This window comes from uncultured Formosa sp. (genome assembly GCF_947500765.1).
Classification (GTDB): Bacteria; Bacteroidota; Bacteroidia; order Flavobacteriales; family Flavobacteriaceae; genus Formosa.
In genome coordinates this window covers 57672-115342 of sequence record NZ_CANMTH010000011.1, presented here as the reverse complement: position 1 = coordinate 115342, position 57671 = coordinate 57672, and the positions used below count along the sequence as shown (strand labels likewise).

47 protein-coding genes (2 of these 47 cut by a window edge) are annotated in these 57671 nt (G+C 32.3%); 24 read left to right on the top strand and 23 right to left on the bottom strand.

Translation table 11 applies throughout. The features are described from left to right. From Q1B05_RS16235 to Q1B05_RS16225, 3 genes are all read left to right on the top strand, one after another. Positions 1-701, top strand: the 3' portion of a protein-coding gene (locus Q1B05_RS16235) for a hypothetical protein (protein ID WP_299782049.1). 148 nt of this gene lie to the left of the window's left edge; 701 of the gene's 849 nt are visible here — the last part of the coding sequence; the start codon falls outside the window, past its left edge; it ends in the stop codon at positions 699-701. Positions 702-856: 155 nt separating this feature from the next. After that, entirely contained in the window at positions 857-1357 is a 501-nt protein-coding gene (locus tag Q1B05_RS16230; protein WP_299782047.1) for a hypothetical protein, read from the top strand. A gap of 171 nt (positions 1358-1528) precedes the next feature. Further along, the gene (locus Q1B05_RS16225; RefSeq protein WP_299782045.1) at positions 1529-2362 is read left to right on the top strand and encodes a hypothetical protein; all 834 of its coding nucleotides are present in this window, start codon (positions 1529-1531) and stop codon (positions 2360-2362) included. Positions 2363-2560: 198 nt separating this feature from the next. On the opposite strand, the gene secA is transcribed toward Q1B05_RS16225, so the two are convergent. The 6 genes from secA to Q1B05_RS16195 all read right to left on the bottom strand — a co-directional run bounded on the left by secA (position 2561) and on the right by Q1B05_RS16195 (position 10610). Then, complete coding sequence (gene secA, locus Q1B05_RS16220) at positions 2561-5917, bottom strand: preprotein translocase subunit SecA (protein ID WP_299782043.1); 3357 nt, start codon at positions 5915-5917, stop codon at positions 2561-2563. 169 nt (positions 5918-6086) lie between these two features. Continuing rightward, entirely contained in the window at positions 6087-6308 is a 222-nt protein-coding gene (locus tag Q1B05_RS16215) for a DUF2795 domain-containing protein (RefSeq protein WP_019387375.1), read from the bottom strand. A 150-nt stretch (positions 6309-6458) separates the two neighbouring features. After that, entirely contained in the window at positions 6459-7031 is a 573-nt protein-coding gene (locus Q1B05_RS16210; RefSeq protein ID WP_299782042.1) for a cob(I)yrinic acid a,c-diamide adenosyltransferase, read from the bottom strand. Between the two features lie 101 nt (positions 7032-7132). Continuing rightward, positions 7133-7837 (bottom strand): ABC transporter ATP-binding protein, encoded by a 705-nt coding sequence (locus tag Q1B05_RS16205; RefSeq protein WP_299782040.1) that lies wholly within the window; start codon positions 7835-7837, stop codon positions 7133-7135. 119 nt (positions 7838-7956) lie between these two features. Continuing rightward, positions 7957-8730 carry a class I SAM-dependent methyltransferase gene (locus tag Q1B05_RS16200; RefSeq protein WP_299782038.1) on the bottom strand — a complete coding sequence of 258 codons (774 nt, stop codon included), beginning with the start codon at positions 8728-8730 and terminating at the stop codon, positions 7957-7959. A 23-nt stretch (positions 8731-8753) separates the two neighbouring features. After that, positions 8754-10610 carry an ABC-F family ATP-binding cassette domain-containing protein gene (locus tag Q1B05_RS16195; RefSeq protein WP_299782036.1) on the bottom strand — a complete coding sequence of 619 codons (1857 nt, stop codon included), beginning with the start codon at positions 10608-10610 and terminating at the stop codon, positions 8754-8756. 181 nt (positions 10611-10791) lie between these two features. Here Q1B05_RS16195 and Q1B05_RS16190 point away from each other — a divergent pair, with 181 nt between their 5' ends. Then, on the top strand, positions 10792-11514 hold the full coding sequence (locus Q1B05_RS16190; protein ID WP_299782034.1) for a polysaccharide biosynthesis/export family protein: 723 nt from the start codon (positions 10792-10794) through the stop codon (positions 11512-11514). 3 nt (positions 11515-11517) lie between these two features. After that, positions 11518-14001: a polysaccharide biosynthesis tyrosine autokinase gene (locus tag Q1B05_RS16185; RefSeq protein WP_299782032.1), complete on the top strand. Its 2484-nt coding sequence runs from the start codon at positions 11518-11520 to the stop codon at positions 13999-14001. Here Q1B05_RS16185 and Q1B05_RS16180 read toward each other — a convergent pair whose 3' ends face one another. The 9 genes from Q1B05_RS16180 to Q1B05_RS16140 all read right to left on the bottom strand — a co-directional run bounded on the left by Q1B05_RS16180 (position 14002) and on the right by Q1B05_RS16140 (position 23207). Continuing rightward, positions 14002-15357, bottom strand: coding sequence for an exonuclease domain-containing protein (locus Q1B05_RS16180; protein WP_299782059.1), 1356 nt, complete (start codon positions 15355-15357; stop codon positions 14002-14004). It lies immediately after the preceding gene. Further along, on the bottom strand, positions 15354-16127 hold the full coding sequence (locus Q1B05_RS16175; protein ID WP_299782030.1) for an XRE family transcriptional regulator: 774 nt from the start codon (positions 16125-16127) through the stop codon (positions 15354-15356). The genes Q1B05_RS16180 and Q1B05_RS16175 overlap by 4 nt, the downstream gene beginning before the upstream one ends. A gap of 252 nt (positions 16128-16379) precedes the next feature. After that, complete coding sequence (locus tag Q1B05_RS16170) at positions 16380-16817, bottom strand: sensor of ECF-type sigma factor (RefSeq protein ID WP_299782028.1); 438 nt, start codon at positions 16815-16817, stop codon at positions 16380-16382. Positions 16818-16827: 10 nt separating this feature from the next. Beyond that, on the bottom strand, positions 16828-17325 hold the full coding sequence (locus Q1B05_RS16165; protein WP_299782026.1) for a hypothetical protein: 498 nt from the start codon (positions 17323-17325) through the stop codon (positions 16828-16830). A gap of 33 nt (positions 17326-17358) precedes the next feature. Further along, complete coding sequence (locus Q1B05_RS16160; protein WP_299782025.1) at positions 17359-17901, bottom strand: RNA polymerase sigma factor; 543 nt, start codon at positions 17899-17901, stop codon at positions 17359-17361. Positions 17902-18051: 150 nt separating this feature from the next. Next, the gene (locus Q1B05_RS16155; RefSeq protein ID WP_299782023.1) at positions 18052-19878 is read right to left on the bottom strand and encodes an ABC transporter ATP-binding protein; all 1827 of its coding nucleotides are present in this window, start codon (positions 19876-19878) and stop codon (positions 18052-18054) included. Next, entirely contained in the window at positions 19878-21605 is a 1728-nt protein-coding gene (locus Q1B05_RS16150) for a phospho-sugar mutase (protein WP_299782021.1), read from the bottom strand. Before Q1B05_RS16150 ends, Q1B05_RS16155 begins: the two co-directional genes overlap by 1 nt. Positions 21606-21679: 74 nt before the next feature. After that, complete coding sequence (locus Q1B05_RS16145) at positions 21680-22636, bottom strand: glycosyltransferase family 2 protein (protein ID WP_299782019.1); 957 nt, start codon at positions 22634-22636, stop codon at positions 21680-21682. Between the two features lie 40 nt (positions 22637-22676). Beyond that, positions 22677-23207, bottom strand: a complete 531-nt coding sequence (locus Q1B05_RS16140) for a DUF4199 domain-containing protein (protein WP_299782017.1) — start codon at positions 23205-23207, stop codon at positions 22677-22679. A 160-nt stretch (positions 23208-23367) separates the two neighbouring features. On the opposite strand from Q1B05_RS16140, the gene Q1B05_RS16135 reads away from it, so the two are divergent. Further along, positions 23368-23619: a type B 50S ribosomal protein L31 gene (locus Q1B05_RS16135; protein ID WP_299782015.1), complete on the top strand. Its 252-nt coding sequence runs from the start codon at positions 23368-23370 to the stop codon at positions 23617-23619. A 75-nt stretch (positions 23620-23694) separates the two neighbouring features. Beyond that, on the top strand, positions 23695-24870 hold the full coding sequence (locus Q1B05_RS16130; RefSeq protein ID WP_299782013.1) for a GlmU family protein: 1176 nt from the start codon (positions 23695-23697) through the stop codon (positions 24868-24870). Here Q1B05_RS16130 and Q1B05_RS16125 read toward each other — a convergent pair. Next, on the bottom strand, positions 24867-26498 hold the full coding sequence (locus Q1B05_RS16125) for an ABC transporter substrate-binding protein (protein ID WP_299782011.1): 1632 nt from the start codon (positions 26496-26498) through the stop codon (positions 24867-24869). The two genes, Q1B05_RS16130 and Q1B05_RS16125, sit on opposite strands and share 4 nt — an antisense overlap. A 204-nt stretch (positions 26499-26702) precedes the next feature. Here Q1B05_RS16125 and mtaB point away from each other — a divergent pair, with 204 nt between their 5' ends. After that, positions 26703-28037, top strand: a complete 1335-nt coding sequence (gene mtaB, locus Q1B05_RS16120; protein WP_299782057.1) for a tRNA (N(6)-L-threonylcarbamoyladenosine(37)-C(2))-methylthiotransferase MtaB — start codon at positions 26703-26705, stop codon at positions 28035-28037. 43 nt (positions 28038-28080) lie between these two features. Here mtaB and Q1B05_RS16115 read toward each other — a convergent pair whose 3' ends face one another. Continuing rightward, positions 28081-28377, bottom strand: coding sequence for an N-acetyltransferase (locus Q1B05_RS16115; protein WP_299782009.1), 297 nt, complete (start codon positions 28375-28377; stop codon positions 28081-28083). A 129-nt stretch (positions 28378-28506) separates the two neighbouring features. Here Q1B05_RS16115 and Q1B05_RS16110 point away from each other — a divergent pair, with 129 nt between their 5' ends. Together Q1B05_RS16110 and Q1B05_RS16105 are read left to right on the top strand one after the other, a co-directional pair. Continuing rightward, positions 28507-29181 (top strand): alpha/beta hydrolase, encoded by a 675-nt coding sequence (locus tag Q1B05_RS16110; protein ID WP_299782008.1) that lies wholly within the window; start codon positions 28507-28509, stop codon positions 29179-29181. Positions 29182-29220: 39 nt separating this feature from the next. Beyond that, complete coding sequence (locus Q1B05_RS16105; protein WP_299782055.1) at positions 29221-30141, top strand: lytic transglycosylase domain-containing protein; 921 nt, start codon at positions 29221-29223, stop codon at positions 30139-30141. A gap of 68 nt (positions 30142-30209) precedes the next feature. On the opposite strand, the gene Q1B05_RS16100 is transcribed toward Q1B05_RS16105, so the two are convergent. Then, the gene (locus tag Q1B05_RS16100; RefSeq protein ID WP_299782006.1) at positions 30210-30779 is read right to left on the bottom strand and encodes a DUF2892 domain-containing protein; all 570 of its coding nucleotides are present in this window, start codon (positions 30777-30779) and stop codon (positions 30210-30212) included. 5 nt (positions 30780-30784) lie between these two features. After that, positions 30785-31663: a DUF6263 family protein gene (locus Q1B05_RS16095; RefSeq protein ID WP_299782004.1), complete on the bottom strand. Its 879-nt coding sequence runs from the start codon at positions 31661-31663 to the stop codon at positions 30785-30787. A 168-nt stretch (positions 31664-31831) separates the two neighbouring features. Here Q1B05_RS16095 and rpmH point away from each other — a divergent pair, with 168 nt between their 5' ends. Further along, the gene (gene rpmH / locus Q1B05_RS16090) at positions 31832-31993 is read left to right on the top strand and encodes a 50S ribosomal protein L34 (protein ID WP_038527912.1); all 162 of its coding nucleotides are present in this window, start codon (positions 31832-31834) and stop codon (positions 31991-31993) included. Between the two features lie 103 nt (positions 31994-32096). Then, entirely contained in the window at positions 32097-34949 is a 2853-nt protein-coding gene (carB, locus tag Q1B05_RS16085) for a carbamoyl-phosphate synthase large subunit (RefSeq protein WP_299782001.1), read from the top strand. A gap of 69 nt (positions 34950-35018) precedes the next feature. Here carB and Q1B05_RS16080 read toward each other — a convergent pair whose 3' ends face one another. Both Q1B05_RS16080 and pepT read right to left on the bottom strand, forming a co-directional pair. Beyond that, positions 35019-35642, bottom strand: coding sequence for a hypothetical protein (locus Q1B05_RS16080; RefSeq protein ID WP_299782000.1), 624 nt, complete (start codon positions 35640-35642; stop codon positions 35019-35021). A 259-nt stretch (positions 35643-35901) separates the two neighbouring features. Beyond that, a complete protein-coding gene (gene pepT / locus Q1B05_RS16075) occupies positions 35902-37137 on the bottom strand; it encodes a peptidase T (RefSeq protein ID WP_299781999.1) in 1236 nt (411 codons plus the stop codon). A 101-nt stretch (positions 37138-37238) separates the two neighbouring features. Between pepT and Q1B05_RS16070 the strand changes: the two genes are divergently transcribed. The 6 genes from Q1B05_RS16070 (at position 37239) to guaB (ending at position 43652) form a co-directional block, all read left to right on the top strand. After that, entirely contained in the window at positions 37239-38273 is a 1035-nt protein-coding gene (locus Q1B05_RS16070) for a quinone-dependent dihydroorotate dehydrogenase (RefSeq protein WP_299781998.1), read from the top strand. 3 nt (positions 38274-38276) lie between these two features. Further along, positions 38277-38903: a LysE family translocator gene (locus Q1B05_RS16065; protein ID WP_299781997.1), complete on the top strand. Its 627-nt coding sequence runs from the start codon at positions 38277-38279 to the stop codon at positions 38901-38903. 32 nt (positions 38904-38935) lie between these two features. Next, complete coding sequence (locus Q1B05_RS16060) at positions 38936-39799, top strand: hydroxymethylglutaryl-CoA lyase (protein WP_299781996.1); 864 nt, start codon at positions 38936-38938, stop codon at positions 39797-39799. A gap of 209 nt (positions 39800-40008) precedes the next feature. After that, positions 40009-41370, top strand: coding sequence for an HTTM domain-containing protein (locus Q1B05_RS16055; RefSeq protein ID WP_299781995.1), 1362 nt, complete (start codon positions 40009-40011; stop codon positions 41368-41370). A gap of 35 nt (positions 41371-41405) precedes the next feature. Beyond that, entirely contained in the window at positions 41406-42107 is a 702-nt protein-coding gene (locus Q1B05_RS16050; RefSeq protein WP_299781994.1) for an Insecticidal toxin complex protein, read from the top strand. Between the two features lie 72 nt (positions 42108-42179). Beyond that, complete coding sequence (guaB, locus tag Q1B05_RS16045; RefSeq protein ID WP_299781992.1) at positions 42180-43652, top strand: IMP dehydrogenase; 1473 nt, start codon at positions 42180-42182, stop codon at positions 43650-43652. Between the two features lie 182 nt (positions 43653-43834). Here guaB and Q1B05_RS16040 read toward each other — a convergent pair whose 3' ends face one another. Continuing rightward, positions 43835-44869, bottom strand: coding sequence for an AI-2E family transporter (locus Q1B05_RS16040; protein WP_299781990.1), 1035 nt, complete (start codon positions 44867-44869; stop codon positions 43835-43837). Positions 44870-44970: 101 nt separating this feature from the next. Beyond that, positions 44971-45204 (bottom strand): hypothetical protein, encoded by a 234-nt coding sequence (locus tag Q1B05_RS16035; protein ID WP_299781988.1) that lies wholly within the window; start codon positions 45202-45204, stop codon positions 44971-44973. A gap of 283 nt (positions 45205-45487) precedes the next feature. On the opposite strand from Q1B05_RS16035, the gene Q1B05_RS16030 reads away from it, so the two are divergent. The 6 genes from Q1B05_RS16030 to Q1B05_RS16005 all read left to right on the top strand — a co-directional run. Further along, positions 45488-47443: a peptidylprolyl isomerase gene (locus tag Q1B05_RS16030; RefSeq protein WP_299781986.1), complete on the top strand. Its 1956-nt coding sequence runs from the start codon at positions 45488-45490 to the stop codon at positions 47441-47443. Next, positions 47444-48295: a peptidyl-prolyl cis-trans isomerase gene (locus tag Q1B05_RS16025; protein WP_299781984.1), complete on the top strand. Its 852-nt coding sequence runs from the start codon at positions 47444-47446 to the stop codon at positions 48293-48295. Further along, positions 48279-49727 (top strand): peptidylprolyl isomerase, encoded by a 1449-nt coding sequence (locus Q1B05_RS16020; RefSeq protein ID WP_366944402.1) that lies wholly within the window; start codon positions 48279-48281, stop codon positions 49725-49727. The genes Q1B05_RS16025 and Q1B05_RS16020 overlap by 17 nt, the downstream gene beginning before the upstream one ends. 2 nt (positions 49728-49729) lie before the next feature. Continuing rightward, entirely contained in the window at positions 49730-50683 is a 954-nt protein-coding gene (locus Q1B05_RS16015; protein WP_299781980.1) for a MoxR family ATPase, read from the top strand. Positions 50684-51280: 597 nt separating this feature from the next. After that, positions 51281-54058 (top strand): bifunctional aconitate hydratase 2/2-methylisocitrate dehydratase, encoded by a 2778-nt coding sequence (locus tag Q1B05_RS16010; RefSeq protein ID WP_299781978.1) that lies wholly within the window; start codon positions 51281-51283, stop codon positions 54056-54058. Positions 54059-54199: 141 nt separating this feature from the next. Further along, positions 54200-57671, top strand: partial view of an MG2 domain-containing protein gene (locus tag Q1B05_RS16005; protein WP_299781976.1) — the 5' portion only. It continues 2030 nt past the right edge of the window; only the first 3472 of its 5502 coding nucleotides appear in the window; it begins with the start codon at positions 54200-54202; the stop codon falls past the right edge of the window.

Here is a 57671-nt window from a genome sequence, read left to right as displayed (position 1 = left end):
AATTAGTATTACCAAATGAAACCAAAATTTCATATAGACAATTAGTTGTTCCATGCTGTCCGAAATGTAATGGAGAAGTATTTGGGAAATTAGAAAAAGTTATCTCAAATGAATCAGAAACGGATTCTGACATTTGGCGTTGGGCTAATAAGATTCACTTTTGTTTGACAATAAAAGACAAAATATTTGAATGGGACAGAAAAAATCCAGGTTATAAAATAGGTGATGTTATTTCTACAAAAGATCCATTAGAACAAGCTAGACATTATCTGCATTGTGTTTCTGGAGATTTTAAATGTAGTCCAGACCCGTTTGGATCAGTCTTCAGGTTTAATTTTAAGCAAGAACAAAAGTTTAATTTTATCCATATAATAAATTCTAGTTCAATATTTATCTCATTAGGTAATAGAGCGTATATAGTCTTTATCAAAGATTGTCAATTTTTTAAAGACCATAAAGGTATAATGGAGGAGTATAACGAATTAATATTACGAGACTTAAAAATGAGTGACGTGTTATATTTTTATGCCAAAAACCTTGAGTATCTTGCTAGAACAACCGTGACTAATCCATTAATGATAAAAGAAGGAGAAATAGTTAAATTAGGTAGAGCTAGCATTAGAAAAATAGAACCAAAAAATACAGAATTATTAAAGGCTATTTGCAATCAATTTGGGATTAATCTAATAATTCCAGATTAAACATCAGCTGCTAACAATGCATATAAAAAATTGCTTAATTAAGTAAAATAGAATGTTTCTAAAACTAAAAAAACTTAAATTTAAACATCGTAAAATTACGTTTTCAAAAACGCAACTTTCCATATTCTAACACGTTGTGCATAATTTGACCAAAAATGAAAATATTTACTTTCATACTAATATTTAGCTTTTCGATTGGCTATTCCCAAACAGCGGAATATGGAAAATTGACGAAAAAATCTGAATATAAAATTTATCTGACCAAAATTGGAGATACTTTAAAAGTTGGAGATACTTTAACAATTGGAATTCCAACATCTGATTTAGGATTTACTTATATTTCGCAAGGAGGACAAAGAGTTTCAAACACATTAGCTGATAAAAAAGTGATTGTGGATAAATTAAAAACTTATGGGACGAAAAAAAATGGATATAAAGTGTATGCGCATTTTAAAGGCCATGGACTTATTCCTGTTTTAATTGATTATGATACAGCATTGGAGCTTGGAGAAATAAAAAACCTGAATGGAAAATTAACGAAAGAAGCTGCTATTTCAAAATTGAAAGAAGCAAAAGAATTATTAGAGTTAGGAGTAATAACTCAAGCGGATTATGACAAATTAAAGTCCGAAATGACACCACTAATCCTGAATTAATAAAAAAACTATGCAGAACATCGCATAAAAATAATGCGTAGTTTAGTGCTTAATCAAGCGTTCGTGCATTTTTGTTACATCTGATTTTCCTGCGGAAAATCCTCGCTCACAAAACCACACTAATCTTATACAAAACCGTTGTAAAACATTTGAACAAAATCACAAACTGAATTGGGAACTTGGGGAACAGCCATAAAAAGTAACGATACTTCAGCAGATATTTATGCTGACTTTTTTGATTTATATAATGAAGGAAAAGAACCGACAGAAATCAAAGAGAAACTAATTTCGGACAATCCAAACGGAGAAAATGATTTTTGGTTTGCTTTGGCACTAGCTCTTTGGGAAACTAAAAGCTTGCCGACTGATATTCTTGAAAAAGTTCGTGAAATAATCAAAAGCGAATCTAACTTAAAAGTTTGGAAAGAACTTGACGCAAGCGAATCGGATATTAAGAAAAGAAAAAATGTTCTTGAAAAGTTTTTAATTAAATTAGAGTCCGAAAAAGCTAAACCAAAAGCAAGAAAACGAATTTCCAAAAAAGAACCAATCTTTAAAAAAGGAAGTTGTTTAACATTCAAATTGGAAAATGGTAATTATGGTGGTGGAATCGTTTTGGAATCTGATTTTGAAACAGGTTTTGGCTATAATCTAATCGTTTCAACCCGAATAAACCAAGAAAACAAACCAACGATTTCGGATTTTAAAAAATGTGATGTTTTAGTTGCAAGTTTTGGGAACTGGAAAGAGGAAACCAAAATTACTTGGTATTTGCCAAAGATGTTTAAAAAAGACTTTTCAGAGCTATTTGAAAATATTGGAGAAATTCTTGTCGAACGGAATTACATGCCAAACGGAAGTGAAATAAGAGCGAGCTTTTCAGCAGGCTGGCAACATATTATTGAACTAATAAATCAACAATTTGAATACGAAAAAACGAACGGAATAACAAAATCCTTTTCGATTTACAAATTGATTAAACGAAAAGAATGGTGGCAATTTTGATAAAAAACGTGTTACAACACCGTGTATAATTAATGGCTGGTTCTAGTCTGCTTACGAAAATCCTAGCGGAATATTCTGTTCTGTTTTTATTTACTAAAATAGGAATTTAAACTATCCCCAAACCACCCCTAAAATAAAAAAGCTGTCTATTATTAAAATAGACAGCTTTTTTGTTGTTTAAATGTATAGTAGACTATACTATTCTGTAATTACCCAATCCCCTTTTGCTAAAAGCGGTTCGGCTTGTTTGTACTTCACGGTTTTACTTTCGCCATTCATTACATTCTTGATGGTTACTTTATCGTTTCTACCAATTTTTGGTCTGTCACGAACTATGGTTTCTACAACTTCTGGCTGACGTTGCGTTTGTCCTGCAGCTCTACTTTCTGAAGCACGTTCATCTAAATTAGGAATTTCTTCTTTAGATGTTTTTATATTTTGTTTCTTAGGAGCTACTTGTTTCGCTTCGCTAATCGCATTTGTATCTTCGCTAGGTAATTCTCCTTTAAATAAGAATGAAATAACATCTTTATTAACTTGAGCAATCATCTCTTTAAACAATTCGAAAGCTTCAAACTTATAAATTAATAATGGATCTTTTTGTTCGTGCACAGCTAATTGAACAGATTGTTTTAACTCGTCCATTTTACGTAAATGCGATTTCCAAGCATCATCAATAATGGCTAGCGTAATATTCTTTTCAAAATCTGTAATTAATTGTTTTCCTTCAGTTTCATAAGCTTCTTGTAAGTCTGTTACAACTTGTAGTGTTTTTACACCATCTGTAAATGGTACAACAATACGCTTAAATTTATCGCTTTGTGTTTCGTAAACGTTTTTAATAATAGGGAATGCTAGTTCTGCATTCTTAGCCATTTTAGTTTTATAAAAAACCAAAGCAGCTTTATAAAGTTTACCAGCAATATCCTGAACAGTTAATTTATTAAATTCTTGTTCGCTTATAGGATTGTTCATAGAGAAGTAACGAATTAATTCGAATCCGAAATTCTTATAATCGTTTGCTTCTTTATTTGTTTCAGCAATATTTTCTGCGGTATCAAAAATCATATTTGCTAAATCTACACTAAGACGTTCTCCGAATAAGGCATGGTGACGACGTTTGTAAACCACTTCACGTTGTGCGTTCATAACATCATCATACTCTAATAAACGCTTACGAACACCAAAGTTGTTTTCTTCAACTTTTTTCTGAGCACGTTCTATAGATTTAGAAATCATTGAATGCTGAATGACTTCACCTTCTTCTAATCCCATTTTATCCATCATCTTTGCAATACGCTCAGATCCGAATAATCGCATTAAGTTATCTTCTAATGATACATAGAATTGTGAACTTCCTGGATCTCCTTGACGACCCGCACGACCACGTAACTGACGGTCTACTCGACGAGAATCGTGACGTTCTGTACCAATAATGGCCAAACCACCAACTTTTTTAACTTCGTCTATTAATTTAATATCGGTACCACGACCAGCCATGTTTGTTGCAATTGTTACTTGTCCAGGCTTACCTGCTTCTGCAACAATATCGGCTTCTTTTTTATGTAATTTCGCGTTCAATACATTATGTGGTACTTTACGAATGCTAAGCATTTTTCCTAAAAGCTCACTAATTTCAACATTGGTTGTACCAATTAATATTGGACGACCAGCTTGAGATAATTTGGTAACTTCTTCGATTACCGCATTGTATTTTTCACGCTTAGTTTTATAAACTAAATCTTCTTTATCTTCTCTTAAAATAGGACGGTTAGTTGGTATTTCTACAACATCTAACTTGTATATTTCCCATAATTCTCCTGCTTCAGTAGTTGCTGTACCTGTCATACCTGACAGTTTGCGGTACATTCTAAAGAAATTTTGAAGTGTTACCGTTGCAAATGTTTGTGTCGCAGCTTCAATTTTTACATTTTCTTTAGCTTCAATGGCTTGGTGTAATCCGTCACTATAACGACGACCATCCATAATACGACCTGTTTGCTCGTCTACAATCATTACTTTGTTTTCCATGACCACATATTGATTGTCTTTTTCAAATAGGGCGTAGGCTTTAAGTAATTGATTTAAGGTATGAATACGTTCAGATTTTATTCCGAAGTCTCTAAATAAATCTTCTTTTTCATTTGCTTCTTCTTCAGCAGGTAAACCTTTTGCTTCAATTTTAGCCATTTCAATACCAATTTCTGGCATGACGAAAAAGTCAGGATTGTCTTTTCCAGAAAGGTATTCAACACCTTTATCTGATAATTCAATCTGATTATTTTTTTCATCTATAACATAGTACAACGCTTCGTCTACCTTAGGCATCTCGCGGTTGTTATCTTGCATGTAATGATTTTCAGTTTTCTGAAGTAATTGTCTAACGCCGTCTTCACTTAAAAACTTAATTAACGCTTTGTTTTTAGGCATTCCACGGAAAACACGTAACAATTTTAATCCACCTTCTTTAGTGTCGCCTTCGGTAATTAATTTTTTTGCTTCAGCGAAAACACCTGTTAAATACTTGCGTTGTACAGAAACGATGTCTTCTACCTTAGGTTTTAATTCTGTGAATTCGTGACGGTCTCCCTGAGGAATTGGTCCAGAAATAATTAATGGGGTACGGGCATCATCAACTAATACAGAATCGACTTCATCGACAATTGCAAAGTGGTGAGGGCGTTGTACCAAATCGTTTGGTGAATGCGCCATATTATCACGTAAATAATCGAAACCAAATTCGTTATTTGTTCCGTAAGTAATATCGGCGTTGTATGCTTTTTTACGCGCTTCAGAATTAGGTTGGTGGTAATCGATACAATCGATACTTAAACCATGAAATTGAAAAATAGGCGCCATCCATGCGCTATCACGTTTTGCTAAGTAGTCGTTTACAGTTACAAGGTGTACCCCTTTACCAGCTAATGCATTTAGGTACATAGGTAAGGTTGCAACCAATGTTTTTCCTTCCCCTGTTTGCATCTCTGCAATTTTACCTTGGTGCATGGCAATACCTCCAATAAGTTGTACATCGTAATGCACCATATCCCATGTAATGGCTTTTCCTGCTGCATCCCAAGAGTTTGCCCAAATGGCTTTATCGTCTTCTAAAACAACGTAATCTTTAGTTCCAGATATTTCTCTATCAAAAGCACTAGCTGTAACCGTTATATTTGTATTGTCTTTAAAACGTTTTGCTGTTTCTTTAACAACAGCGAAGGCTTCTGGAAGAATCTCGTTTAATACATCTTCTGTTGCGGCATAAGAATCGTCTTTTAATTTATCTATCTCTTGATAAATATCTTCACGTCTGTCTATGTCTTCAGTATTATTAGCTTCTTCTAAAAGGGTTGCAATCTGATCTTCGAAAGGTTTTCTCCCTTCGGCAATTTTAGCTTTAAAAAAAGCCGTTTTTGCTCTTAATTCGTCATGCGATAAAGCTTCAAGCGCTTGCTCAAAGGTTTTAATTTTATTTACTAAAGGCATGATGGCTTTTACATCTTGCTTGGATTTATCTCCAACAAATACCTTAAGTACAGAATTTAAAAAATTCATCCGTGTGGGTGTTAATGGTTGTATTAAGTTTTAACTTAATAGATACAGTTATGTACTTTAAATGCTATTAAATATAGGATTCAAATATACGTTTTGTTGTTATGTTTAATAAAGAATAGCACAAAAAAAAGCCTCGATACGAGACTTTTTAACTTTTCTTTATGTTATACTAATATTCATCCTCGTTCCAGAGGTAGTCTTCATCCGTAGGATAGTCTGACCAAATCTCTTCAATGGAGTCGTACGAATCGCCTTCATCTTCAATGGATTGTAAATTTTCTACAACTTCTAATGGAGCTCCAGTTCTAATTGCGTAGTCAATCAGCTCATCTTTAGTAGCTGGCCAAGGCGCATCGCTTAAATATGATGCTAATTCTAATGTCCAATACATCTGTAATTCGTTTTTATTTTTTGCAAAAATAATTTTTTAGTTTAAATAGTCAAGAAAAAAATGAATTATTTCATCATTAAATTAAAGAACGCTTTATTTTTCTAAACATTTTGACTTAAAGCGGGTTAACATTTCCTTGCTAATTTATTTTTAGTGTTTCTCAGGAATCCACTTTACTTCATCTGCTTGTAAGTCATGAGACAACTTTCGTGCCAACACAAAAAGGTAGTCAGAAAGACGGTTTAAGTAAGTTAATGTTTGTGGATCTAGAGGCTCAATGTCATTTAATTCTGAAGCCAAACGTTCTGATCTACGGCATACGCAGCGTGCAATGTGACAGAATGACACAGTTTGATGTCCGCCAGGTAACACAAAATGTGTCATTGGTGGTAATTCTGCATTCATTGTATCCATTTCTGTTTCTAACAGAGTAATATTAGCATCATCTATTTTAGGAATATTTAAACGTTCCTTTCCGTTTTTTAAAATAGCTTTATCTGGAGGTGTAGCTAGCATTGCTCCAAGCGTGAATAAACGGTCTTGTATAGTAATTAAAATGTCTTTATAAGCAGGATTAATGTCTTGGTCGCGTATAAGACCAATGTAAGAGTTTAGTTCATCTACGGTACCGTAACTTTCAATACGTATATGATGTTTAGGTACACGTGTGCCTCCAAAAAGTGCAGTTGTACCTTTGTCGCCTGTTTTAGTATATATTTTCATGTAATGAATGCTTAAATTAAATTGTGCTAATAGTTAGCACAATTCAAAGTTACATGTAAAAATTAGGCTTTAAAAATGAATTAAGATTTTGATTTGTGTGTTTATCCTGCTACAATAATTTTTTCGTTTCTAGTATCACTTTCAATAAGCCCATCACGTAAACGAATAATTCTATGTGCATGTTCTGCTATTTCTTCTTCGTGAGTTACCAAAATTACTGTGTTGCCTTGCTTATGGATGGTGTTAAAAAGCCCCATAATTTCTACAGACGTTTTAGAATCCAAATTTCCGGTAGGTTCATCTGCTAAAATAATAGATGGTTTATTCACCAAAGCACGACCAACAGCAACACGTTGTCTTTGTCCTCCAGAAAGCTGATTTGGTTTGTGGTCCATTCTATCTGCTAATCCAACTTCGGTTAAGACCTCTTCTGCACGCTTTGTTCTATCTGCTTTAGAGTAGCCAGCGTACACCATAGGTAAAGCAACATTATCTAGTGCAGTTGTTCTTGGTAGTAAATTAAAGGTTTGGAATACGAAACCAATCTCAGTATTTCTAATATCTGCCAACTCATCGTCTGTCATTTTACTAGCATCTTTACCGTTTAAGATATAGGTTCCTGCTGTAGGCGTGTCTAAACAGCCTAGTAAATTCATTAGTGTCGATTTTCCAGAACCCGATGGTCCCATAATAGCAATATAATCGCCGCGTTTAATGGTTAAATCGATGCCTTTTAAAACATGAACGGTTTCTTGTCCGAGTTTAAAATCGCGAATAATATTGGTGATTTCTATGACGTTATCCATAAAACTAATGCTGATATTGGTTACTGCAAGATACAGGAATTTTTATAAGAAATAAGACGCACGACTTTATGTTTTGTTACACTTTAAATGAAGAAAACAATAAATTTAAATAGAAAAAGTTATAATCTGATAGTGAAATGTTCTTTGACTTGCTCTTTTCTAAAAAACACAAAACCATATTGAAAGGTGTCTACAGTAACGTTTACTTTCGGGTGCTGTTTGATGATTTTCCAAGCTTCAGTCATCCCTTTAGACCAATAAATATCGTCGAAAATGAAAACAGTGTTGTTGTGAATATTAGGTAGTAATAATTCAAAATAGGCCAACGTAGCGGCTTTGTTATGATTGCCGTCAAATAAAATAAAATCGTAAGTATTTTTGTTTAATAGAGGAATTACTTTGCTGAAATCTCCAACTAAAATTTCAGCATTATTAATGTTTTTTTCTTTTAGATTCTGTGCTGTGAATTTTGCTATTTCCGGGCAACCTTCAATAGATGTAATGTTTCCGTTTTTGCAGCCTAAAGCAATAGCATGAGTAGATATTCCTAAAGATGTTCCTAACTCTAAACTGGTTGTAAATTTAAAATATTCGGCTAAACGATATAATAATTTGGCACGTTTTAAAGATGCTCCAGAGTTTTTGGCTATACTTTTTATGCTACGGGTATTATTTTTTGTATACACAGAACCTGTGCCTAAATCTGTAATCTCAATGAGTGTATTGGTTTTTAAAAGCGCCTTTTTATAGTTGGTAATTAACGTATAATCAGCATATTTTTTTTTGTTGTAAAAACATTGAGTAACCAAGTCGTAAACAAAAGGGGAGTGCACCCCATGCTGATTAGTAGAGCGTTTTAAAAATTTTATATATTCTAGAATTTGATGAAGCACTATCTTAGTAATCGCGATTTAAACTATTCTTCTATTTTAGCTGCAAGTTCAAACCAACGTTCTTCTTTTTCATCTATCTCCTGAATTAATTTTTCTAATTTTGCAGAGAGTTCGTTAATTTTATCTTGAGAAAGGTCTGGATTTGTAAACTTGGCTTCTAATTCTGTTTTATCAAAAGCTAACGATTTTAGTTTGCTTTCTATATTATTGTATTCCTTTTGTTCGTTATAAGATAATTTTGTGCTAGAATCTTGTTTCCAATTCTTTTTTTCTTTTTTATCCTCTGAAGTAGCTATTTCTGGGCTGTCTTCGTAAGATCTGAAATCACTATAGTTTCCAGGGAAATCTTCAATAACACCTTCGCCTCTAAATACAAAAAGGTGGTCTACAATTTTGTCCATAAAGTAACGGTCGTGTGTTACAACTAATAAACAGCCCGGGAAATCTAAAAGAAAATCTTCAAGTACGTTTAAAGTAACAATATCAAGATCGTTTGTAGGTTCATCCAAAATTAAAAAATTAGGGTTTTGAATAAGTACGGTACATAAGTATAAACGCTTACGTTCACCACCACTAAGTTTTTCTACAAAATCGTATTGTTTTTTTCTATCGAATAAAAAGCGTTCTAAAAGTTGTTGCGCACTAATTTGTCTTCCCTTTTTAAGCGGAATATAATCTCCAAATTCACGAACAACATCTATAACTTTTTGTTCAGGTTTAACAGTAATACCTGCTTGGGTGTAATATCCAAACTTTACCGTTTCTCCTAAGGTAATTGTACCACTATCTGGTAAAGCTGTTTCTGTTAGTATATTTAAAAAGGTTGTTTTTCCTGTTCCGTTTTTACCAATAATACCTACACGTTCTCCGCGTTGGAAATTATATGTAAATCCGTTTAAAATGGTTTTGTCATCAAACGCTTTTTTAACGTTGTGTAGTTCTACAATTTTGTTTCCTAAACGTTCCATGTTGAGTTCTAACTCAACTTGATGATCTTTTCGGCGTTTGCTTGCGCGTTGTTTTATATCGTGAAAATCGTCTATTCTAGATTTCGACTTTGTAGTACGTGCCTTAGGTTGGCGACGCATCCAAGTTAATTCCTTTTTAAAAAGTTGTTTTGCTTTACCCGTTTCTACTGTTTCTTGAGTAATTCTTGCTTCTTTCTTCTCAAGGTAATAGGAGTAGTTTCCTTTGTAACTAAACATTTCACCTTGATCTAATTCTATAATTTCATTACACACACGTTCTAAGAAAAAACGGTCGTGAGTTACCATAAATAAGGTCATGTTTTCTTTTGCAAAAAATAATTCTAACCACTCAATCATTTCTAAATCTAAATGGTTGGTAGGTTCATCTAGAATTAATAGGTCGGGTTTGTTAATTAATGCATTTGCTAAAGCTAAACGTTTTTTTTGTCCTCCAGAAAGAGTGCTTACTTTTTGAGAGAAGTTGTCTAATTTTAATTTAGATAAGATTTGTTTGTATTGCGTTTCAAAATCCCATGCATTATAGCGATCCATTTGTTCGAAAGCCTTCTGGTAAGCATCCGCGTCTTCTGTATTATGTAAAGCCGCTTCGTAATTTTTAATAACTTTTAAAATATCGTGATCACCATCAAAAATAGTGTCTTCTACCGTTAAATTTGGGTCTAAGATTGGTTCTTGTGGTAAAAATGAAACGGTAATGTCTTTTCTAAAAATTATTTGTCCAGTATCTGGCTGATCAAGTCCTGAGAGAATGTTTAGAATCGATGTTTTTCCTGTTCCGTTTTTAGCTACAAAAGCAACCTTTTGGTCTTTATGTATACTAAATGACAGGTTTTCGAACAACGTAAGTTCTCCGTAAGATTTAGCTATATTTTCTACTGTTAAATAATTCAAGTGTTTCTTTTATTTTATAATTGATTTGCAAATATCCAAAAAGTAAACGATTAGTTTTTATATTCCTGTCGAAAACTTATATTTGTCGCTAAATATCTGCACTTTTTTCATGACCAAATTTTTTATATTCACTTGTGTTGTATTATGTCTTTCAGTTATGGGATGCGTTCCGCTTAAAGAAATGGTGTATTTACAACCTTCAGAAACAGCAGCCGATTCAATATCTAAAGTCGTTGCTGCTCAGGCACCTTACCGTATTCAGGTTTACGATATTTTAAATATTCGTGTAAAAGCATTAGATCAAGATGCTGTACAAATTTTTAACCCGATGGGAGAAGATTTGTTAGATGCTAATAGTGAGGAACGTGCCTATTTTGATGGCTTTACAGTAGATTTACATGGAGAAATAAGAGTGCCCGCCTTAGGCCGTATTAATGTATTAGGCTATACCACCGAAGAAATAGAAAAGATTTTAGAAAAAAAATTACTTGAAGAGCAGTTTAAAGAAACAGCAAATATTTTTGTAACCGTTAAACTCACAGGTTTACGTTATACGGTTAGTGGGGAAGTAGAATCTCCAGGAACAAATACGTTATTTCAAGATCGGGTAAATATTTTTGAAGCTATTGCTAATGCTGGAGAAATACCAATTACTGGAGATAGAAAAGATATTTTAATTATTAGACAATACCCGCAGGGGCAAAAAATTCATCATTTAGATATTACACGCGAAGATGTTATGAGTTCGCCGTATTATTACATACAACCTAATGATGTTATTTACGTTAAACCTCTTCCTCAGAAATCTTGGGGAACTGGAGAAACAGGGATGCAAACCTTAACTACTATTGCAACAATAATTACACTAGGAACCACAACTTTATTATTAATAGATCGCTTATAACGAATGACACAGTACGAATATGATGATCAGGACCAAATGGAATCTGGAGGAATGACCTTCGATTTTAGAGGGTATTTATTTAAAGTTCTTAATCTTTGGAAGCTGGTATTACTATGCATAGGAGCCGCTTTAATTATTGCTTATCTTATAAATGTAAGAAAACAAAACATTTACAGGTTAGATTCTCTAATTACAATTGAAAATGACCAAAATCCATTTTTTACAGCCAATACTAGTATTTCTTTTAACTGGGGAGGTGTTTCTGGTAAAGTAGGAAAAGTTATTACGTCTTTACAAACTCGAACTCATAATGAGAAAGTTGTAGACTCTCTTTTGTTTTATATTGATTATTTAAAACAAGGAAAATATAGAAAGGAAGATATTTATAAAGATGCCCCTTTTTATGTTGAGATAGATCAGAAACAAGGTCAGCTTCTAAACCAACCACTTGGAATACGTTTTATAAACGATACACAGTTTGAAATTTTTAACGAATTTGAAACAGCTGATGCGACAATGCAGTTTTACGGCGATAAACACACAGCATCTGTAAGCTTACCATTAGGGCCTTTTAAAGAAGCGTTTACAATAGGAAAACCTGTTGTATTACCATTTGCTCATTTTACTCTATTTACTAAACCAGAGAAAACTATTGCTAATAACTCTGAATATTTTATAAAGTTCTTGAATTTTGATCAGGTTGTCGATAATTATAAAAATGCGGTTAAGACAGAACCCTTTTCAAAAGAGTCTTCTTCCGTTTTAAAATTATCATTATCAGGTCATAATAAAGCAAAAATTGTAGATTATTTAAATGCAACATCGGCTATTTTAAGTCGCACAGAATTAGAACGTAAAAACCTTTATGCAACAAACACGATTAGGTTTATAGACAGTAGTTTAGCTAGTGTTAATACAAGTTTAAAAGATGTTTCTGAAGAGATGAATTCTTTTAGAAAGCAAAACAAAGTGTTTGATGTAGATGCTGAAATGACTGAAGTATCGTCTCGTTTGCGTGAATACGAGATGGCAAAAGAGATGGAGCAAACTAAGCTTAGCTACTTAAATGCTTTAGATGATTATTTGCGTACTAAAACAAATTACATCAACATTGCAGCACCTTCTTCTGTAGGTATTGAAGAACCAAATATTCAACAAAGTGTAGGGAAAATTACGGCTTTGGCGATAGAACGTCAGAGTTTAGAATACACAATGAAAGAAGGTTCTAATTTATTTAAAGATCTTGATCGTAGAATAGATGCTGAAAAGCGTGTATTATTAGAAACTATAGATGCTACAAAAAGAACAATACGATTACAATTAAACAGCATTCAGCGTCAAGCAGCAAATCTAGAATCTAAATTAAGTAATTTACCAGAAGATCAGCAACAATATTTAAAAATTCAGCGTAAGCTAGATATCAGTCAAGAGGCTTATAATATATACATGGCCAAACGTAGTGAAGCGGCTATTGTTAAAGCTGCAAACATTTCAGACATTACCTCTATAGATGATGCTAAAGATATTGGTGGCGGATTAATTGGACCAAACAAATCGCTTAATTACATGATGGCGCTTATGGTTGGCTTCTTTTTACCAATGTTAATAATTTTTATTATTTATTTATTAGATAGTACTATACATGGTTCTGATGAGGTTGAACGATTGTCTCGTATTCCTATTTTAGGACTTATCGGAAAATATAAATATCATAATAATCTTGTAGTATTTGAAAAACCGAAATCGGCTGTAGCAGAATCTTTTAGATCAATTAGATCTAGTATGCAGTTTATCTTAAAAAAGCAAGATACAGATCAAAAATTAGGAAAAACCATTATGGTAACGTCTTCGGTGAGTGGAGAAGGTAAGACGTTTACATCCATTAACATGGCTACCGTTTATGCTCTATCTGGTAAGAAAACCATATTGTTAGGATTAGATTTACGTAAACCTAAAATTTTTGGTGATTTTGAAATCACTAACGAACGTGGAATGGTAAATTACTTGATAGGAGAACATTCTTTAAAAGAAGTTACAAGTCATACCAATGTTGGTAATTTAGATGTTATTCCTTCGGGGCCGGTACCTCCAAATCCATCAGAATTACTAATGAGTGATATGATGACCGATTTAATTGCTCAACTTCGTACAGAATATGATATGATTATTCTAGATACACCACCATTAGGATTGGTAACAGATGCTTTGCAGTTAACTCAGTTTGCAGATGCTACAATATTTATGGTAAGATTAGATTATACCAAGAAAGGGATGTTATCTTTAATCAATGCCAAATACCGTATGGGTGAAGTTAAAAACATAAGTTTTGTATTGAACTTTTATAAACATAAAAGTAATCATAATTACGGTTATGGCTATGGTTACGGTTATGGCTACGGCTATGGTGTTTACGGAAATGCATATCACGAAAAAGATAAAAAGAGTGGCATTGCAGGTAAGTTAAAACAACTTATCAAAAAAATATAGTTATAGAGCCATGCTAACATTTGTCTTTAAAATTACACTTTGTAATATTTTTTGAGTGTGCATGGTGTCTTGTTGCGGAATTAAAAAGCGCTCTAAGTCTTCTGTATGCATAATTTGTTCTGTAGTGTCTATAAACCCATATCCTTTATAAAACCCATCTTTAATTAAAATAAAGGCAGATTCTTCTTGATGTCTGCCTGTTTGTTTTAATACAATTTCTTGATTACTATTTTTAATAGATTCAATAGCTTCGTTCACTCTTAAATTATACATTTTAGCAGATTCTACCTGTTTACAAATACCTTTACAATCATTAATAGAATAATGAGAACATGCTGAAGCGCCTTCTTGTAAATGACAATATTTTGGGCATAAATTAAAAGCTTTACAATAGTGTTCCAGTTGCTGTCTGCAATCTGTTATTGAATAGTAAATTTGAAGTGGGTTAGGAGTAGATTTTAGAGTGTTGTATGCTAGGTGTTTAACACCGTCTCGATCTTCGTAACTAAATATAGCAAAGGCTTTTGGATTGCGTTTTGAAACCTGATTATATTCTGGATAATGTGCTTTTATAGCTGCATCTTCCATAAGCGAAGCAATTAATTCGCTACCCGATAATTCAAAAGTAATGTCTGCAGTTTCTCTGCAAAGATTCATTTCTTTATCCGATTTATTGTAAAAATGACTTAAAACACGTTTTTTTAAGTCTTTAGCTTTGCCAACATAAATAACAGTTCCTTTTTTGTTTTTAAAAAAATAAATTCCAGGCTCGTTAGGAATAGCGTTAAAAACAGCACTTGGTAAATTTGGTGGTAAAGTAGCTTCCTTAGAAGATGGTTTTAAGAAGTCTTTAAAAACTGTTTTAGCCTGTTCTTTAGCTAATAACATTTCAAATAAAATAACGGTAGCTTCTGCATCACCTTTAGCACGGTGTCTGTCGTAAACGTCAATATTTAAGGCTGTACATAATTTACCTAAACTGTAAGATTGATGTCCAGGAATTAATTTTCTAGACAATCTAATCGTACATAATTTTTTTCGTTTAAAATCAATATCAAGTGCTTTAAAAGAATTTCTAATAATGTTATAATCAAAATTTACATTATGGGCTACAAAAATAGAATCTTCAGTAATATCAAGTATATGTTGTGCTATTTCTGAAAACGTTGGTGCATCGGCAACCATTCTATTGTCTATTCCGGTTAGTGTAGTAATATAAGGAGGGATTTGAGCCTCTGGATTGACTAAAGACGTGAATTCCTCAATAATTTGCGTGCCATCGTGTTTTAAAATGGCAATTTCGGTAATCTTATTTCCGCTACCATTGGTTTCAATATCTATAATTGTATACATTATTGTATCATTTTTTCTAAAGCTTTTAACTCTACTCCAAGCTCGTTAAACATTCGTATTATACTACTTATTTGTAGTTCATGTTCGTCATATTCTTGCGTATTTATACAACACGTAAATTCCCATAATTCTAAAACGTCTTGGGCGGGCACTAAATAGGGATTGTAAGTTTTATTATCTGAGACTAAAAGTAAGCTATTATTATCTTTTATTTGATTATAAACACGTTTGTAAACCATCCCTTGAGAGTTTGTTAAAACCACATAGGTGCGGCCGTTTTGTATATCTCTAACATTTTCAATAAAGCGGCCTACAACAAAAGAACCATCTTTTAATGGTAACATAGAATCTCCTTTTATAGGAAATGCTCTATGTTTTCCAGTAGGTAAAAAAGGAAGTTTTATTTTTTGTAATTGATCTATATATTCGGGGTCGTCGTAACCATTTAAGTAACCCGCAGATGCTTTTACAGGAACAACTTCTATTAAATCGTCGTCTTCTAAATCTATAACCATAGGGAAAAGGATTCTGTTTTCTCCTATTTTTAAAAATGAGCCGTCGTTAGTTTTTGTTAAATCTGTACGCAATAGTAGGTCTACGGGAAGTTTGAAAAAATCAGAAAACACAATAAGCATGTCTATTGAAGGTTCTGAACGCCCTTCCTCATAAGATCCTATTCTAGATCTTGTAATGCCAAGAGATTTAGCAAGGGCTTCTTGGGAGAGTTTTTTAAGCGTCCTTAAATGTCGAATATTAGCAGCAATCATAAACAAATAAAATTATACGTAAAAAAACGATTGGTTTATATAGTAGTAATTATTGATTGTAAATGTAGCGAAATATTGTTTCTGAAAAAATAAAAATATAATTAGAAATGCAGTGTTTGTGCTAAAAGAATGTATAGCGTTAACTTGTTTTAAATGGTTTGATTAATGGGTTGATTATTAGTGTGTAATGTTTGTATGCCTTTTTAATAAATTATGGTTTTAACCAAAAAAAAGAGCCAAATGGCTCTTTTTTAAATATTATTTTTTTTCTTCGCGATGTCTTTTTTTGTATTCTTCGAATAATTTTCGTCTAAAATCGTCTTCTGCTTTTCTAAGAATGATTATTTTTTTAGCAGTAATAATAGGCTTTAAATCGTTTACATATTGATTGTATAAATGACATCTTTTGTCGTTAGATTTTAACATGTCATTTAATAAGTCGTTGGCTTCGGTTTCAGATAAGTCTTCTAATTTTATATCTTCTTTACGTTGCATTTTCATTTCGTTACGTAAGTCATTATTTTGCTTTTCGTATGCGTTGTATATGGGCCAAAATTTTTGAGCTTCAGTTTTAGATAAATTTAATTTTTCTGTAATAAAAGCTATTTTTAAAGTCTTAATTTTTTCATCCTTAGTCTGTGCAAATATGTTTACACTACATAGGGCTATTAGTAAAATGAGATATCCTTTTTTCATAAATTAATTTTTAATAATCTAGAAGGTCTTCTAGATTGGTTTCACTTTCTATATAGTGATCTATATTAGCATCGCTTATTGTACTATTTAAAATGTCACTTTCAAAAACATCTGAATCGGTTATTAATGTAGACATTTCTGAAGCATCTAATTCTTCTCTTAAAATAAAAGATTCTAATGTTTCATTATTTATAGAACTAATGGTATACGTTTGATTTTTTGAAAAAGTAAGGGTAAATATAAGTACTAAACTTGCAGCTATGCTAGCGGCGTAAAACCAAGGTTTTATGTTTAAGGTTCTTACTTTTGTGGTCTTTTTATTTACTGTTTTATTATAAATTTGATCCTCTAAAGTATCAAAATAATTATCAGGAATTTTAAAACCGTGGCTTTGGACTTTCTCTTGCAGTCTAGCCTCGTTTAAAATAGAGTCTTCAAGATTAGCAAAGTAATCTTTAGGTATTTTAAAACCAGTATTCTTGTCGTTATGTAAGTCTTTCAGTTTCATCTTAATGTTTAGACTGTGTTTTTATGCAATGGTTTAATCGTGAGTTAAATAGTCTTCAATTTTTTTTGTAGCCAAATGGTAAGAGGCTTTTAAAGCGCCTTCGCTGGTGTCTAAAATTTCAGACATATCTTTATATTTTATATTTTCAAAATACCTCATATTAAATACTAATTGTTGCTTCTGAGGTAATTTAGCAATTGCTTGTTGTAATTTATATTGAATTTCGTCTCCTTCAAAATAAACATCAGATTGTAAGTGGTTTAGTGCTAGTTGTTGTGCCTCTTCGTTTGTGATTTGTAAAAGTTTTGCTCTTTTATTAATAAAAGAAATAGATTCATTTGTCGCAATTCTATATATCCAAGAGTATAATTTACTATCTCCGTTGAATGAATTTATGTTTCTAAATATTTTTATAAACGTATTTTGTAACACATCGTCTGTGTCGTCGTGAGATTTTACAATATTACGGATGTGCCAATACAGACGCTCTTTATAAAGGCGAATAAGGTCTTTAAAAGCAGAATCTCTGCTAGCATCAGATTTTAGTCGCTCTAAAAGTTGAGACTCGTTAATCATTCGTGCGTTTTAACATTAGACTCTATAAGGTATTAAAAGTTTAATTTGAAAAAGATAAATTTCTGAATAAAGTTATAAAAAGGGTCATAAAAAAAGGATAAACAAGTTGTGTTATGTTTATCCTTTTACTTTAATTGTTTAGCCTATGCGTTATTCAAAACTTTGCATGTGTACCAATTTATTGTAAACATTATCTTTTTTTATTAACTCGTCGTGTGTGCCTTGTTCTACAATTTCTCCTTTTTGCATAACCACAATAAGGTCTGCACTTTGGATGGTTGATAAACGGTGAGCGATAACAATAGAGGTTCTGTTTTTCATCATATTCTCTAAAGCATCTTGTACTAAGCGTTCGCTCTCTGTATCTAGGGCAGAAGTTGCTTCATCTAAAATCATAATCGGAGGATTCTTTAAAACGGCACGGGCAATACTTAAACGTTGCTTTTGTCCGCCAGATAATTTATTACCTGAATCTCCAATATTAGTTTCAATTCCAAGTGGTAAATCTTTTACAAATTCCCAAGCATTAGCAATTTTTAGAGCTTCAATGATTTCTTGGTCTGTAGCGTTTTCTTTTCCTAAAAGAATATTCTGTTTAATAGTATCGTTAAACAAGATGGAATCTTGAGTAACTAAGCCCATTAAACTACGAAGCGACTGTTTAGTTAAATCTTTAATATCTTCACCATCAATAGTAATGGTTCCATTATTAACATCGTAAAAACGGGTAACTAGATTCGCAATTGTACTTTTTCCGCTACCAGATTGCCCCACAAGCGCGACACTTTTTCCTTTCGGTACTTTTAAGGTGAAGTGTTTTAAAACCATCTCATCGTCATATTTAAATGAGATATTATTTAAAGTAATATCGCTTGTAAAGTCCGATTTCACCTTAGCGTTAGGTTTGTCTTCTAAAACAGAATCTGTATTTAAAATTTCTAAAACACGATCTGCTGCAGCATTACCTGCCTTAACTTTATAACTGGCTTTACTAATGTCTTTAGCAGGTGTTAATATCTGGTAAGCTAGGGCCATATAGGTTATAAAAGCACCACCAGATAAGGTTTTTTCAATTAAAACCATACTTCCTCCATACCATAATAAGGCAGCAATAGTAACAATACCTAAGAATTCACTGGTTGGAGAAGCTAAGTTTTGTCGGTTTAAAAGGGTGTTTGAAAAATGATAGAAACGATTGGTTGAATCTTGAAACTTATCATTAAACTTTTTTTCAGCATTAAAACCTTTAATCACTTTTAATCCACCTAAAGTCTCTTCTAAAGTAGAAATAAAAACGCCTTGCTCGGTCTGTACTTTATTTGATTTACGTTTTAAACTTTTTCCTATTCTAGATATAATGAATCCGGCTACAGGTATAAATAAAAACACAAATATGGTAAGTTTAGACGAAATGGTAAACATAGTTATTATAGCAAAAACTATGGTTAAAGGTTCTTTTACAATAAGCTCTAAAATAGCAAGTAAAGAATTTTTAACTTCGTTCACATCTCCCGAAATACGAGCAATTATATCTCCTTTTTTCTTTTCAGAATAATAAGAAATGGGTAAGGTAATAACCTTGTCGTAAATGGCGTTTCTTAAATCTTTTAAAACACCATTTCTTAAAAATGTAATTGAAAATAAAGCTAAATAATTGAATATATTTTTAAGTAAGAATAAACTAATTATTAATACAATCATGTAAAAAAGAGTGCGTTGCGGCCCTTCGTTTGCATTAGTTGTAGTGACAAAATAGTTTAAAAAATCTTCACCATACGCTTTTAAATGCGTAATACCTTGATAAACTGGTTTTACGGTTACCCGTTCCGTTTCTCCAAATAAAACATTAATCATAGGCATTAAAGAGACCATGGCTAAGGTGCTAAAAAATGCATATAATATGTTGAAGAAAATATTAAAGTAACCGTATTTCTTATACGGAATTATAAAGCGTGATAGTTTTTTTAAATATTCCATTAACTAAGCTTCATATCTTTTATAATTGCATCAATTTTAGCTTCAAGTTTTGCTTCTGTAGCTTTAAAATTGTCTGTGCTGTCTAACGGGGTATTTGCGCTAATGTAAAATTTAATTTTAGGCTCTGTCCCACTTGGTCTTAAGGCTACTTTACTACCGTCTTCAGTGTAATAAATAATAACATTAGATTTTGGAATATCGATAGTTTCTTCTTTTCCTGTAGCTAAGTATTTAACTGTTGATGTTTGATAATCTTCTACACTTACAACCTTAGCCCCATTGATTTCTGATACTGGATTTTCACGAGCATCAACCATCATTTGAGTGATTTCTTGAGCACCTTCAATACCTTTTTTAGTTAATGAAATTAAACGTTCTTTATATAAGTCGTGTGCTACATAAAGATCTAACAAGCTTTGGTACATAGAGCTACCATCTGCTTTTGCTTGTGCTGCAATTTCGCAAGCCAATAGGGTAGAGGTCACAGCATCTTTATCACGAACAAAATCGCCAACTAAATAACCAAAACTTTCTTCACCACCACCAACATACGTTTGCTCAGGGAAATCTTTTATCATTTTAGCAATCCATTTAAATCCTGTAAGACCAATTTTATAATCTACATCGTAAGCTTTTGCTAATTGGTGCATCATTGGTGTAGAAACTATTGTAGAAGCGATAAATTCGTTGCCATTAAGTTTGCCTTTCGCTTTCCATTGTTTAAGTAAGAAATCGGTCATTAGTAACATGGTCTGGTTTCCGTTTAATAAAACCATTTCACCATCTAAATTACGAACAGCAACACCTAAACGGTCACAATCAGGATCTGTACCAATAACGATGTCCGAACCTGTTTGTTCTGCTAAATCTAAAGCCATTTTTAAAGCTTCAGGCTCTTCTGGGTTAGGCGATTTTACGGTTGGGAAATCGCCATTTGGCACTTCTTGTTCTTTTACAATATGTACGTGATTATAACCTGCACGTTTTAAAGTTTGAGGTACAGACGTTACAGATGTTCCGTGAAGCGGTGTAAATACAACATTTAAACCTTCTCTAGCTTCTGGAGTTGTGTAGCTTCCGTTTTTAATAGATGCTTCAATAAAGGCATTATCTACGTCTTTACCAATATAATGAATAAGGTCTGCGTTTTCGTCAAACTTAATTTCAGAATAATCTAAGCTGTCAATAACGTTTACTATTAAATCGTCATGTGGAGGAACCAATTGGCCGCCATCTTGCCAGTATACTTTGTATCCGTTATATTCTGGTGGGTTATGAGATGCTGTTAATACAATACCACAGTGGCAATCTAAATGTCTTACAGCGAAAGATAATTCTGGAGTTGGACGTAAATCTTCGAAAAGATAAACTTCTATATTATTTGCAGAAAATACATCGGCAACTACTTTTGCTAATGTTTTACTGTTATGTCTACAGTCGTAAGCAATGGCTACTTTTACCGTTTCGCCGGGGAAACTTTTGTGCAAGTAATTGCTTAAACCTTGAGTGTTTTTTCCTAAAGTATATTTGTTAATTCGGTTTGTACCAATTCCCATTATACCTCGCATACCACCAGTTCCAAACTCTAAGTCTTTATAAAAACTTTCTTTTAAATCTGTTGGGTTATTTGCTATTAAGTCTTTAATGTAGGTTTGTGTGTCTTCATCAAAGGCAGGTGTTAGCCATGTATTTACGCGTTCTAATAATTCTGGTTCAATGTAAATCATAATATTTTTATTATATGGTCAGTAAAAATAATTAATTCGTTAAATGGTAATGATTAATGTTGCGTTAAATTCTTTCAATTTTCGTTTAAATTTAACTCACTTTTAATGTTGTATCTAATTCGGTTTGGTTTAGATCTTAAAATAAGTTCTCCTAAAAAGCCAGCAACAAAAAACTGAGTACCAAGAATCATTGTGGTTAAAGCAATATAAAATTGCGGACGATCTGTTATGAGTCTACCATGCGGATTTAGGAAAATTTTATCAATTCCTAAATATACAGAAAATCCGAAACCTATAGCTAACATTATTGCTCCTAAAGCACCAAAAAGATGCATTGGGCGTTTGGCAAAATGCGATATAAACCAAATGGTAATGAGGTCTAAAAAGCCATGAATAAAGCGATCCATACCAAATTTGGTTTCTCCATATTTACGAGCTTGATGTTGTACAACTTTTTCTCCGATATTATAAAATCCTGCATTTTTAGCTAAAAGCGGAATGTAACGATGCATTTCGCCATTAACATCTATGTTTTTTATAACCTCGTTTTTATAAGATTTGAGTCCGCAGTTAAAATCATGAAGTTTTACTCCAGATGTTTTTCGTGCGGCCCAATTAAAAAGTTTTGAAGGTAAATTTTTAGATATTACAGAATCGTAACGTTTCTTTTTCCAACCTGAAACCAAATCAAAATTATCGTTAATAATCATGTTGTAAAGCTCAGGAATTTCTTCAGGATTGTCTTGTAAGTCGGCATCCATAGTAATAATGACATCGCCTTTAGCTTTTTCAAAACCAGCATGTAAGGCTTGCGATTTACCATAGTTGCGTAAAAAACGAATGCCTTTAACTTCAGTATATATATTAGATAATTCTGAAATTATAGTCCAAGAGGTGTCTGTACTACCATCATCTATAAAAATAATTTCGTAAGAAAAACGATTGGACTGCATGACTTTTGCAATCCAATCGTATAATTCTTTTATAGATTCGTGTTCGTTAAGTAGTGGTATGACTACTGATATATCCATGTATGCGTTTTAAACTCTTAAAAGTTCAAAAATACTATAATTAAATGGCTTCTGGGTCAGTTTTTTTCATTGCAAGTGCAATTATTAATCCCATGATGCAATAAAATATAATTGAAAAGGCTAGAGATTTTAATTGATTACCAATTGCAAACTGATTTTGTTTTTGCATTTCAGCAATGGCAATGTCTATTTGCTCTTGCGGTGCTCCAAAACTTTCCATCATTCCGGTCGATTTTTCAATAATCTGTTGTTTTAAAAAATCTGCAGCATCTGGATCTATAAAATTGAAAATTATTATACTTACTAAGGTACTAATAATAATGCCAATTACTACCGTTGCAAAGTAGGCTGTAAATGCATCTTTAAACGTGATAAATCCGTTTTGTACTTTTTTAGCCTTCGCAGTAGAAAAAATTCCGGACACTATAATTACTATAAATATTCCGGCGCTAACCCACATACTAGTTAATATTTCTAGATCTACAACATACGCTATTATTGTAAAAGCAGATAATAAAATGGCTAAGTAAATACCGTAAGTAGCAGCCATAGATTTTAATGAATTTTCCATAATTTTGTGATTGGTTAATAGGTTTAAAATGGTTAGTAAACAAATATACTAAAACGTTACAAATAGAAACTTAAATAAATAAATGAAAAAAAGATTGTGAGAGAATAAAAAATTCTTAAATTTGCATTCTCAAAATTGATAAGATTAAATACGTTTAGTGATGAAAAAAGATATACATCCAGCAAATTATAGAGTAGTAGCATTTAAAGATATGTCTAATGAAGATGTGTTTTTAACTAAATCTACCGCTAACACAAGTGAAACATTAGAAGTAGATGGTGTTGAGTATCCTTTAATTAAAATGGAGATTTCAAGAACATCACACCCGTTCTATACAGGTAAATCTAAATTAATTGATACGGCTGGTCGTATTGATAAATTCAAAAATAAATACGCTAAATTCAAAAAGTAATTTAGTGCAAATATATATTACTAAAGCCTTTCAAATTTTGAAAGGCTTTTTTATTTTTACTTAAAAAATCGAATAATGAATTATATTCTCTTTGATGGTCCTTCGCGCAACAGTCTATTACCTTTTACCTACACAAGACCTGTTGCAGATATTAGAATTGGTATTTTAACTATTCGCGAAAAATGGGAGCATCATTTAGGAAGTACTATTACAACTATTACCGAAGATTATCTTGCAGATAAATATCCGATGGTTGAAATGGAAGAAAATGTAATGATTAATGCATCATACCTTCCAAATTTCGAATTAGTAGAACTTATTAGACGTTTAGAAAAAAATCAAGCTATTTTTAAAGATGAAGATGTGATTGCTTTTTTTGCAACAGATTCTCAAGAAGATATAGATTTTGAAACTTACCAGGCTATAGAATATAATGAAGCGTGTCTTAAAGTAGAACATACTTGGGATATTTTTTCTAAAAATGGAGCTGCTATTCAAGCAGATTTTGATTTGCTAACAGAAGGAAGAACTTCTTTGCCTATCCCTACTACAGTAAATACTATTGCTCCTGAAAATATATTTATAGAAGAAGGTGCTCAACTTAATTTTGTAACTCTAAATGCATCCACAGGTCCTATATATATAGGTAAAGATGCCGTGATTCTTGAAGGAAGTTTAATTCGTGGGCCTTTTGCATTGTGTGAAAAAGCAGCCGTTAAAATGGGGGCTAAAATTTACGGACCAACAACTATTGGACCGTATAGTAAAGTAGGTGGAGAAATAAATAATGCGGTGTTATTTGCTAATTCTAATAAAGGACACGATGGGTATTTAGGTAATTCTGTTTTAGGCGAATGGTGTAATTTAGGTGCAGATACTAATAACTCTAATCTGAAAAATAATTATGCAGAAGTAAGATTGTGGAGCTACGAAACAGAAAATTTTGCGAAAACAGGACTTCAGTTTTGTGGATTAATGATGGGAGATCACAGTAAATGTGGTATTAATACCATGTTTAATACAGGGACAGTTGTTGGTGTAAATGCAAATATATTTGGTACTGGTTTTCCTCGTAATTTTGTACCAAGCTTTAGTTGGGGAGGAAGTAGCGGGTTTACAACTTATACAACTAAAAAAGCTTTTGAAGTTGCCGAAATGGTGATGAAAAGACGTGATGTAGAATTAACCGATGTAGATAAAGCTATTCTGGAACATATTTTTGAAGAGTCTAAAAAGTATAGAAGAGATTAATTGTACTTCTTAACACGTTTTAATTCTAATAAATTGGTTGGATTAATTCCTAAATCATGAACATTTTTTCTAGTAAAACGAACAACTTCATCGTAAAATAAAGGTACAATAGGAGCATGTGCTATTACTAAAGAATCCATTTTAGCATAGAGTATTTCTCGTTTTTTAGAATCTGTTTCCGTAAACGATTGTTCGTACCAAGTATCAAATAAGTCATTTTTAAAATGAGAATAATTTGGTCCGTTTGGAGCGAAATTTTTACTATAAAATAACGAAAGATAATTTTCTGCGTCTGGATAATCTGCAACCCAACTTGCTCTAAATAAATCTAGTTTTCCGTTTGCTTTAGCATCTTTTAAAGCAGAAGGTGGTACAACATTAATATGTACAATTAATCCTGTTTTCTGAATTTCACGCTGAATATATTCGCAAAAACTTAAATAGTTACTTGTGGTTGTAATTGTGATTTCTGGATGTTCTATACCTGTTTGTTCCTTGAATTTTTCTAGATATGCTTTTGCTTTTTGGGGTTGATAATTAAATCCAATGGTAGTATTATAACCAGGTAATCCTTTTGGTATGAATCCACCATGTGCAGGAATACCTATTCCGTTTCGTAAATACGTCATCATTTTTTCCCGATCAAAACCATAATTGATGCTTTTTCTAAGCCATTCAGATTGTATTTCTGATAATTCTGAATCCATAAAAAACGATAAATATTCAGTGTTTAAATAGGGGGCACGAATCATATTCACTTCAGTAGTATAGCGACCTCGTAATTGTCCGTTGGCGGTTAATATTTCATCTTTGTAAGAGGCATCTAATCCAGAAATAAAATCGATATTACCTTGTGTAAATTGTAAAAACTCACTTTGTTTGTCTGGTAAAAAGGTAATGGCCACGGCTTCAAGATATGGTAAATGTTGGTTTTCTGAATTTTTTTCGAAATATAAAGTGTTTTTTCTAAACACTAGTTTTACGTTTTCTTCCCAACGTTTAAAATAAAAGGGTCCTGTACCAATAGGGTGTGATCTAAATTCCGATCCGTAATGTGTTACAATTTCTTTAGGAACAACCGAACAATATTTCATGGTTAATAATCCCAAAAAAGCAGGGAATGGTTGTTTTAGTCGAATTTGAAATGTGTTTTTATTTATCGCTTTAAATGCATCTACTTTATTTAAAACCCATCGACCAGGCGATCCCACTTGCGGATCGCGCAAACGGTTCAAGCTATAATTAAAATCTTCGGCTGTAACTACGCGTGTAGAATCTCTACCAAATAAAGTGTCTTTATGATAATATACATCGTTTCGTAAATTAAAAGTATAAGTTAATCCATCTTCAGAAATTGTCCAAGAATTAGCGATGGCAGGTTCTACTTGCATGCTGTCATTCATTTGCACTAAGCCATTAAATAACTGATTTGTTGCCCAAATATCGGCAATGTCTTTAGAAAAAGCAGGATCTAATGAACTAATGTTTTTATGTTCATTATATCTAAAAACAAGATTGTCGCTACTTCTTTTTTGGTCTGAAGCACAGTTAATACATACTAAGCTTCCAATGCAAATAAGTAATATGTTTTTAAAAGAGGAAGAAAACGTGTTTAAAACTGATGACATAGAAAGGAATCTGAAATTATTTATATAAAATGTTAGAAAATCAAAAGTAAGTGTATTACTGCACAAATGGAACTTCGCTCTTTAAATTATTTTATTTTTTTGGAAGTATTAAAAAAGAGTAATACGTTGTGAAGTATGTATTAAGAGGGTTTTAGTATAAACACCATAGTTTTTTTGTAAATTTGCATCATTTTAGACAATCAAATTATGACTCGACAAAAAGTAGCTTTTTATACTTTAGGCTGTAAATTAAATTTTTCCGAAACCTCTACCATTGCTAGAGATTTTGAGAATGAAGGATTTGACCGTGTAGACTTTTCAGATCCAGCAGATATATATGTAATTAATACCTGTTCGGTTACCGATAATGCAGATAAGCGTTTTAAATCGATTGTAAAGCAAGCGCAAAAAATTAATCCGAAAGCTTTTGTAGCAGCAGTTGGGTGTTATGCACAATTAAAACCACAAGAATTAGCAGATGTAGATGGTGTAGACTTAGTTTTGGGAGCTACCGAAAAATTTAAAATCACAGATTATCTAAACGATTTGTCTAAAAATGATTTTGGAGAAGTACATTCTTGCGAGATTGAAGAAGCCGATTTTTATGTAGGAAGTTATTCTATTGGCGATCGTACACGTGCGTTTTTGAAAGTGCAAGATGGTTGCGATTATAAGTGCACATATTGTACAATTCCGTTGGCTAGAGGGATTTCTAGAAGCGATGAATTGGAGAATGTACTTAAGAATGCTAAAGAAATTTCAGAAAAGAATATTAAAGAAATTGTATTAACCGGTGTTAATATTGGAGATTATGGAAAAGGGGAGTTCGGAAATAAAAAACACGAACACACGTTTTACGAATTGGTAAAAGGTTTAGATGCCGTTGAAGGGATTGAACGTCTTCGAATTTCATCTATAGAGCCAAATTTACTAAAAAACGAAACGATAGATTTTGTGTCTAAAAGCAGAACATTTGTGCCACATTTTCATATTCCATTACAAAGTGGAAGTAACGAAATTCTTAAGTTAATGCGTCGTCGTTATATGAAAGAATTGTATGTAGATCGCGTAAATAAGATTAAAACAGTCATGCCAGAAGCATGTATTGGTGTCGATGTTATTGTTGGTTTTCCTGGAGAAACAGAAGAATTATTTTTAGAAACATATCATTTTTTAAATGAATTAAATATTTCGTATTTGCACGTATTTACCTATTCTGAGCGTGATAATACAGAAGCTGCAGCTATGAAAGGTGTTGTGCCTAAAAATGTGCGTAGCAAACGTAGTAAGATGCTTCGCGGATTATCAGTTAAAAAGCGTAGAGCCTTTTACGAGAGTCAGTTAGGAAGTACACGAACGGTTTTATTTGAAGGAGAAAATAAAGCAGGTTATATTCAAGGATTTACAGAAAATTATGTAAAAGTTAAAACACCTTGGAATCCTGAATTAGTAAATACACTACAGGATATTACTTTAACAAAAATAGACGAAGATGGCTTAGTTAGATTTGAGTTTGTAAAAGATTCAATTGCAGTCTAAAATATAAAAAGAGCCACTTACTAAGTGGCTCTTTTTATAAGAATTATATTCTAACACCAATAGGTAGCATGCTTTTGTACTGTCTGTGTTTTCTCATAAATTTGGCAATAGTAGGGCACGTAGGAACAACGCTTAAATTGCGTTCTTGCAGGCTGTTTAATACTAGTGTTATAAATTCATTTTGAAACTCTTCAGTGTTTTTTTCTTCAGGAACAATTAGTTTAGTTAAAAAAATCTTGCGTTCTTGTAAAGAGTATTCAATAATGGCTAAATCGTCGTCAATTTTACATTCAAACTGGCGTAAAAAATCGTTGTCTGATACTTCTGCTGTTTCTATCATGGTCATGTTTTTAACGAATGGAGTAAAGAGAAAAAAAGAATTCTCTCTTTAATAAGTTTTCAGTAGAAAACTGATACAAATTTACGTAAAATTATTATGAAATTAAAGAGTTTAACAGTTTAATACCTTATGAATCAAGATATAATACATGTGTATTTTATGCCTGGAATGGCAGCTAATCCAACAATTTTTGAATATATAGATTTGCCAAAAGATCGCTTTAAAATGCATTTATTAGAATGGGTTATTCCAAACCCAAAGGAAAGCTTATCAGACTATGCAAGACGTATTTGTAAAAATGTAAAAGAAAAGATGCCGGTACTTGTAGGCGTGTCTTTTGGAGGGATTTTAGTGCAAGAAATGAGTAAGCATATGAAAACTAAAAAAGTTATTGTAATTTCAAGCGTATTAACTAAGTACGAATTACCAAAACGAATGAAATTAGCGAAGGTTACCAAAATGTATAAGTTTCTACCAACGCATTTGGTACGTGATTTTGAATCGTATGCCAAGTATACTTTTGGGAATTCAACAACAAAACGTGTGAATTTATATAAAAAATATTTATCTGTACGTGATAAAAATTATTTAGATTGGGCTATTGAACAAGTCGTGTGCTGGGATCAAGAAAAACCGCTCCCAAACACATTACATATTCATGGCGATAAAGATGCGGTTTTTCCGTATCAATATATTAAAGATTGTATCACTGTAAAAGATGGTACCCATATTATGATTATAAATAAATATAAATGGTTTAATGAAAATCTGCCACAATTAATTTTAAGTGATAATCTGGCTTAGATTTTGATGCTATTTAAATTATAAAAACAAACCAAAATGATGAGGAATATTTATAAAGGTCTAATGTTTGTCGGGGTATTAGGGGTAGTTGCATTGTCTATTAATGCTGTTGGTGACCCCGAAACCGATGAAAGTTTCGAAAAAAAACAGTTTAATGACTATAATGTTTATGCGCTGCAAATGCCAGAACAATTAGATTTTGCAGGCGAAAATTTACCATTAACAGATCCTGATGTTCATGAACGTATGGATCGTGAATTATTAGTAAATACCTATTGGCAATCTAATGCTTTATTATTATTTAAACGTGCAAATAAGTACTTCCCAATTATAGAGCCTATTTTAAAGAAACATGGAATTCCAGACGATTTTAAATATTTGGCTGTTATAGAAAGCGGATTAACAAATGCAGTATCTCCTGCAGGAGCTCGTGGTGTTTGGCAAATTATGAAAGCAACTGCCAAAGATTTTGGATTAGAAGTAAATGATAATGTAGATGAACGTTACAATTTGGAAAAATCTACTGAAGTCGCTTGCGAATACTTAAAAAAGTCTAAAGCACAGTTAGGAACATGGACCTTGGCTGCAGCAGCATATAATGCAGGGAATAGAGGCGTGTCTTCTCGTTTAGAAGCTCAAAAAGTAGATGATTATTATGATTTGTTGCTAGGAGAGGAAACAGGGCGTTACGTGTTTAGAATTATTGCACTAAAAGAAATTTTAAATAATCCGTTAAAGTATGGCTTTAACTTCAGAGAAAAAGATTTGTATACTTATGTGCCAACCTATACTGTAAAAGTTGATACTGCGGTTACAGATTTCGCTGCTTTTGCTCAGAAGTATGATATTAACTATAAGATTTTAAAAATTCATAATCCTTGGTTACGTGAATCGTTCTTAAATAATAGTTCAAGAAAATTATACGAGATAGAAATTCCTAAGGAAGGATATTATAAATAAGATGTATTATATAATAAAAAAGGGCGTTGAATTAATTCAACGCCCTTTTTTATGCTTTAAAGAAAGATTTATCGTCTTCCTCCTCTTGGTTGTTTATGACCGCCAAAATGTTGATTAGGAGCTTGAGCACGTTTCATATTCTCTTTCATCATTTTTATTTGATCTGTTAACATGCCTTGTTTATCTAATTTTTGAGCTTCAGATAACAATTTCGTAGCTTCTTGTTTTCTGCGTTTAGATAAAGAAATACCAGCTAAGCTTAATTTTGCCATCGCTAAATCATGATCCATATTTAAACCTAAAGCCACGGCTTTTTTTAAATATTTTTCAGATTCATTCATGTTTGTCTGAGAAACCATGATGCCATGTAAATAATTATAATAACCATGTTGTTTTGCTACTAAAGCAGAATCTGGGTTTTTAATTTTGTTTAACCATTTGGTAGCGCCTTCAAAATCTTGTTTACGTAACTTTAAAAAAGCAAGCAAGATAAACTCGTTCTTAAAGTATAAAAAGATAAAAATAGACGACAATAAGATTAACATGATTCCATTTCCAATATTTCCTTCTATAAATTGGTAAACGGCATAAGCTATAATTAAACCGGCGATTACTAATTTTATGTTCTTGTTGTACATATGTTTTATTTAATTTTATAAGTTGTTATAGATGTTACTTTGGTTGGATTACTGTTTGGATGATTTAAATCGACAGCATTACTAGCTTCCGCATTTACAGTCATTTCGTTAATAAATCCTGTTTTTTTGTCGGCAATCACGACTATATTTTGTTTTCCTTTTAAAAGTAGGTTGGTAAATTCGTCTTCAATAATCATACTTAATGTAGATTCTGCATTTAAAACAATATTATCAGATAGTTTTTTAAGCTTCCAAGTGTTTTTAGAATTTATCTCCCCAGTATACTCATTCTTCCAAGTATCACCAATATTTACTTTCTGTTTTGGGTAAATATGCGTGAGTTGCTCAAAACTTTTAGATAAAGATTCGTTACCAAATTCAGCTTTCATCGATTCAATCATTAGCTGTTTCGTAAATTCATCACGTATTCCAGATAAGCTAATCATATTATTAATCATTTCTTCTGCTCCAATTACCTGAATAATTTCTCCAGAGAAAGACATCTCTATCTGTAATTCAGAATGTGTTAAACCACCAAATATTTTTCCTTCAGTATCGTTGTCTGTTGCAGGTTTGTTAGTGTCTACATCAACTAAAACACCAAACTTATTAGAAGTTGTTTTAAGCTTAAATTGATTAAAGTGAAATTTTAATTTATAAGTACTATCTGTTTTAGCAGCGACTTTAAAGGTGTAATTCTCTTCTAGATTATTTAGTATTTTATGTTCTATACCTTTTTCACATTGCACTATATTTTGTGTTGCCTGCTGTAGTACTGTTATGCTATCTCCTATATTTAACCGATATTGCAGTAAAGATTGGGCAGATAAAGAACATGTACCTATAAAGGTAAATATTAATATCTTAAGAAAAAATCGAATCATTTGTACACTCTTATTTGGGATTACAAAGAAACTAAAAATTTTACTAAAAAATATTTTTTAAATAAGGTTTGTTAAACTAAAAACTCTTTGTATATTTGCCCGCAGTTTTGAAGAAACCATCAAGACTTCGTTTAGATAGAATATTGAAGATTTTAAAGATACAAGACAATGAGTAAAAGAACGTTTCAACCATCAAAAAGAAAGAGAAGAAACAAGCACGGTTTTAGAGAAAGAATGGCTTCTGCCAATGGTAGAAAAGTCCTTGCACGTAGACGTGCTAAAGGAAGAAAGAAACTGTCTGTATCTTCTGAGTCAAGACATAAAAAATAATGATATCAGTGTTTTGATATAATAGAAAGGTGTTACTTAATGGTAACGCCTTTTTTTATATCTCGTTTTTATAACTACTTTTGAAATATCTTAATATAATACAATGCCAAAAAATCCAAAGCTAAAATCTATTCTAATTATCGGGTCTGGACCAATTGTAATTGGGCAAGCCTGCGAATTTGACTATTCAGGAACTCAAGCCTTAAGATCGCTTCGTGAAGATGGGATAGAAACCGTATTAATCAACTCGAATCCAGCAACTATTATGACCGATCCTTCAATGGCCGATCATGTATACTTGTTGCCTCTCTCGACTAAATCAATTGTGAAAATCCTTGAAGAGCATCCAAATATAGATGCTGTTTTACCTACTATGGGTGGGCAAACAGCACTTAATTTATGTATTGAAGCCGATGAAAAAGGAATTTGGAAAGATTTTGGAGTAGATATTATAGGTGTTAATATTGATGCTATTAATATTACCGAAGATAGAGAGCAGTTTAGAGAGTTAATGCTTAAAATTGGTGTGCCAATGGCGCCACAAGCAACAGCTACATCTTACTTAAAAGGTAAAGAAATTGCACAAGAATTTGGTTTCCCTTTAATTATTAGAGCATCTTATACCTTAGGTGGTGCAGGTGCATCTTTTGTATATAAAGAAGAAGACTTCGACGAATTATTAACCCGCGGATTAGAGATTTCTCCAATTCATGAGGTTATGATCGATAAAGCTCTTATTGGTTGGAAAGAATACGAATTAGAACTTCTTAGAGATGCAAATGATAATGTGGTTATTATCTGTTCTATCGAAAATATGGATCCAATTGGAATTCATACAGGAGATTCTATAACTGTAGCACCGGCCATGACGCTTAGTGATAAAACGTATCAAAGAATGCGAGATATGGCTATTCATATGATGCGTAATATTGGAGATTTTGCAGGAGGATGTAACGTGCAGTTTGCTGTGTCTCCAGATGAAAACGAAGATATTATCGCTATCGAGATTAATCCTCGTGTATCGCGTTCTTCTGCCTTAGCGTCTAAAGCAACGGGGTATCCTATTGCGAAAATTGCGGCTAAACTGGCTATTGGTTATCATCTAGATGAATTAAACAATCAGATTACTAAATCGACTTCGGCTTTATTCGAACCGACTTTAGATTATGTAATCGTGAAAATACCGCGTTGGAATTTTGATAAATTCGAAGGTTCAGACAGAACTTTAGGACTTCAAATGAAATCTGTTGGAGAAGTTATGGGAATTGGACGTTCGTTTCAAGAAGCACTTCACAAAGCAACGCAATCTCTTGAGATTAAACGTAACGGTTTAGGAGCAGATGGAAAAGAAAATAAAAATTACGATCAGATTATCGAGAAGTTAACACATGCGTCTTGGGATCGTGTGTTTATCATTTACGATGCAATCGAGATGGGAATCCCGTTAAGTAGAATTCACGAAATCACAAAAATTGATATGTGGTTTTTAAAGCAATATGAAGAATTACATATGCTTAAAAACGAAATTTCGACCTTTACTATTGATACAATTCAGAAAGATTTATTGCTTGAAGCTAAACAAAAAGGATATGGTGACCGTCAAATTGCACACATGCTTAAATGTTTAGAAAGTCAAGTCTATAGTAAGCGTGAAGAACTTGGTGTAAATCGTGTATACAAATTAGTAGATACGTGTGCTGCAGAATTTCAAGCGAAAACACCATATTATTACTCTACCTTTGAAAGTGATGTAGAAACTGCCGACGGTAATCGTTATGCAGATAATGAAAGTGTGGTTACAGATAGAAAAAAAGTTATTGTTTTAGGTTCTGGTCCAAACCGTATCGGGCAAGGAATCGAGTTCGATTACTGTTGTGTGCATGGTGTACTTGCAGCTGCAGAATGTGGTTACGAAACTATTATGATTAACTGTAACCCGGAAACCGTATCTACAGATTTCGATACAGCCGATAAATTATACTTCGAGCCTGTATTCTGGGAACATATTTACGACATAATTAAGCATGAAAAACCAGAAGGTGTTATTGTTCAGTTAGGAGGTCAGACGGCTTTAAAACTTGCTGAAAAATTAACCAAGTACGGTGTTAAAATATTAGGAACAAGCTTTGAAGCTTTAGATTTAGCCGAAGATCGTGGGTTGTTCTCTAACATGTTAAAAGAAAATAATATTCCTTATCCAGAGTTTGATATTGCAACAACAGCAGATGAAGCTTCTGCGATAGCAGACAAACTAGATTTTCCAATCTTAGTACGTCCATCGTACGTTCTTGGAGGACAAGGGATGAAAATTGTAATTAATAAAGAAGAACTTGAAAAACACGTTGTAGATTTATTAAGCAGAATGCCAGGAAATCAATTATTGTTAGACCACTATTTAGATGGTGCAATCGAAGCAGAAGCAGATGCGATTTGTGATGGTGAAAATGTGTACATTATCGGGATTATGGAACATATTGAACCTTGTGGAATTCACTCGGGAGATAGTAATGCATTGCTACCACCTTTTACTTTAGGAGATTTGGTTATGGAACAAATTAAAGACCATACCAAAAAAATTGCTTTAGCTTTAAATACTGTTGGTTTAATAAATATACAGTTTGCCATAAAAGACGACTTAGTGTATATTATTGAAGCCAATCCAAGAGCATCTCGTACGGTTCCTTTTATAGCAAAAGCTTACGGAGAACCATATGTAAACTATGCTACTAAAGTAATGTTAGGAGAGAAAAAGGTAACCGATTTTGATTTCAAACCGGAATTAAAAGGCTATGCTATTAAGCAACCTGTATTTTCTTTTAATAAATTTCATAATGTAAATAAAAAGCTAGGACCAGAAATGAAAAGTACTGGAGAAAGTATCTTGTTTATAGATAACTTAAGAGACGATGAGTTTTATAACATTTACTCTCGTAGACGTATGTATTTAAATAAATAAATATACCATTATATATCAAAAAAGGCTTCCTATTTAGGAAGCCTTTTTTATGCTTTAATATATTTTAACTTATAAAGCACCTCCGCTTTTTAGTACAAAATAAGTAAGAGGTATTGTAATAGCAAGTATAATAAGTACGGGTTTAGCCCAATTACGTTTCTTATATTCTATTGATTTACCTAAATATGTATTCCAAAAATATTCCGTTAAAATAAAAGCTCCAATTACATTTATAATTAATGCAAAATTAGAGTTTAAACTAAATAATGAAATTAATACTACAATAAAAATATATCCTATTATAAATAGTATCACATGATTTCGTGCTTTTTTTAGTTTAGAGTCTTTAAAGTTATAGATTAATAATACACTTCCAAAAAGTGGAGAAAATAAAATAGAAATAGCTAAAATTAAGCTTTTAGAGTATAATTCAGGTAGCGCTTTTAGCTTAGATCTTGTGCCAGCAGAGACATTAGGTGTATCATTTATAATTATGTTCTTCTCGGCAATACTTTTGGCGGTTAAAACACTGTGAGTTTTATTAATAGCATCCGTGTTTAATCCTCTGCTTTTTAAAATATCTAAAGCTGTTAAACGTGCTTCGTTGGTGTAAACTTTTTCGTTAAAACTAATGGCTTCAAGTTCTTCATTAGTCATTTTTTTAAATCTATCTACAAATATATTATCAGTCATTTTTTAGTTTAAAGTGTTGTTTGTGCTAATTTCATTAAAGATACCACTATTTAATTCAGCATATAAATTATTCAAAAAGCATCCTGAATTTAAAGAGTTAATAGTTAACTGGTATTATATTATAACGTAAATGTCTGATGTGTTCTTGGTTCATCAGACATTTAGTTTGGGCGTTACCATAAAGGTCGCGCTTTTCGTTATATCTTTTTTAGCCCTTTATTAAAGCTAAAAAAGGATGCCACTACAATCGCTAACGCTATTAACGTTTGGCCGTAAGTTCGGCAATTTTACAAATGACTTCTGTTGCTTTAATCATACTTTCTACAGGAACGTATTCGTAACGTCCATGAAAATTATGTCCTCCAGCAAAAATATTAGGACAAGGTAAGCCCATATAACTTAATTGAGAACCATCTGTACCACCACGAATGGCTTTAATATTAGGAGTAATACCTACTTGCTTCATAGCGTCTTCAGCAAGATCTACAATATGCATTACAGGTTCTACTTTTTCTTTCATATTGAAATATTGATCTTTTATTTCAACACTAACAGCATCATGATCATATTGTGCATTTAAATCATTTGCTAATTTTTGCATTACGTCTTTACGCGCTTCAAAATGTTCTTTATCGTGATCGCGGATAATATATTTTAAAACGGTAGAATCTACTTCTCCATTAATATCTGTTAGATGGAAGAAGCCTTGGTAACCTTCAGTATGTTCCGGCGTTTCTATGCGTGGTAATGAATTAATAAATTCTGTAGCGATGTACATAGAATTTATCATTTTCCCTTTCGCATAACCAGGATGTACAATTTTCCCTTTTATAGTAACTACGGCTCCAGCAGCATTAAAGTTTTCGTATTCTAATTCTCCTATTTCACTACCATCCATAGTGTAAGCCCATGCTGCTCCAAACTTTTCTACATCAAATTTATGAGCTCCGCGACCTATTTCTTCATCAGGAGTAAAGCCAACACGAATCTTTCCGTGTTTAATTTCTGGATGTTGTACTAAATATTCCATAGCTGTAACAATCTCAGTAATTCCAGCTTTATCATCTGCTCCTAATAGCGTTGTTCCATCTGTGGTAATTAGTGTTTGTCCTTTGTAAAGCAGTAAATCTTCAAAATAATCTGGAGATAATATGATGTTTTGCTCCTTGCTAAGAACAATGTCTTTTCCGTCGTAATTTTCTATAAACTGAGGGTTAACATTAGCGCCAGAAAAATCTGGAGAGGTATCGAAATGTGAAATAAAACCAATTGTAGGAACGTCATGGTCTACATTGCTTGGTAAAGTTGCCATAATGTAGGCATTCTCATCTATAGAGACATCTTCTAAACCAATTGTTTTTAACTCTTCAGCAAGAGCATTGGCAAGATCCCATTGTTTCTCTGTACTTGGGGTTGTGTTACTTTCTGGATCCGATTCTGTATCTACAGTTATGTAGCTTACAAAACGGTTTATAAGGTGCTGTTTATTTATCATGAGGGGTGAAATTTTATACAAAAATACTATTATTAATTATTTATGCTTTTTGAATTGTAGGATTTTTTATTTAAAAGTATTTTTGCATAAATAAAACTGCAATGTATAAGTTATTAATTCGTCCTTTATTTTTTAGTTTCGATCCTGAGAAGGTGCATCACTTCACATTTTCTATGGTGCGTTTTCTCTCTAAAATACCATTTGTACCTCATATATTTAGATCGTTATTCGTGATTGAAGATAAAAAGCTAGAACGAAATGTTTTCGGATTAACGTTTAAAAATCCAGTGGGCTTAGCAGCTGGTTTCGATAAAAATGCAGTGTTGTATAATGAACTAGTAAACTTCGGATTTGGGTTTGTAGAAATAGGAACAGTAACACCAATCGGACAGGTTGGAAATCCTAAAAAACGAATTTTTAGACTTATTGAAGATCAAGGTTTAATTAACCGTATGGGATTTAATAATGAAGGTGTCGAGACTGCAATTACTCAGCTTAAGAAAAATAAGGGAAAAATACTTATTGGTGGAAATATTGGAAAAAACACCCAAACTACACCAGAAAACTACACTGCAGATTATGTGACTTGTTTTAATGCATTGCACCCATATGTAGATTACTTTGTTCTTAATGTGAGTTGTCCAAACGTTGGTAGTCATGCTAAATTAAACGATAAAGACTATCTGTTAGAATTAATTAGCACAGTAAAAAAAGCAAATAAATCGTTTGGAAAAGAAAAGCCAATCTTACTTAAAATAGCACCAGATTTAAATGATGTACAATTAGATGAAATTATTGAATTGGTAAAAGAAACACAACTTGATGGTGTTATAGCATCGAATACATCTGTAGACCGTAGCGGATTAAAAGCTTCAGAATCAGAACTGGAAACTATTGGAAATGGTGGGTTAAGCGGACAGCCGGTTAAAGATAAAAGTACAGCAGTTATTAAGTACTTAAGTGAAAAAAGTAATAAAGCATTTCCTATTATTGGAGTAGGAGGAATCCATTCTGCAGAAGATGCTTTAGAAAAACTAGATGCAGGGGCAACTTTAGTACAGATTTATACTGGATTTATATACGAAGGACCAGGATTAATTAAAAAAATTAATAAGGCAATCTTAAAACATGCATAACTTTTGGATGTAGATGTTTTAATATCCTTTATCATAGCAACCTCGGTTTTGGCAATTGCTCCTGGGCCAGATGTTATTTATGTCTTAATGCAAAGTATAACCAATGGTAAGTCGTTTGGTATCGCTACAGCATGCGGATTGGTTTCAGGGTGCTTGGTACATACTACTTTGGTTGCTTTTGGTGTGTCTGCTATTATAAAAGCTTCAGATACTATTTTCTTTATCATTAAATTTTTAGGAGCGATATACTTAATTTATTTGGCTTTTAAGGTTTATAAAAGTGATGCAAACGTATTGTTAACTCAAGAAAATGTACCAGAGAAAACATGGAGTCAATTATATAAACAAGGGTTTATAATGAATGTCTTAAATCCGAAAGTGTCCATCTTTTTTCTTGCTTTTTTTCCAGGGTTTTTATTCAGTGATTCATTAAGAACAGTATATCAATTCTATATTTTAGGTTTTATTTTTATAGGAGTCTCATTTTTGGTTTTTGTAACGATTGCCATTCTAGGAGGTTCCATTTCAACGTATTTAAAACAACATAAAGGGATTGGTCATATTTTAAAATGGATGCAAGTTGTGGTGTTCATTGGGATTGCGTTTTTTATCTTATTTTCAGAAAAATAATGGTATTTTTAAATTATAAACGGTAACAAATAATGGCTCAAGATGTAAAAATAATAGAATGTCCGCGTGATGCCATGCAAGGAATAAAAGCATGTATTCCTACCGAACGTAAAGTGCAATACATTCAATCTTTGTTGCGTGTAGGATATGATACTATCGATTTTGGTAGTTTTGTGTCGCCTAAAGCCATTCCACAAATGGCAGATACAGCCGAAGTGCTATCTCGATTAGATTTGTCTAAAACAGTAAGTAAACTCTTGGCAATTATAGCCAATACTAGAGGCGCCGAAGAGGCTTCAAAACATAAAGAAATAGATTATTTAGGCTATCCGTTTTCAATTTCAGAAAACTTTCAAATGCGTAATACGCATAAAACCATTGCTGAATCTGTAGAGACTTTACAAGAGATCTTGAATATTGCAGAGCAACGTAATAAAGAAGTGGTTGTTTATATCTCTATGGGATTTGGTAATCCTTACGGAGATCCTTGGAATGTAGATATTGTTGCCGAATGGACAGAGCGTTTAAGTAAAATGGGAGTAAAAATACTCTCGTTAAGTGATACTGTAGGAAGCTCAGATCCAGAGACCATACACTATTTGTTTTCTAATTTAATACCGTTATATCCAAATATAGAATTTGGAGCACATTTACATACTACACCAAATTCGTGGTTTGAAAAAGTAGACGCGGCTTACAAGTCCGGCTGTACACGATTTGATGGTGCTATTCAAGGGTTAGGAGGTTGCCCAATGGCTAAAGATGAGTTAACAGGGAATATGCCAACCGAAAAGTTGTTGTCATACTTTACAACAAAAAAAGTAAATCAATTAAATGCACTAAGTTTTGAAAGTGCTTATAATGAGGCTACTAAAATGTTTGGCCTATACCATTAAAATTTCATTGAAGATAATTTTGTAATTAATTGGTATTTTACTTATATATCCTAAATAATATTTAGAAATTTGTGTTTATGTGGATTTTTTAATGCTTTAAATAACATAACGTTTTATTTGAAGTTACTAATTATTTAACGAATAGGATTTATTTTATGTTTCTGGCTTCGTTAAGCACATTAATAAACGTTTTAAATCTTATTTAATATATGAATAACTACTTCATAAAAACAACTAATCCAGCGCCACTAGTAGTGTTTAGAGTCTGTTTTGGTTTGTTAATGTGTGCTAGTTTAATAAGTTTTTGGCAGAAAGGTTGGATAGAATCTCTGTATGTAGAACCTAAATTTCATTTTACATTTTACGCTTTCGAATGGATAAAACCATTTGGTATTTATACATATGCTTTGTTTGCTTTGTGTGGTTTGTCTTCTGTTTTTGTGGCTTTTGGATTTAAATATAGAATTGCAATAGTGACTTTTTTTTTAAGTTTCACATATATTCAATTCATGGATAAAACAGTGTACCAATCGTCTTCTTATTTTATTATGGTACTGAGCTTTTTAATGATTTTCTTGCCTGCAAATGCAGCCTTTTCAATAGATTCGTTACGTTCAAGACGCGCATATCGTACCATTCCAAAATGGTGCTTAGATAGTGTGAAATTAATGTTTTTTATCGTTTTCTTATATTCTGGTTTAGCAAAACTTAATTCAGATTGGTTATTACGTGCTATGCCTTTAGAATTATGGTTAACGTCAAGTAAAAATATCCCTTTTATAGGAGAGCCTATATTACAATCAAGTTGGTTTCATTATAGCGTAAGTTGGAGTTTTATGATTTTTGATTTAACAATTCCTTTCCTATTGCTTTATAAACGCACGCGGTTTTTTGCCTTTTGCTTACTTGTTTTTAATCAGCTGTTTTCGCAAGCGTTGTTTCCTTTAGGTATGTTGCCTTTAATACTAATTATTTGTGCGCCTATTTTCTTCTCTTTAGAATGGCACCAAAAAGCACTATTAATTTTAAGAGCATTTTTGTCTCCTATACAGAATGGATTAAAATTTTCATCTGCATTAAAAATGACAAAAGATTATCAATATAGAACACCTTTCCCTATTTTTATTGTGGGATTGTTCTTTATGTTTCAATTACTGTTTCCGCTGCGGTATATGTTATATCCTGGAGAATTGTTTTGGACCGGAGAGGGGTATTTGTTTTCTTGGCGAACATCGCTTATAGAAAGGTCGGGTACTACAACTTTTTTTGTTGTAGATTCTAAAACAGGAGAGCATTTTAATATTAATAATGCCGATTTTTTAACTCCTAGTCAAGAGAAACAAATGAGTTTCCAGCCTGATTTTATTTTAGAATATGCGCATTTTTTAGGACGTCATTTTAATACAAAAGGGCATGATAATGTAGAGGTTTATGCCGAAAGTTGTGTGTCTTTAAATGGTAGGCCGAGTGCAACATACGTAGATCCAGAAGTAAATTTATTACAGCAAAAACAATCTTATAGACATAAAAATTGGATATTGCCTTTTCAAGATAAAATACAAGGTTTATAAGGCTTAATTAATTACGTCGTTTAACAATCTTAATTATGAAATTATTTTTTTTCCTTGTTTTGTTTTTAAGTTTGAACGTTGTTTTCGCTAAAGAATGGAAAAATTTAACAGTGTACAAAAAAGAAACCAAGTTGGAAACGCTACCTCGTGGAGATTGGTTTACTAAAGATAGAAAACAAAATTCTATAGTATGGCAACAGGCAAACCGTTTTAATTTACTGTATATGTACCCGAATCAGTATACTTCGGTAGAGCAACGTTTGGGGTTCTATATTTGGCTTCAACACGAATTAGACAAAAAAGGGAATGAGATTTATTGGGTAAAAATGGCCTCTTTTGTTTCCGAAAAATTAAATGTAATAAACATATTTCCCTATAAATACGTTGTAAAAAAAACGACTATTCAGAATACTAATTATGGTAGTGAAGTGGTTTTTAATAATTCGTTTTACTATTTAAAAGACCTGTTTTTGGCAGCCAAACCCCTTAAAAATACAACAGCAGAAATTTGGGATTTAAAAATGCTTTATCGCGAACAGTACGAATGGGTAGAAACTGTCTATCAAAATATCGATACTGAAAGTTTAAATCAGATTTCTCAAATAGCTAAAGGAAAAGGAGTTTACCGTTTTTTTGTACCTAAAGGCTTAACATTTATAGGAAATTTAAAAAATCCAGATGATAGATATTATTATGCTGTAAATGTGCTTTTACCATATTGCAAATGGTCTAATTAAAATTACGTAAATTCACTTCTTATTTACTATTAAAAATAGTATATTTGCACGCAATTATATCTTAATTGCACCATGACAGCACACGAAAACAAAATTCTAGGAGAAGGACTAACCTACGACGACGTTTTATTAGTTCCAGCATTTTCCGAAATCTTACCAAGAGAGGTAAATATTCAAACAAAATTTACACGAAACATTACAATTAACGTACCGATTATTTCTGCGGCTATGGATACCGTTACAGAAAGTGCGATGGCTATTGCTATGGCTAGAGAAGGAGGTATTGGTGTGTTGCATAAAAACATGTCGATAAAGCAGCAAGCTCAAGAAGTACGTAAAGTTAAACGTGCAGAAAGCGGTATGATTATCGATCCGGTAACCTTGCCTTTAACGGCTAAAGTTAGCGATGCTAAAAATTGCATGAAAGAACATAGCATTGGCGGAATTCCCATTGTAGATGATGAAGGGAAATTAAAAGGAATTGTTACCAATAGAGATTTACGTTTCGAACATGAAAATGATCGTGCTATTGTTGAAATTATGACTTCCGAGAATTTAGTAACTGCAGCAGAAGGAACATCTTTAAAAGATGCTGAAGTTATTTTACAAGAAAAGAAAATTGAAAAACTACCCGTAGTTGATGCCGATTATAATTTAATTGGGTTAATTACATTTAGAGATATTACAAAACTTACACAGAAGCCAATAGCTAATAAAGATTCTTACGGACGTTTACGTGTAGCTGCTGCCATAGGAGTGACTGCCGATGCTGTAGAACGTGCCGAAGCGTTATATAATGCAGGTATTGATGCTATAATTATTGATACGGCTCACGGACATACTAAAGGTGTAGTAAATGTATTAAAAGCAGTAAAAGCTAAATTTCCATATTTAGATGTTGTTGTTGGTAATATTGCAACAGCAGCTGCAGCTAAATATCTAGTAGAAGCAGGAGCAGATGCAGTAAAAGTGGGTATTGGTCCAGGATCTATTTGTACAACACGAGTTGTTGCAGGAGTTGGTTTTCCTCAGTTTTCTGCAGTATTAGAAGTTGCCGCAGCTATTAAAGGTAGCGGTGTTCCTGTGATTGCAGATGGTGGAATTCGATATACAGGAGATATTCCTAAAGCTATTGCAGCAGGTGCAGATACTGTAATGTTAGGATCTTTATTAGCGGGGACTAAAGAGTCTCCAGGAGAAACTATTATTTTTGAAGGAAGAAAGTTTAAGTCTTACCGAGGTATGGGATCTGTTGAAGCGATGAAAGAAGGTAGTAAAGACCGTTATTTCCAAGATATAGAAGACGATATTAAAAAATTAGTCCCAGAAGGTATTGTAGGTCGCGTAGATTATAAAGGCGATTTAGAAGAAAGTATCCATCAGTTTGTAGGAGGTTTACGTGCAGGTATGGGATATTGCGGATCTAAAGATATAGAGACATTAAAAGAAACAGGACGTTTCGTGAAAATTACAGCTAGTGGAATTAACGAAAGTCACCCACACGATGTAACCATCACTAAAGAATCTCCAAATTATTCAAGATAGACGGAAGAGTTAATTACTTTCTTTCTTATTATATAAAGCTCCTGTTAGAACGAATTTATGTTTTAATAGGAGCTTTTTTAGGTCTGTATTTTAATATTGAATCTGCTTGCTCAGGCTTTTTTTTAACCTTGTATTTAAAAGTTTGGAAATAAATACAGAATAAGCTTTAAGACATAACTTAATTAGCCCTTAGATAAAATACTAGCAATAAGTTTAGTGCTAGGAAATTGTTCTAATATAATTTTAACAAATACAGTAATTGGAATAGCCATAATTAAGCCTGGAATGCCCCAAATAAATCCCCATAACATTAGCATTACTAATACGGTTATAATGTTTATAGAGAAAGATTTTCCCATAAAAACAGGTTCTAAAATAGCTCCAAATAATACCTGAACACCCGTAATACTTAGTATAAAGAAAATTAAAGTACTCGCTACTTCTATTTCAACAAAAGCAAAAATAGATAAAAGGATTACTGTAGCAAAAGAGCCTACCATTTGTATAAAGTTTATAATAAAAGCAAATAATCCCCAGAAAATAGGAAAACTAACATCGAAGGCATAACACGCTAAACCTGTACCAATTCCTGTTAATAGACTAACAAACACTTTTACTTTTATAAATTTTATTAAATCCTTTTCAATTTTCATAAAGGTTTTAACAGACGTATGTTTTTGTCTTAAAATAGTGTTGTTTAATAGCTTGTGAACATTTATAGATTCTGCTAACCATAAGACCACAAAAAAAGCAGTCATTAACACCATTGTTAACGTGGTGCGTATAAAGTTTACAGTTGGTCCAAAATTGCTTAAAAGGGTGTCTTTATCTAATAGTTGGGTAGAAATACTAATGTCATCATTAAGTAATTCGGTACCAAAAAAGCTTTCCAAACTCGAAATTAAAAGTTTTATTTTTTGTTCAGCTTTAAAAATAAAAGCATCACTAGTCGATAGAATTTCTTTACTAGATAATTGTATTAAATCGCCTGCCAATTTAAAAAACACTAAAATAATAAGAACAATAATAACGATGCTCAGAGCATTAGGCAATTTTCGTTTTGTTAACCATCTCATTATGGGTAAAAATAGTAATGCGATGAACATTGAAAAAATAAGCGGGACAAAAATAAATGATAATATTTTTAGTAAATAAAATACTAATGGAATAACTATAATAAGTAGGAGAAAATTAGTTGTTCGTCTATCGTTTAACATAGCATATGGGCACTTAAAAAATTCGATTTGCAAATGTAGTTTAAAACCTCACAGTTTATGGGTGAAAATATCGTAATTATAATGATAAAATTTTATGATATTTATAGATAAACTTCTCCGCGATGTGGCTTTAATGCATCGCGTAAAGGTTTCATATCCGACTCATTAACAACTAAAAAGGCAATAGCATGCATTTCACTTAGCTCAGAATTTCCAGTTATAGTAATATCTAAATGTTCGTTCTCTATATATTCTTTTAAATGAATTTCATGATGTTCGGCTGTTTTTAAGGCATGTGGACCTCGAAAATCCCAAATCAGTTTTAATTGTCGCATGTGTTAAAGTTTTAACAAAAATACAAATTACTTTATCAGATTGTAAACACTTACTATATATTGTTTGTCGTTTTAAAAATAATATATCAAAGTACTGTTTTTTAATTACTTAATGTAAAATTGATAACGCTTAATTAAAACAATAAAATATTGAAATACGATATATGTTTTTTTATAAATCAAATCCGAATAAAAATACTAAAGCTGTTAGAGCTGCGTTTGTTAAAGCAACTTGTATTATAGTTTTATATTACTATTTTTGTTTACAATTAAATTATAAATAATGAAATTGAAATCCGTTTTGTTGTTGCTGTTACTTACTGTTTCATACATAAGTACAGCACAAATTGCTTCAGAAGATATTCTTTTTAAAGTGGACGAAACTCCAGTATATGCATCAGAATTTGTTAGAGTTTATAACAAGAATTTAGATTTAGTAAAAGACGAATCTCAAAAAGATGTAGATGCCTATCTACAGTTATTCATTAATTATAAATTAAAATTAGCTGAAGCAAAATCTTTAAAGTTAGATGAAAAAGGGGCTTATCGAAGAGAATTAAAATCCTACAGAAATCAATTATCGCAAAATTATCTAACAGATAATACCGTTACAGAGGAATTGGTAGAAGAAGCTTATAAGCGCACTAAAACTGAAGTAAGAGCAAGACATATTTTAGTTAGATTAGACGAAAATGCATCTCCAAAAGATACATTAGCTGCATATATGGAAATCGTGAAACTAAGAAACCGTCTAATAAGTGAAGGGTTCGATAAGGTTAAAAAAGATGTGCATGATGGAAAATCTATTTTTGCAGAAGATTTAGGGTATTTCTCTGCTTTTAAAATGGTATATAGTTTTGAAAATGCAGCTTACAAGACCCAGGTTGGAGATGTTTCTCAACCTTTTAGAACACGTTTTGGGTATCATGTTGTACAAGTTTTAGATAAACGTCCTGCTCGTGGTACCGTAAAGGTGGCACATATTATGGTAGCTAAAAATAAAGAAGGAGATACTATTTCTAATCCAGAAGCAAGAATTAATGATATTTATAAAAAACTGAATCAAGGTGAAAGTTTTGAGAGTTTAGCAAAACAGTTTTCTGAAGATCTAAGCTCGGCCAATAAGGGCGGAGAGTTAGCTCCTTTCTCTAAGGGACAACTGTCTTCTAACGAATTTGAAGAAGAAGCTTTTAATTTAGTTTTAGTTGGAGATGTTTCTAAACCGTTTAAAACAAATTTTGGTTGGCATATAGTTAAACTATTAGACCGTAAGCCTGTGCCAGAATTTGCAGATATGAAATCGGAATTGGAAGAGAAAGTTAAATTAGATAGTAGGTCTAAACGTATTAATGAAAGCCGAATTCATGATTTAAAAAAACGCTATAATATTTCAGACGACCAGCCTGCATTATCTTATTTTGTTAAGATTTTGAATAAAAAATACTATGAACGTACATGGGAATTGCCTTCTAAATTTACGGCCGATAAAACGTTATTAACCATAGGTTCTAAAACGCTTACGTATAAAGATTTTGGTAATTTTATAGAAAAACGTCAAGCTATGTTTTCTGAAAAATTTAGTTTGAATAAAATCGTAGAAATTAATTATGAAACGTTCTTAGATCTAGAACTTAAAGCCTATCAAGAAGCTCATTTAGAAGAAGAGAATCCTGAATTTGCAGAAATAATAGGAGAGTATAGAGATGGTTTATTGTTATTTGATTTAATGGAAAATGAAATCTGGAATGCAGGCCAAAAAGATACTGTAGCGGTACAAAACTATTACGAAGCACATAGAGAAAATTATTTTTGGAACAAAAGAATAGATGCTATTGTAGGAGCTTCTGTAACTAGAAAGGACATTAAAAAAGTAGCTAAACTATTAAAAAAGAATGTACCTTTAGAAGACATTAAAGCAAAACTTAATGTGAAAGACGAAATTCACGTTATGTTTACTACCGGAGTTTTAGAAGAAAATAATCAAAGTCTTCCTGCAGATTTTGAATATAAAAAAGGACTTTCAGATATTTACGAATTTAATGATGGTTATATAGTAGCCAAAGTTAATAACATACTTCCAAAAACACTCAAATCTTTCGACGAAGCAAAAGGTAGTGTTATTAGCGATTTTCAAGCCAATAAAGAAGACCTTTGGTTACAAGATTTACATGCTAAATATACTGTATCTATTAATGAAAGTGTGTTGACTAAAATAAGAAATCAAATTAATAATCAATAATTGAAAAACAGAATATTTTTAATATTAGTGTTACTAAGTGTAACCTCGTGTCAGCTTTTTAAAACAGAAGATGAGCGTATTCCTGTGGCTCGTGTTAACGAAACGTATTTGTATCAAGAAGATATAAAAGATTTGGTAAACGAAGGGGCATCCAAGGACGACAGTACGCTTGTGGTTCAAAATTTTATTACACGTTGGGCAACGCAAGAGTTATTAGTAGAAGGAGCCAAACGAAATTTAAACGAAACAAAGTTAGAAGATTTTCAGCGTTTAGTCAATCAGTATAAAAGAGATTTATACTCTAAAGCATATTTAGAAGCTTTGGTAAAACGTAGTGTCGATACTGTAGTTTCAATTGAAGAAGCAGAACGCTATTATAAAGCAAATACAGAAGCTTTTAAATTAAACGAAGATTTAATCAAGTTTAGATATATAAATGTCGATGAAAACAGGTTAGATTTTAAAGATATACAAACCAAGTTTCAGCGATTTAATCAAGAAGATAAGAGAGAATTAGATTCTATTTCTATTCAATTTAAATCTTATGCTTTAAACGATTCTATTTGGGTAAAAATGAGTCAAGTTATAAGTAAAATTCCTGTAGTTTCACTTGAAAATAAAGACCAACTGTTAAAAAAATCTAATTTTATACAGCTCAAAGATTCTTTAGGAGTATATTTGATGCGCGTTAATGACATTTTATTGCGTGGTAGCACGGCACCACTAGAGTACGTTAAGCCTACCATCGATCAAATCGTGATTAATAAGAGAAAATTAGAACTCATTAGAGATTTAGAAAAAGATATTACAAAAGATGCAATTAAGAACAAACAATTTGAAATCTATAATTAACCTCAAACAAGCTTTACTTTTTAGCTTAATCTTAAGTGCAAATGGCATGTTTGCACAAGAAATTATCCCAGACGAAGTTCCAGAAACAAAAGAAGTCGTAGAAGAGCCTAAAATGGTAAAAGATTCTTTAGTCTCTCCTGGAGCAAAAAAAATAGATGGAGTTGCAGCAGTAATTGGAGAATATATTGTTTTAGAATCTGATGTTGTCAAAACAAAATTGCAATTACAAGCTCAAGGTGTAAGTACAGCAGATTTTACAGATTGTGAGTTGTTTGGAAAGCTACTTGAAGATAAATTATATGCGCATCAAGCGGTACAAGATAGTATAATCGTTTCGGATATTGAGATACAGTCGTATGTAGATCAACAAATTCAATCGTTTTTACAACAAACTAACGGTTCTATGGATGCGTTGTTAAAATTATATAACAAAGAAGATGAAAAAAGCTTAAGAGATGAAATGTTTGAAGTAAACAAGAGTCAGAAGCTAGCGCAGGAAATGCAACAAAAGATTGTTGAAGATGTAGAAGTAACTCCAGAAGAAGTTCGTGTATTTTTTAATAATGTACCAAAAGATGAGCGTCCTACCTTCGGAACCGAATTAAGAGTAGCTCAAATAGTTGTAGAACCACAAGTAACTCAAGAAGAAAAAGATAAAGTCATAGAACGTTTAAAAGAAATGCGTGCAGATGTTCTTGAAAATGGTGCAAGTTTCCGTTCTAAAGTGGTATTATATACCGACGATGGAGCTTCTCGTGCAAATGGAGGTTTATATACGTTAAACCGTAAGCGTCCTAAAATGGTGAAAGAATTCAGACAAGTCGCTTTTTCTTTAAAAGAAGGTGAGATTTCTGAACCATTTGCTACAGAATATGGATACCATATTATTTACTTAGAAAAAATTAGAGGGCAAGAATACGATGTTCGTCATATATTATTGATGCCTAAAGTGTCTGATGAAGAAATTGCTAAAGCCAAAGAAAAAATAGAAAAAGCAAGAGCCGAATTAGAAAGCGGAGAAATTACTTTTGCAGAAGCCGCTATTAAGTATAGTGACGAAAAAGAAACAAAATACGATGGCGGACAATTAATTAATCCATCGACTCAAGATTACAATTTTGAATTAACTAAAATGGATCCAGAATTATACGGACAAATTCAAAATTTAAAAGATAACGAAATTAGTACGATATTAAAAGATCAAGACCGTACAGGGAAAATAAAATTTAAAATTCTTACAGTTTCAGATCGTGTAGATGAGCACGAAGCAAACTATGCTCAAGATTATCTTAAAATTAAAGATTTAGCTTTAGGTGATAAACGTTTAAAAGCTGTTGAAAAATGGCAAAAAGAAACAATTTCTGATACATATATTAAAATTAACGGAGATTATAGAAATTGTGAATTTGCAAGTAATTGGTTAAAAAAATAAAGATGTCAGACGTTGCTGCCGTAGAACAATTTGTTAAGAAATTTGGAGCGCTAAAAACCGAAATTTCCAAAATTATAATTGGTCAGGATTTAGTGGTAGAGCAGATTTTAATTTCTGTGTTTTCAGGGGGTCATGCCTTATTAATTGGTGTGCCTGGTTTAGCAAAAACCTTAATGGTAAATGCAATTTCTCAAGCTTTGGGATTAGATTTTAAACGGATACAGTTTACACCAGATTTAATGCCTAGCGATATTTTAGGTAGTGAAATACTAGACGAAAGTAGAAACTTTAAATTTATTAAAGGACCAATTTTTTCGAATATTATTTTAGCTGATGAAATTAATAGAACACCTCCAAAAACGCAAGCCGCATTATTGGAAGCCATGCAAGAACGCTCAGTTACTGTTGCTGGCCAACATTATAAATTAAGTTTGCCTTATTTTGTGTTAGCAACGCAAAACCCTATAGAACAAGAAGGGACTTACCCTTTGCCAGAAGCGCAATTAGACCGCTTTATGTTTGCCATTCATTTAGACTATCCAACATTTCAGGAAGAAGTAGCGGTAGTTAAAGCAACAACTACAGATCGTGTCGTTTCAATAACTCCATTATTTAATGCTGAAGAAATAGTCAATTTTCAAAAATTAATTCGTCGTGTACCCGTAGCCGACAATGTTATTGAATATGCAGTAACTATGGTGGGGAAAACACGACCAAATTCTGAATCTGCTCCAGATATTGTTAAGAATTACCTCGATTGGGGCGCTGGGCCAAGAGCCTCACAAAATTTAATTTTAGCAGCAAAAACGCATGCTGTTATACGTGGCAAATTTTCTCCAGATATTGAAGATGTTCAAGCCGTTGCATTCGGTATTCTTAGACATCGTATTATTAAAAACTACAAGGCGGAAGCCGAAGGTGTTTCCGAAGAAAAAATCATTAAAAGCTTATTTTAGTATTCTATTTGTAATTTTAAAGTAAGCGTTCTATTGTGTTAAAACGCATGACAGTTTCACCCCTTTTTAATTTTAAAACTTTTAGTTTTTGAAAAGATTATAAATAAATTATAATATTCATAATTTCTAATTGTTTTATCGGTTTATTTTAAATAATTAACAGGTATTTCTCTAAAAATTAGATTTAATTGTGGATATTCTTAAAATTGATAACACTATAACAATTTAATATCATTGTGTATTGTATTACAAGTTTTCTTTTAACAACTTTGCATTAAATTTTTTATGTTTGCAAAGTTTTCTCAAAGGTGTTGTCTATCATTTGATCTCTATAGTGTTAAACAGTATCCTTAATTAAGACAAAAATGTATGTTAGTGCCTCACGTTTTGTTTTAGAGAAGGCAAGGCATTAAAAAAATGTATAATTACGACAAAATTATTATATCGATTTCGTTGCAGATTACATGGACTGTTAAGAAACAAATAAAGAAACGACTTACTCCTTATTATGTAAATAGGGAAATAAAATTTATATACTAATTACAGTTTTATAAACTTACACTAATTTAATATTGACAAAAAAAATATTATTTATTTATGACTACTTATAAAGATTACATCAAGGAGATCGAAGATCGTAAAGGTCAAGGGCTTCATCCAAAACCTATTGATGGTGCTGCATTATTAAGCGAAATCATAGCACAGATTAAAGATTTAGATAATGAATATAGAGAAGACTCTCTTAACTTTTTTATCTATAATGTGTTACCTGGAACTACTGCTGCTGCTAGTGTAAAAGCTAAGTTTTTAAAAGAAATTATCCTTGGTGAGTCTGTAGTTAAAGAAATTACGCCTGCTTTTGCATTAGAACAATTATCTCACATGAAGGGTGGACCTTCTATAGAAGTATTATTAGATTTAGCTTTAGGTGCTAATGCGACTTTAGCAAAAGAAGCTGCTGAAGTTTTAAAAACGCAAGTATTTCTTTACGATGCAGATACTGCACGTTTAGAAAACGCATACCAAGAAGGAAATGCTGTAGCTAAAGACTTATTAGAAAGCTATGCGAAAGCAGAATTTTTTACTAAGCTTCCAGAAATAGACGAAAAAATAGACGTGGTAACATTTATCGCAGGAGTTGGTGATATCTCAACAGATTTATTATCTCCAGGTGGTGATGCACACTCACGTTCAGATAGAGAATTACACGGTCAGTGTTTATTCGAACATAATAAAGAACAACAAGCAGAATTAAAAGCCTTACAAGCACAACATCCAGATAAACGTGTGATGTTAATTGCCGAAAAAGGAACAATGGGGGTGGGGTCTTCTAGAATGTCAGGTGTAAATAACGTGGCGTTATGGACAGGTATTAAAGCCAGCCCGTATGTGCCATTTATCAATATTGCACCAGTAATTGCTGGAACAAACGGAATTTCACCAATTTTCTTAACTACAGTTGGTGTAACAGGAGGTATTGGTTTAGATCTTAAAAACTGGTTGCAACAAAAAGATGCAGACGGAAACACAATTCGTGACGAAGAAGGCGAACCTATCTTAAAAGAAGAGTACTCTGTGGCAACAGGAACGGTACTTACTATTAATACAAAAGAGAAAAAATTATATAACGGCGATACCGTATTAAAAGATATTTCTGCAGCATTTACACCACAAAAAATGGAGTTTATGAAAGCAGGTGGATCTTACGCAGTGGTATTCGGTAAGAAATTACAAACCGTTGCTTCTAAAATATTAGGGGTAGATGTTGTGCCAGTATATGCACCATCAAAAGAAATTTCTATTGAAGGACAAGGACTTACAGCTGTTGAAAAAATATTCAACAAAAATGCCGTAGGAACAACGCCAGGGAAAGTATTACATGCTGGTTCAGACGTGCGTGTAGAAGTTAACATTGTAGGGTCTCAAGATACTACAGGTTTAATGACATCTCAAGAATTAGAAATGATGGCTGCTACAGTAATTTCTCCAATTGTAGATGGCGCTTACCAATCAGGGTGTCATACAGCATCTGTTTGGGATAATAAATCTAAAGCAAACATACCGCGATTAATGAAATTCATGAACGACTTTGGTTTAATTACTGGTCGTGATCCTAAAGGGAAATATTTCCCAATGACGGATGTTATTCATAAAGTACTTAACGATATTACAGTAGGAGATTGGGACATCATTATTGGTGGAGATTCTCACACACGTATGTCTAAAGGTGTGGCTTTCGGAGCAGATTCAGGTACCGTGGCTTTAGCATTAGCTACAGGTGAGGCTTCAATGCCAATTCCACAGTCTGTAAAAGTAACGTTTAAAGGACAAATGAAATCGTATATGGATTTCCGTGATGTGGTGCACGCTACACAACAACAAATGTTAAAGCAATTTGGTGGAGAAAACGTATTCCAAGGTAGAATCATCGAGGTTCACATTGGAACATTAACTGCCGATCAAGCCTTTACATTTACAGATTGGACTGCAGAAATGAAAGCTAAGGCGTCTATCTGTATCTCTGAAGATGAAACGTTAATTGAATCTTTAGAAATAGCTAAAGGGCGTATCCAAATCATGATTGATAAAGGAATGGATAATGCAGGTCAAGTACTTAAAGGTTTAGTTGAAAAAGCAGAAACTAGAATTACAGAACTTAAAACTGGAATTAAACCAGCGTTAAGACCAGATGCTAATGCGAAGTATGAAGCAGAAGTAGTCGTAGATTTAGATCAAATCGTTGAACCAATGATTGCAGATCCAGATGTAAATAACGACGATGTTTCTAAACGTTATACACATGATGTAATTAGACCATTATCTTTTTACGGAGGAACGAAACAAGTAGATTTAGGTTTCGTAGGATCTTGTATGGTACATAAAGGTGATATGAAAATATTAGCTCAAATGTTGAAAAACATTGAGAGACAACAAGGGAAAGTTGAGTTTAAAGCGCCTTTAGTTGTTGCGCCTCCAACTTACAATATTGTTGATGAATTAAAAGCAGAAGGCGATTGGGATGTTTTAGTGAAGTATTCAGGTTTCGAATTCGACGATAACGATCCAAAGGCAGTAGCGCGTACAGGATACGAAAACATGTTGTACTTAGAACGTCCAGGATGTAACCTTTGTATGGGGAACCAAGAAAAGGCAGAACCTGGAGATACCGTAATGGCAACATCTACACGTTTATTCCAAGGACGTGTGGTTAAGGATTCTGGAGAGAAAAAAGGGGAGTCTTTATTATCTTCAACTCCAGTTGTCGTATTATCTACAATCTTAGGAAGAACACCTAATTTAGCAGAGTATCAAGAAGCTGTAGAAGGTATCAACTTAACGAAGTTTAAGCCTTCAAGTAAGTTGTTGTCTGTATAATTGATATACTACTAGTCATAAAAAAAACCTGAGTCTAAGACTCAGGTTTTTTTTTGCTATTTATTGGATCTTTTTTATTAGAATTAATAAAATTTTAACAAGTATTTTTTTATAAATTTGTTTAAATATTTATATAAAAATATGCTAACTAAAAAAAATACGTCTTTATTATTATTTATCTGTTTTATATTATTTGTAGGATGTGATGATAAAGCTAGCGTGTCCTTAAGTAATATTCAAAAGTTTAAAGATCATATTTTTGAAGTTTCATCAGGAGTCATTTCAACCAAAGATCACATTAAGATTGTTCTAATTAATCCCATGAAGGATGTGTCTTCAGAGGTAGAGTTAGATCATAGTATTCTTACTATTTCCCCTAAAATTCCGGGGAAAGTAATGGCGCTTAATAATAGAACGATTGCCTTTATCCCTAATGAAAGATTTGATTCTGATACGCGATATACTTTCGAGTTAGATTTAGGAGCATTACAAGATGTTAGTAGTGAATTTAAGACGTTTATTTTCGATGTTAAAACCATAAAACAAGACTTTCAAGTCAATACAAATAACCTGCAAAGCTATTCAAGAGATTGGCAATACTTAAATGGTATTATAAAATCAAGTGATGATATTTTAACATCAACCGCAAAAAAAATAGTTAGAGTAAAACAAAATGGCAAAATTTTACCTGTTAAAATAGAAAATGAGAATAGTGATGGTAAATATTTCAAGTTTAAAATAGATAGTATTCAACGTTTTGAAAAGGATTCTGAAATAGAAATAGAATGGGATGGAAGTAATTTTGATATTGATACGAAAGGTGATTATACTTACGAAATACCAGGGAAAAATAATTTTAAAGTCATTAGTATAAATGTATTTGATGAAGAGAGTAAATACGTAGAAATTAACTTCTCAGATCCTGTTAATAGTAATCAAAATTTAGATGGTTTAATAACTATAGAAGGTGAATACAACCTTTCTTTTTCGACGAACAATAATAGTGTTAAAGTGTATGTTAACGATATTAAAGACACTAAAAAGCTTACTATACACAGAAGTGTAAAAAGTAGTTATGGAAATGCATTAAAAAGTAATGTAACACAAGCTATTACTTTTGAAGAAATAAAACCACAAGTAAGATTATTACAAAACGGAACCATACTTCCCAATTCAGAAAACTTAAAATTTAATTTTGAAGCGGTTAGCCTAAAAGCTGTCGATGTTACAATCATTAAAATTTTTGAAGACAATGTACTACAGTTTTTACAAAACAACGATTTAGGTGGTAGTGACGAACTTTTAAGAGTCGCTAGACCTATAGCTAAAAAAACAATTAATTTAAGTGGTTCTGGCGAGGATCTTTCTAACTGGAAGGCCTATTCTGTAGATTTAAAAGAAATTATAAATCCTGATCCTGGAGCAATTTACAGAGTAGAACTCAGCTTTAAAAAAAGCGATTCAAATTATAAATGTGAGAATGAAGATGATGACCTTATAGAAGAAGAAATTACTAATTATGATCAAGAAGAAGCTGAATTTAGTAATTGGGATTCTTCGTATTATTATGAAGATTATAGTTGGAGAGATTCAGATAATCCATGTGAAAATTCATACTATGTCAATAAAAAGGTTAGCTCAAATATTTTAGCATCTAATATTGGAGTCATTGTAAAAGAAGGTAAGAAACATACATATTTTATTGCGGCTAGTGATATTGTAAATACAAATCCAATTGCAGATGCAGACGTGAAGTTTTATAATTACCAACAACAATTAATTGGTCGTCAAAATACAGACAGTGAAGGGAAATTAACTTTTTCTGCGGGTGCTAAAGCTTATTTTGTAATTGTTACTAAAAATAAAATTAGTACATATGTGAGATTAAATGATGGTAAGGCTTTGTCGGTGAGTAAGTTTGATGTTTCTGGAGCCGAATTAAAGCGTGGTTTAAAAGGGTTTATCTATGGAGAACGAGGGGTTTGGAGACCTGGAGATACCATTCACTTATCATTTATGTTAAATGATAAAAACAATAAATTACCAAAGAATCATCCTGTTAAATTAGAAGTTTTTAATCCATATGGAAACTTATATTTTTCAGAAATAAGTACGCAAGGTTTAAATAATTTTTATCGCTTTAGGGTTCCAACAGATCCAGATGATTATACGGGGTCTTGGATGGCGAAAGTAAGTGTTGGAGGTGCTAATTTTACTAAAGTCTTAAAAATAGAAACGATAAAACCTAATAGGCTAAAAATTAAAACGTCTCTGGATGAAGATTTAATTACTGCCAATAAATTAGTACAAGGAAATCTTGAGGCTTTGTGGTTACATGGCGCCATTGCTAAAGATTTAAAAGCAGACATAACAGTAAGTTTTAATCCTATTAAAACGGAATTTAAAGCATTTCCTGGTTTTGAGTTCGATGATCCAACAAAAACGTTTACCTCTCAAGATAAAGTTGTTTTCGATGGTAAGGTAAATCAAAGTGGTAAAGCGCAATTTACATTTAAACCCAATACAAAAAACAGTCCTGCGGGACTTTTAAGAGCCACATTTCTATCTAAAGTATATGAAGAAGGAGGCGATTTTAGTTCAGATGCTTTTGCCGTAAATTATGCATCGTATACATCTTATGTGGGGTTACTTACCCCAAAAGGAGACGCTTCAAGAAATATGTTACTTACCGATACAAAACATAAGTTTGAAGTGGCTACGGTTGATGCTTATGGAAAACCAAAAGCCGTAAAAAAATTAAAAGTAGCGATCTATAAGGTCAATAGTAATTGGTGGTGGAATGAAGATGAAGATAACTTATCCTCTTTTGATACAAGTTCTAGTAAAAACGAAGAATTTACCACACAAGTTTCTACAGATGCTAGCGGAAAGGGAACATTTGAATTTGAATTGAAATATCCAGAATGGGGACGTTATTTAGTATACGTTACAAATCAAGAATCTGGACATTCAACAGCTAAAATGATATTTGTAGATTGGCCAGGTTGGGCTGGAAAGGCAAGAAAAGGAGATCCGTCTTCTGCAACGATGCTTTCATTTTCTACAGATAAAGACAAATATCAAGTCGGAGAAAAAGCAACAGTTACATTTCCTTCATCTGGTTCTGGTAGAGCATTGGTAACCTTAGAAAATGGAACAGGAGTTCTTAAAGGATTTTGGGTTAAGGCAAGTAAAGGCGATACTAAATTTGAATTGCCTATAACTAAAGAGATGACACCTAATGTGTTTATAAACATTAGTTTATTGCAAAATCATAATAATACAAAAAATGATTTACCAATTAGAATGTATGGTATTACAGGTATAGCTATAGAAAATCCAGAAACAAAGCTTCAGCCTGTAATAAATATGCCAGATGTTTTAGAGCCGGAGGAAGAAGTTACCGTGAAAATTAGTGAAGAAAACGGAAAAGCGATGACGTATTCTATTGCTATTGTCGATGAAGGTTTATTAGACCTTACACGATTTAAAACACCGGACCCTTGGTCTACATTCTATAAAAAAGAAGCCTTAGGTGTAAAAACATGGGATGTGTACGATGAGATTATAGGCGCTTTTGGGGGAAACATTAATCAGGTATTTAGTATTGGTG

Bases quoted from the DNA above. Each gene is read 5' to 3' on its own strand.
- Q1B05_RS16230 (WP_299782047.1), top strand. From the start codon at position 857: ATGAAAATATTTACTTTCATACTAATATTTAGCTTTTCGATTGGCTAT.
- secA (WP_299782043.1), bottom strand. From the start codon at position 5,917: ATGAATTTTTTAAATTCTGTACTTAAGGTATTTGTTGGAGATAAATCC.
- Q1B05_RS16215 (WP_019387375.1), bottom strand. From the start codon at position 6,308: ATGTATTGGACATTAGAATTAGCATCATATTTAAGCGATGCGCCTTGG.
- Q1B05_RS16210 (WP_299782042.1), bottom strand. From the start codon at position 7,031: ATGAAAATATATACTAAAACAGGCGACAAAGGTACAACTGCACTTTTT.
- Q1B05_RS16205 (WP_299782040.1), bottom strand. From the start codon at position 7,837: ATGGATAACGTCATAGAAATCACCAATATTATTCGCGATTTTAAACTC.
- Q1B05_RS16190 (WP_299782034.1), top strand. From the start codon at position 10,792: ATGGTGTATTTACAACCTTCAGAAACAGCAGCCGATTCAATATCTAAA.
- Q1B05_RS16185 (WP_299782032.1), top strand. From the start codon at position 11,518: ATGACACAGTACGAATATGATGATCAGGACCAAATGGAATCTGGAGGA.
- Q1B05_RS16170 (WP_299782028.1), bottom strand. From the start codon at position 16,817: ATGAAAAAAGGATATCTCATTTTACTAATAGCCCTATGTAGTGTAAAC.
- Q1B05_RS16165 (WP_299782026.1), bottom strand. From the start codon at position 17,325: ATGAAACTGAAAGACTTACATAACGACAAGAATACTGGTTTTAAAATA.
- Q1B05_RS16160 (WP_299782025.1), bottom strand. From the start codon at position 17,901: ATGATTAACGAGTCTCAACTTTTAGAGCGACTAAAATCTGATGCTAGC.
- Q1B05_RS16155 (WP_299782023.1), bottom strand. From the start codon at position 19,878: ATGGAATATTTAAAAAAACTATCACGCTTTATAATTCCGTATAAGAAA.
- Q1B05_RS16150 (WP_299782021.1), bottom strand. From the start codon at position 21,605: ATGATTTACATTGAACCAGAATTATTAGAACGCGTAAATACATGGCTA.
- Q1B05_RS16145 (WP_299782019.1), bottom strand. From the start codon at position 22,636: ATGGATATATCAGTAGTCATACCACTACTTAACGAACACGAATCTATA.
- Q1B05_RS16140 (WP_299782017.1), bottom strand. From the start codon at position 23,207: ATGGAAAATTCATTAAAATCTATGGCTGCTACTTACGGTATTTACTTA.
- Q1B05_RS16135 (WP_299782015.1), top strand. From the start codon at position 23,368: ATGAAAAAAGATATACATCCAGCAAATTATAGAGTAGTAGCATTTAAA.
- Q1B05_RS16130 (WP_299782013.1), top strand. From the start codon at position 23,695: ATGAATTATATTCTCTTTGATGGTCCTTCGCGCAACAGTCTATTACCT.
- Q1B05_RS16125 (WP_299782011.1), bottom strand. From the start codon at position 26,498: ATGTCATCAGTTTTAAACACGTTTTCTTCCTCTTTTAAAAACATATTA.
- Q1B05_RS16115 (WP_299782009.1), bottom strand. From the start codon at position 28,377: ATGATAGAAACAGCAGAAGTATCAGACAACGATTTTTTACGCCAGTTT.
- Q1B05_RS16110 (WP_299782008.1), top strand. From the start codon at position 28,507: ATGAATCAAGATATAATACATGTGTATTTTATGCCTGGAATGGCAGCT.
- Q1B05_RS16105 (WP_299782055.1), top strand. From the start codon at position 29,221: ATGAGGAATATTTATAAAGGTCTAATGTTTGTCGGGGTATTAGGGGTA.
- Q1B05_RS16100 (WP_299782006.1), bottom strand. From the start codon at position 30,779: ATGTACAACAAGAACATAAAATTAGTAATCGCCGGTTTAATTATAGCT.
- Q1B05_RS16095 (WP_299782004.1), bottom strand. From the start codon at position 31,663: ATGATTCGATTTTTTCTTAAGATATTAATATTTACCTTTATAGGTACA.
- rpmH (WP_038527912.1), top strand. From the start codon at position 31,832: ATGAGTAAAAGAACGTTTCAACCATCAAAAAGAAAGAGAAGAAACAAG.
- carB (WP_299782001.1), top strand. From the start codon at position 32,097: ATGCCAAAAAATCCAAAGCTAAAATCTATTCTAATTATCGGGTCTGGA.
- Q1B05_RS16080 (WP_299782000.1), bottom strand. From the start codon at position 35,642: ATGACTGATAATATATTTGTAGATAGATTTAAAAAAATGACTAATGAA.
- pepT (WP_299781999.1), bottom strand. From the start codon at position 37,137: ATGATAAATAAACAGCACCTTATAAACCGTTTTGTAAGCTACATAACT.
- Q1B05_RS16070 (WP_299781998.1), top strand. From the start codon at position 37,239: ATGTATAAGTTATTAATTCGTCCTTTATTTTTTAGTTTCGATCCTGAG.
- Q1B05_RS16060 (WP_299781996.1), top strand. From the start codon at position 38,936: ATGGCTCAAGATGTAAAAATAATAGAATGTCCGCGTGATGCCATGCAA.
- Q1B05_RS16055 (WP_299781995.1), top strand. From the start codon at position 40,009: ATGAATAACTACTTCATAAAAACAACTAATCCAGCGCCACTAGTAGTG.
- Q1B05_RS16050 (WP_299781994.1), top strand. From the start codon at position 41,406: ATGAAATTATTTTTTTTCCTTGTTTTGTTTTTAAGTTTGAACGTTGTT.
- guaB (WP_299781992.1), top strand. From the start codon at position 42,180: ATGACAGCACACGAAAACAAAATTCTAGGAGAAGGACTAACCTACGAC.
- Q1B05_RS16040 (WP_299781990.1), bottom strand. From the start codon at position 44,869: ATGTTAAACGATAGACGAACAACTAATTTTCTCCTACTTATTATAGTT.
- Q1B05_RS16035 (WP_299781988.1), bottom strand. From the start codon at position 45,204: ATGCGACAATTAAAACTGATTTGGGATTTTCGAGGTCCACATGCCTTA.
- Q1B05_RS16030 (WP_299781986.1), top strand. From the start codon at position 45,488: ATGAAATTGAAATCCGTTTTGTTGTTGCTGTTACTTACTGTTTCATAC.
- Q1B05_RS16015 (WP_299781980.1), top strand. From the start codon at position 49,730: ATGTCAGACGTTGCTGCCGTAGAACAATTTGTTAAGAAATTTGGAGCG.
- Q1B05_RS16010 (WP_299781978.1), top strand. From the start codon at position 51,281: ATGACTACTTATAAAGATTACATCAAGGAGATCGAAGATCGTAAAGGT.